The organism is Micromonospora sp. NPDC050276, assembly GCF_044459545.1.
In the GTDB taxonomy this organism is placed as follows: domain Bacteria; phylum Actinomycetota; class Actinomycetes; order Mycobacteriales; family Micromonosporaceae; genus Micromonospora.
Genome location: NZ_JBITJA010000011.1, coordinates 55,812 through 112,645 on the forward strand (window position 1 = coordinate 55,812; position 56,834 = coordinate 112,645).

General features: G+C 71.7%; 50 protein-coding genes and 1 tRNA gene (2 of these 51 cut by a window edge). 25 read left to right on the plus strand and 26 right to left on the minus strand.

Features of this window, described 5'->3' with window-relative positions; genetic code table 11:
* On the plus strand, positions 1–822 hold the 3' portion of the coding sequence (locus ACIBF8_RS23440; RefSeq protein WP_363612336.1) for an ABC transporter ATP-binding protein. 165 nt of this gene lie to the left of the window's left edge; only the last 822 of its 987 coding nucleotides appear in the window; its start codon lies beyond the left edge, outside the window; its stop codon occupies positions 820–822.
* Positions 819–1,919 carry an ABC transporter ATP-binding protein gene (locus ACIBF8_RS23445; RefSeq protein WP_396785607.1) on the plus strand — a complete coding sequence of 367 codons (1,101 nt, stop codon included), beginning with the start codon at positions 819–821 and terminating at the stop codon, positions 1,917–1,919. The genes ACIBF8_RS23440 and ACIBF8_RS23445 overlap by 4 nt, the downstream gene beginning before the upstream one ends.
* Positions 1,920–1,974: 55 nt before the next feature.
* Here ACIBF8_RS23445 and ACIBF8_RS23450 read toward each other — a convergent pair whose 3' ends face one another.
* The gene (locus tag ACIBF8_RS23450; RefSeq protein WP_396785608.1) at positions 1,975–2,364 is read right to left on the minus strand and encodes a hypothetical protein; all 390 of its coding nucleotides are present in this window, start codon (positions 2,362–2,364) and stop codon (positions 1,975–1,977) included.
* A complete protein-coding gene (locus ACIBF8_RS23455; RefSeq protein WP_396785609.1) occupies positions 2,340–2,996 on the minus strand; it encodes an HNH endonuclease family protein in 657 nt (218 codons plus the stop codon). The genes ACIBF8_RS23450 and ACIBF8_RS23455 overlap by 25 nt, the downstream gene beginning before the upstream one ends.
* 107 nt (positions 2,997–3,103) lie before the next feature.
* Here ACIBF8_RS23455 and ACIBF8_RS23460 point away from each other — a divergent pair, with 107 nt between their 5' ends.
* Complete coding sequence (locus ACIBF8_RS23460) at positions 3,104–4,597, plus strand: MFS transporter (protein WP_396785611.1); 1,494 nt, start codon at positions 3,104–3,106, stop codon at positions 4,595–4,597.
* Between the two features lie 30 nt (positions 4,598–4,627).
* On the opposite strand, the gene leuA is transcribed toward ACIBF8_RS23460, so the two are convergent.
* The 3 genes from leuA to ACIBF8_RS23475 form a co-directional block, all read right to left on the minus strand.
* Entirely contained in the window at positions 4,628–6,379 is a 1,752-nt protein-coding gene (leuA, locus tag ACIBF8_RS23465) for a 2-isopropylmalate synthase (protein WP_396785613.1), read from the minus strand.
* A 308-nt stretch (positions 6,380–6,687) separates the two neighbouring features.
* Complete coding sequence (locus ACIBF8_RS23470) at positions 6,688–7,227, minus strand: nitroreductase family protein (RefSeq protein WP_396785615.1); 540 nt, start codon at positions 7,225–7,227, stop codon at positions 6,688–6,690.
* Between the two features lie 85 nt (positions 7,228–7,312).
* Positions 7,313–8,101 carry a hypothetical protein gene (locus tag ACIBF8_RS23475; protein ID WP_396785616.1) on the minus strand — a complete coding sequence of 263 codons (789 nt, stop codon included), beginning with the start codon at positions 8,099–8,101 and terminating at the stop codon, positions 7,313–7,315.
* A 259-nt stretch (positions 8,102–8,360) separates the two neighbouring features.
* Here ACIBF8_RS23475 and ACIBF8_RS23480 point away from each other — a divergent pair, with 259 nt between their 5' ends.
* Both ACIBF8_RS23480 and ACIBF8_RS23485 read left to right on the plus strand, forming a co-directional pair.
* A complete protein-coding gene (locus ACIBF8_RS23480; RefSeq protein ID WP_030489892.1) occupies positions 8,361–9,626 on the plus strand; it encodes an aspartate kinase in 1,266 nt (421 codons plus the stop codon).
* Positions 9,627–9,631: 5 nt separating this feature from the next.
* On the plus strand, positions 9,632–10,693 hold the full coding sequence (locus tag ACIBF8_RS23485; protein WP_396785617.1) for an aspartate-semialdehyde dehydrogenase: 1,062 nt from the start codon (positions 9,632–9,634) through the stop codon (positions 10,691–10,693).
* A gap of 196 nt (positions 10,694–10,889) precedes the next feature.
* On the opposite strand, the gene ACIBF8_RS23490 is transcribed toward ACIBF8_RS23485, so the two are convergent.
* Positions 10,890–12,299 (minus strand): diguanylate cyclase, encoded by a 1,410-nt coding sequence (locus ACIBF8_RS23490; RefSeq protein WP_396785618.1) that lies wholly within the window; start codon positions 12,297–12,299, stop codon positions 10,890–10,892.
* A 199-nt stretch (positions 12,300–12,498) separates the two neighbouring features.
* Here ACIBF8_RS23490 and ACIBF8_RS23495 point away from each other — a divergent pair, with 199 nt between their 5' ends.
* Together ACIBF8_RS23495 and ACIBF8_RS23500 are read left to right on the plus strand one after the other, a co-directional pair.
* Entirely contained in the window at positions 12,499–13,278 is a 780-nt protein-coding gene (locus ACIBF8_RS23495; protein ID WP_396785619.1) for a phosphodiesterase, read from the plus strand.
* A gap of 23 nt (positions 13,279–13,301) precedes the next feature.
* Positions 13,302–13,766: a hypothetical protein gene (locus ACIBF8_RS23500; protein WP_396785621.1), complete on the plus strand. Its 465-nt coding sequence runs from the start codon at positions 13,302–13,304 to the stop codon at positions 13,764–13,766.
* Between the two features lie 48 nt (positions 13,767–13,814).
* Here ACIBF8_RS23500 and ACIBF8_RS23505 read toward each other — a convergent pair whose 3' ends face one another.
* Positions 13,815–14,609 (minus strand): alpha/beta fold hydrolase, encoded by a 795-nt coding sequence (locus ACIBF8_RS23505; RefSeq protein WP_396785622.1) that lies wholly within the window; start codon positions 14,607–14,609, stop codon positions 13,815–13,817.
* Between the two features lie 280 nt (positions 14,610–14,889).
* Between ACIBF8_RS23505 and ACIBF8_RS23510 the strand changes: the two genes are divergently transcribed.
* The gene (locus tag ACIBF8_RS23510; RefSeq protein WP_396785623.1) at positions 14,890–16,596 is read left to right on the plus strand and encodes a bifunctional metallophosphatase/5'-nucleotidase; all 1,707 of its coding nucleotides are present in this window, start codon (positions 14,890–14,892) and stop codon (positions 16,594–16,596) included.
* A gap of 107 nt (positions 16,597–16,703) precedes the next feature.
* Here ACIBF8_RS23510 and ACIBF8_RS23515 read toward each other — a convergent pair whose 3' ends face one another.
* Positions 16,704–17,987 (minus strand): MFS transporter, encoded by a 1,284-nt coding sequence (locus tag ACIBF8_RS23515; RefSeq protein WP_396785625.1) that lies wholly within the window; start codon positions 17,985–17,987, stop codon positions 16,704–16,706.
* 86 nt (positions 17,988–18,073) lie between these two features.
* Here ACIBF8_RS23515 and ACIBF8_RS23520 point away from each other — a divergent pair, with 86 nt between their 5' ends.
* The 3 genes from ACIBF8_RS23520 (at position 18,074) to ACIBF8_RS23530 (ending at position 21,299) form a co-directional block, all read left to right on the plus strand.
* Positions 18,074–18,547, plus strand: a complete 474-nt coding sequence (locus ACIBF8_RS23520; RefSeq protein ID WP_396785626.1) for a hypothetical protein — start codon at positions 18,074–18,076, stop codon at positions 18,545–18,547.
* Between the two features lie 188 nt (positions 18,548–18,735).
* Positions 18,736–19,119: a hypothetical protein gene (locus ACIBF8_RS23525; protein WP_396785627.1), complete on the plus strand. Its 384-nt coding sequence runs from the start codon at positions 18,736–18,738 to the stop codon at positions 19,117–19,119.
* 17 nt (positions 19,120–19,136) lie between these two features.
* Positions 19,137–21,299: a hypothetical protein gene (locus ACIBF8_RS23530; RefSeq protein ID WP_396785628.1), complete on the plus strand. Its 2,163-nt coding sequence runs from the start codon at positions 19,137–19,139 to the stop codon at positions 21,297–21,299.
* A gap of 124 nt (positions 21,300–21,423) precedes the next feature.
* Here the strand turns inward: ACIBF8_RS23530 and ACIBF8_RS23535 are convergent, their stop codons facing one another.
* From ACIBF8_RS23535 to ACIBF8_RS23550, 4 genes are all read right to left on the minus strand, one after another.
* Positions 21,424–22,914: a hypothetical protein gene (locus ACIBF8_RS23535; protein WP_396785630.1), complete on the minus strand. Its 1,491-nt coding sequence runs from the start codon at positions 22,912–22,914 to the stop codon at positions 21,424–21,426.
* Complete coding sequence (locus ACIBF8_RS23540) at positions 22,911–23,462, minus strand: SigE family RNA polymerase sigma factor (protein ID WP_396785632.1); 552 nt, start codon at positions 23,460–23,462, stop codon at positions 22,911–22,913. The genes ACIBF8_RS23535 and ACIBF8_RS23540 overlap by 4 nt, the downstream gene beginning before the upstream one ends.
* A 213-nt stretch (positions 23,463–23,675) precedes the next feature.
* Positions 23,676–23,752 (minus strand) — tRNA-Pro (locus ACIBF8_RS23545).
* Positions 23,753–23,972: 220 nt separating this feature from the next.
* Positions 23,973–24,866 (minus strand): metallophosphoesterase, encoded by an 894-nt coding sequence (locus tag ACIBF8_RS23550; protein WP_396785633.1) that lies wholly within the window; start codon positions 24,864–24,866, stop codon positions 23,973–23,975.
* 25 nt (positions 24,867–24,891) lie between these two features.
* Between ACIBF8_RS23550 and ACIBF8_RS23555 the strand changes: the two genes are divergently transcribed.
* Entirely contained in the window at positions 24,892–25,347 is a 456-nt protein-coding gene (locus ACIBF8_RS23555; protein ID WP_396785634.1) for a GatB/YqeY domain-containing protein, read from the plus strand.
* Between the two features lie 116 nt (positions 25,348–25,463).
* Here the strand turns inward: ACIBF8_RS23555 and ACIBF8_RS23560 are convergent, their stop codons facing one another.
* The gene (locus ACIBF8_RS23560) at positions 25,464–27,893 is read right to left on the minus strand and encodes a penicillin-binding protein (protein ID WP_396785636.1); all 2,430 of its coding nucleotides are present in this window, start codon (positions 27,891–27,893) and stop codon (positions 25,464–25,466) included.
* A 407-nt stretch (positions 27,894–28,300) separates the two neighbouring features.
* Here ACIBF8_RS23560 and ACIBF8_RS23565 point away from each other — a divergent pair, with 407 nt between their 5' ends.
* Complete coding sequence (locus ACIBF8_RS23565; RefSeq protein ID WP_396785637.1) at positions 28,301–28,621, plus strand: WhiB family transcriptional regulator; 321 nt, start codon at positions 28,301–28,303, stop codon at positions 28,619–28,621.
* Between the two features lie 6 nt (positions 28,622–28,627).
* On the opposite strand, the gene ACIBF8_RS23570 is transcribed toward ACIBF8_RS23565, so the two are convergent.
* The 3 genes from ACIBF8_RS23570 to ACIBF8_RS23580 are packed head-to-tail and all read right to left on the minus strand — an operon-like array spanning position 28,628 to position 31,403.
* Positions 28,628–29,779 carry an ArsA family ATPase gene (locus tag ACIBF8_RS23570; protein WP_396785638.1) on the minus strand — a complete coding sequence of 384 codons (1,152 nt, stop codon included), beginning with the start codon at positions 29,777–29,779 and terminating at the stop codon, positions 28,628–28,630.
* Positions 29,780–29,832: 53 nt separating this feature from the next.
* A complete protein-coding gene (locus ACIBF8_RS23575) occupies positions 29,833–30,810 on the minus strand; it encodes an ArsA-related P-loop ATPase (protein WP_396785640.1) in 978 nt (325 codons plus the stop codon).
* 26 nt (positions 30,811–30,836) lie between these two features.
* On the minus strand, positions 30,837–31,403 hold the full coding sequence (locus tag ACIBF8_RS23580; RefSeq protein WP_396785812.1) for a hypothetical protein: 567 nt from the start codon (positions 31,401–31,403) through the stop codon (positions 30,837–30,839).
* 610 nt (positions 31,404–32,013) lie between these two features.
* Here ACIBF8_RS23580 and ACIBF8_RS23585 point away from each other — a divergent pair.
* From ACIBF8_RS23585 to ACIBF8_RS23615, 7 genes are all read left to right on the plus strand, one after another.
* Positions 32,014–32,496 (plus strand): hypothetical protein, encoded by a 483-nt coding sequence (locus ACIBF8_RS23585; RefSeq protein ID WP_396785641.1) that lies wholly within the window; start codon positions 32,014–32,016, stop codon positions 32,494–32,496.
* Positions 32,497–32,540: 44 nt separating this feature from the next.
* Positions 32,541–32,696, plus strand: a complete 156-nt coding sequence (locus ACIBF8_RS23590) for a DUF4177 domain-containing protein (protein WP_007466198.1) — start codon at positions 32,541–32,543, stop codon at positions 32,694–32,696.
* 173 nt (positions 32,697–32,869) lie between these two features.
* Positions 32,870–33,331 (plus strand): RidA family protein, encoded by a 462-nt coding sequence (locus ACIBF8_RS23595; RefSeq protein ID WP_124856656.1) that lies wholly within the window; start codon positions 32,870–32,872, stop codon positions 33,329–33,331.
* A 123-nt stretch (positions 33,332–33,454) separates the two neighbouring features.
* The gene (locus ACIBF8_RS23600) at positions 33,455–34,291 is read left to right on the plus strand and encodes an MBL fold metallo-hydrolase (RefSeq protein ID WP_396785642.1); all 837 of its coding nucleotides are present in this window, start codon (positions 33,455–33,457) and stop codon (positions 34,289–34,291) included.
* A complete protein-coding gene (locus ACIBF8_RS23605; RefSeq protein ID WP_396785643.1) occupies positions 34,288–37,926 on the plus strand; it encodes an adenylate/guanylate cyclase domain-containing protein in 3,639 nt (1,212 codons plus the stop codon). The genes ACIBF8_RS23600 and ACIBF8_RS23605 overlap by 4 nt, the downstream gene beginning before the upstream one ends.
* Before the next feature lie 243 nt (positions 37,927–38,169).
* Positions 38,170–38,673: a hypothetical protein gene (locus tag ACIBF8_RS23610; RefSeq protein ID WP_396785645.1), complete on the plus strand. Its 504-nt coding sequence runs from the start codon at positions 38,170–38,172 to the stop codon at positions 38,671–38,673.
* 30 nt (positions 38,674–38,703) lie between these two features.
* Entirely contained in the window at positions 38,704–40,200 is a 1,497-nt protein-coding gene (locus tag ACIBF8_RS23615) for a protein kinase (protein ID WP_396785646.1), read from the plus strand.
* Here ACIBF8_RS23615 and ACIBF8_RS23620 read toward each other — a convergent pair.
* Positions 40,187–40,528, minus strand: a complete 342-nt coding sequence (locus tag ACIBF8_RS23620; protein WP_396785648.1) for a hypothetical protein — start codon at positions 40,526–40,528, stop codon at positions 40,187–40,189. The two genes, ACIBF8_RS23615 and ACIBF8_RS23620, sit on opposite strands and share 14 nt — an antisense overlap.
* A gap of 168 nt (positions 40,529–40,696) precedes the next feature.
* Between ACIBF8_RS23620 and ACIBF8_RS23625 the strand changes: the two genes are divergently transcribed.
* Together ACIBF8_RS23625 and ACIBF8_RS23630 are read left to right on the plus strand one after the other, a co-directional pair.
* Positions 40,697–41,638 (plus strand): transporter substrate-binding domain-containing protein, encoded by a 942-nt coding sequence (locus ACIBF8_RS23625; protein ID WP_396785650.1) that lies wholly within the window; start codon positions 40,697–40,699, stop codon positions 41,636–41,638.
* A complete protein-coding gene (locus tag ACIBF8_RS23630; RefSeq protein WP_396785651.1) occupies positions 41,635–42,840 on the plus strand; it encodes a hypothetical protein in 1,206 nt (401 codons plus the stop codon). Before ACIBF8_RS23625 ends, ACIBF8_RS23630 begins: the two co-directional genes overlap by 4 nt.
* A gap of 205 nt (positions 42,841–43,045) precedes the next feature.
* Here the strand turns inward: ACIBF8_RS23630 and ACIBF8_RS23635 are convergent, their stop codons facing one another.
* The 9 genes from ACIBF8_RS23635 to ACIBF8_RS23675 form a co-directional block, all read right to left on the minus strand.
* Entirely contained in the window at positions 43,046–44,236 is a 1,191-nt protein-coding gene (locus tag ACIBF8_RS23635; RefSeq protein ID WP_396785653.1) for an acyl-CoA dehydrogenase family protein, read from the minus strand.
* Positions 44,233–46,242 carry a biotin carboxylase N-terminal domain-containing protein gene (locus ACIBF8_RS23640; RefSeq protein ID WP_396785654.1) on the minus strand — a complete coding sequence of 670 codons (2,010 nt, stop codon included), beginning with the start codon at positions 46,240–46,242 and terminating at the stop codon, positions 44,233–44,235. Before ACIBF8_RS23640 ends, ACIBF8_RS23635 begins: the two co-directional genes overlap by 4 nt.
* A 68-nt stretch (positions 46,243–46,310) precedes the next feature.
* Complete coding sequence (locus tag ACIBF8_RS23645; RefSeq protein ID WP_396785657.1) at positions 46,311–47,912, minus strand: acyl-CoA carboxylase subunit beta; 1,602 nt, start codon at positions 47,910–47,912, stop codon at positions 46,311–46,313.
* A gap of 55 nt (positions 47,913–47,967) precedes the next feature.
* A complete protein-coding gene (locus ACIBF8_RS23650) occupies positions 47,968–49,164 on the minus strand; it encodes an acyl-CoA dehydrogenase family protein (RefSeq protein WP_396785659.1) in 1,197 nt (398 codons plus the stop codon).
* A 55-nt stretch (positions 49,165–49,219) separates the two neighbouring features.
* On the minus strand, positions 49,220–50,836 hold the full coding sequence (locus tag ACIBF8_RS23655) for an acyclic terpene utilization AtuA family protein (protein ID WP_396785813.1): 1,617 nt from the start codon (positions 50,834–50,836) through the stop codon (positions 49,220–49,222).
* 56 nt (positions 50,837–50,892) lie between these two features.
* Entirely contained in the window at positions 50,893–51,690 is a 798-nt protein-coding gene (locus ACIBF8_RS23660; RefSeq protein WP_396785660.1) for a TIGR03084 family metal-binding protein, read from the minus strand.
* 37 nt (positions 51,691–51,727) lie between these two features.
* On the minus strand, positions 51,728–52,333 hold the full coding sequence (locus ACIBF8_RS23665; RefSeq protein WP_396785661.1) for a TetR/AcrR family transcriptional regulator: 606 nt from the start codon (positions 52,331–52,333) through the stop codon (positions 51,728–51,730).
* A 498-nt stretch (positions 52,334–52,831) separates the two neighbouring features.
* Positions 52,832–53,575, minus strand: a complete 744-nt coding sequence (locus ACIBF8_RS23670) for a metallophosphoesterase family protein (protein ID WP_396785663.1) — start codon at positions 53,573–53,575, stop codon at positions 52,832–52,834.
* A 111-nt stretch (positions 53,576–53,686) separates the two neighbouring features.
* Positions 53,687–54,364 carry a Crp/Fnr family transcriptional regulator gene (locus ACIBF8_RS23675; RefSeq protein WP_007466162.1) on the minus strand — a complete coding sequence of 226 codons (678 nt, stop codon included), beginning with the start codon at positions 54,362–54,364 and terminating at the stop codon, positions 53,687–53,689.
* Positions 54,365–54,507: 143 nt separating this feature from the next.
* Between ACIBF8_RS23675 and ACIBF8_RS23680 the strand changes: the two genes are divergently transcribed.
* The 3 genes in view from ACIBF8_RS23680 to nth are tightly spaced (at most 41 nt apart) and all read left to right on the plus strand, a layout consistent with a single transcriptional unit that may run on beyond the window.
* The gene (locus ACIBF8_RS23680) at positions 54,508–55,215 is read left to right on the plus strand and encodes an adenosylcobinamide amidohydrolase (RefSeq protein WP_396785665.1); all 708 of its coding nucleotides are present in this window, start codon (positions 54,508–54,510) and stop codon (positions 55,213–55,215) included.
* 11 nt (positions 55,216–55,226) lie between these two features.
* Positions 55,227–56,405 (plus strand): CapA family protein, encoded by a 1,179-nt coding sequence (locus tag ACIBF8_RS23685; protein WP_396785667.1) that lies wholly within the window; start codon positions 55,227–55,229, stop codon positions 56,403–56,405.
* Between the two features lie 41 nt (positions 56,406–56,446).
* Positions 56,447–56,834, plus strand: partial view of an endonuclease III gene (gene nth / locus ACIBF8_RS23690; protein WP_396785668.1) — the beginning only. 401 nt of this gene lie beyond the right edge of the window; the window shows 388 of its 789 coding nt (coding positions 1–388); it begins with the start codon at positions 56,447–56,449; its stop codon lies off the right edge, out of view.

Consider the following 56,834-nt stretch of genomic DNA (forward strand, 5'->3'; position numbering starts at 1 on the left):
GGCCTGCTGCCCAAGCGCGGGAACAAGGTCACCGGAGAGGTGCTCTTCGAGGGCACCGACCTGCTGAAGCTGCGGCCGGACGACATGCGCGACCGGCGCGGCCGGGAGATCAGCATGATCTTCCAGGACCCGCTGTCGTCGCTGAACCCGGTCATCCCGATCGGAGTCCAGGTCGCCGAGGTGCTGGAGCGCCATCAGGGCCGTGACCGCAAGCAGGCGCTGCGGGAGTCGCGGGATCTGCTCGACGCGGTCGGCATCCCCGACCCACAGCGGCGACTCAGCGAGTACCCGCACCAGATCTCCGGCGGGATGCGCCAGCGCGCGCTGATCGCCATCGCGCTGGCCTGCAAGCCTCGACTGCTGATCGCCGACGAGCCGACCACCGCGCTCGACGTGACCATCCAGGCGCAGATCCTCACCCTGCTCAAGCAGTTGGTCGACGAGACCGGCACGGCCCTCGTCATGATCACGCACGACCTGGGCGTGGTGGCCGGGCTCTGCGACACCGTCAACGTCCTCTACGGCGGCAAGGTCGTCGAGCGGGCGCGACGGCACGAGCTGTTCGCGCACGCCCGGCACCCGTACACCCACGGGCTGCTCAACTCGGTGCCCCGGCTCGACTCACCACGCGGCGAGCGGCTGCACGCGATCCGGGGGTCGGTCTCCGACAACATTCCCTGGGCGGAGGGGTGCGCGTTCGCGCCACGCTGCGACAACGTCGTGGACGCGTGCCTGGAAGGGCCTCCACCGCTGGAGCCCACCGCCAGCGGCGGTGACCTCCGCTGCAACAACCCCGTCTCGGAGGAGGTGGCGGTCCGATGACCGAAGAGACCGGTCCCCTGATTGAGCTGCGCGACGTCAAGGTCCACTTCCCGATCAAGAGTGGCCTGCTCTTCGACCGGACGGTCGGGTACGTCTACGCGGTGGACGGTGTGTCACTGAGCATCCGCAAGGGTGAGACGTACGGCCTGGTGGGCGAGTCGGGCTGCGGCAAGTCGACGTTGGGCCGGGGCCTGCTGCGGCTCGTCGAACCCACCGACGGTGAGATCATCTTCGACGGCACCGACGTCCGCGCGCTCAAGGGCGAGGCGATGCGGCGAGCCCGCCGGCGCATGCAGATGATTTTCCAGGATCCACTCTCCAGCCTCGACCCACGACAGTCCGTGGAGTCGCTGCTGGTAGAGGGGCTCAAGGCGCACGGGCTGGCCGGCGACAAGGTGGAGACCAACCGGCGGTTGCGCGAGACGCTGGAGGCGGTCGGCCTGCCCGCCTCCGCCCTCGGCAAGTACCCGCACGAGTTCTCCGGCGGCCAGCGCCAGCGGATCGGCATCGCCCGGGCGCTGGTGCTCAACCCGGACCTGATCGTCGCCGACGAGCCGGTCTCCGCGTTGGACGTGTCGATCCAGGCCCAGGTGCTCAACCTGCTGGAGGACCTGCAGAACGAGCGCGGCCTGACGTACCTGATCATCGCGCACGACCTGGCTGTGGTCCGGCACATCGCCGACACGGTGGGCGTCATGTACCTGGGCGGTCTGGTGGAGGAGGCGTCCAGCGACGACCTCTACCGCGAGCCGATGCACCCGTACACCCGGGCACTGATGTCCGCGGTGCCGGTGCCCGACCCGGTGGTGGAGGACCGCCGCGAGCGCATCCTGCTCGCCGGCGACCTGCCCTCGCCCACCAACCCGCCGTCGGGCTGCCGGTTCCACACCCGGTGCCCGTGGGCGCAGCCGACCCGGTGCGCCGACGAGCGACCGGAACTACGCGACGTGGTCGGCGGGCACCGGGTGGCCTGCCACTTCGCCGAGGACATCACCGCCGGTCGGATTCGGCCGCACGAGGTCGAGGTGGAGTTGGTCCGCCCCACGGAGGGCACCGGGCCGGTCGATCCGCCGGGCGAGTTGATCCCCACCCCGTGACGCCGCCAGGGGCCGTCCCGTCCAGGGCGGCCCCTGGACGCCGTGTCGGAGGTGGTCAGCCCTCGGGGCGGTTCAGCAGCCCCACCGCGACGCCGTGCACCGCGTCCAGCGCGGCCGGGTCGGTCAGCGCGACCGACGCGCCGGTCACCGCGTACCACTCGTCGGCGTCCTTGTACTGCACGCGCAGGGTGACCTTGCCGTCCGCGTACTCGGTGCGCAGCGTCAGATCGCCGGTGACGACACCGACCTCGTCGGTCATCACGCCGCCGGGGCCGGGCACGATGTCGGTGGTGCGGCTCTGCGGGCCGGCCGCGCCGCCCGAATCGGCGACCATGCCGGCACCCGGCACGGCGGCGGGAGTCTCGGCGGTGCCGTCCGCGGTCATCCCGGCGGCGGCCGGGCCGCTCTCCCCGGCGGCGGTCACGAATCGCTCCCCACTGAACAACCCTCCAACATGTCGGTCAGGGCGGCCTTCTCGGCGCTGGTCACCGTCAACCGCCAGTAGTGCTTGACCGTCACCCAGTCTTGGGCATATTTACACCAGTACGATCGGTTTGCCGGCTTCCACTGGGACGGGTCCTGGTCACCCTTTGCCCTGTTCGAGGAGGCGGAAACCGCGATGAGCTGCGGACGGGTGGTGTCGTTGGCGAAATCGCCGCGCTTCGCGTTGTCCCACTCGTCGGCACCCGAGCGCCACGCGTTGGCCAACGGCACCATGTGGTCGATGTCCACCTGGGAGGGATCGGTGGCGCTGCGGCCGTCGTACACGCTCTCCCAGCGCCCACCGACCACGTTGCAGCCGGAGAGCTTCACGTCCTTGCCGTCGCGCTGGAGGATGCTGTCCCGAACGTCGCAGTTCTTGCCGGTGTCCCGCCAGTGCGGAAAGCGCTCCCGGCTGTAGCCCTTCATCGAGCCGGCGGTGGCGACGGTGAGCTCGCTCAGCTGCTCCGCGGCATTGCCGCCGTCGCTCGGCGGCGGCGCGGTCGGCTCATCCTGCGGGACGCAACCGGCAACGCCGAGCGCCAGCGCCGCGGTGAGCGCGGCCACCGCCGCTCGCGGTCCTGATCTGGTACGCACAGACGACACCTCTCCAGCTTGGGGGCTCCCGGCGATTGCGCACAGTACCCGGGCAGGGTTTCGGCGTTTCGTGGCGTCTCCCACATGATGCAAGGCAGATTGGTGGGATGACCGCACCCGCACCGGCGTCCGCCCTCCGAATGGGGACCACCGCCGGCCGGGGCACGCTGCTCGCCGCCGTACTCGCCTCTGGCATGGTCTTCCTTGACAGCACCGTCGTCAACGTGGCGCTGCCGAAGCTCGGGCAGGACCTCGGCGCGAACGTGTCCGATCTCCAGTGGACCATCAACGGCTACCTGCTGATGCTGGCGGCGTTCGTGCTGCTCGGCGGCGCGCTCGGGGACCGCTTCGGCCGGCGACGCCTCTTCCTCGTCGGCGTGGTCTGGTTCACCGCCGCCTCGGTGCTGTGCGGGCTGGCCCAGGGCACCGGTTGGCTGATCGGGGCCCGGTTCCTCCAGGGCGCCGGCGGAGCGTTGCTCACCCCCGGGTCGCTGTCGGTGCTCCAGGCGAGTTTCCACCCGGACGACCGGGGCCGGGCGATCGGTGCCTGGGCCGGGCTGTCCGGGGTGTCCACCGCGCTGGGCCCGTTCATCGGAGGCTGGCTGATCGACACGCTCTCCTGGCGCTGGATCTTCTTCCTCAACCTGCCGATCGCCGTGCTCGTGGTGTTGGCCGTGATCCGCTGGGTGCCGGAGAGCCGGGACGAGAGCGCCTCCCGGACGCAGGGACGGGGTCGGGCCCACCGACGGTTCGACGTGGCGGGAGCGCTGCTCGGAGCGCTCGCCCTCGCCGGCGTCACCTACGCCCTCATCGACGCGCCGGCCCGCGGGTTCGACTCGGCCGAGGTGGTGATCGCGGCAGTGGTCGGGTTGCTGTCCGCAGTGGCCTTCATCCTGTTGGAGCGGCGGCGAGGCGACGCCGCGATGCTGCCCACCGGGCTGTTCAGCAGCCGACTCTTCTCGGTGCTGAACCTCTTCACCGTGGTCGTCTACGCGGCGCTCGGCGGCTTCACCTTCTTCTTCGCCGTCTACCTGCAGAACGTGGTCGAGTGGTCGGCCTTCCGCACCGGCATCGCGTTGCTGCCGATGACCCTGCTGCTGTTGGCCGGGTCGGCCCGGGCCGGTGCGCTGTCGGCGCGGATCGGCCCACGGCTGCCGCTGACCATCGGGCCGGTGGTCGCCGCGGTCGGCCTGCTGCTGCTGCGCGGCGTCGGACCGGGCGCGTCGTACTGGCGGGACGTGCTGCCCGGGGTGCTGCTCTTCGGCATCGGGTTGACCCTGGTGGTGGCACCGCTGACCGCGTCGGTGCTGGCCGCCGTGCAGGACCGGTTCTCCGGGGTGGCCAGCGGCTTCAACAACGCCGCGTCCCGGGCCGGCGGCCTGCTCGCGGTGGCGGCGCTGCCGCTGCTGGTCGGGCTCTCCGGCGGCGGGTACGAGCAGAAGGCCGAGCTGACCGACGCGTTCCGGGGCGCGATGGAGTGGTGTGCCGGGCTGCTCGTGGCGGGCGCGGTGCTGGCCCTCGTGCTGGTCCACCGACCGCCCCGGGAAGCACCGCCGTCCCAGCCCTGCCACTCGCTGCCCGCCGCCACGCCCCCGAGGTAGCGAACCACCTCGGGGGCGCAGCGCGTGCGATCAGCGGCGTGCGCGGTTGACGGCGCTGGTGACCGCCTTGATCGACGCGGTGACGATGTTGGCGTCGGTGCCGACACCCCAGACGGTCTTCCCGTCCACCTCGCACTCCACGTATGCGGCGGCCTGCGCGTCACCACCCGAGGAGAGCGCGTGCTCGTGGTAGTCGAGCACCCGCACGCCCACCCCGACCGACTGGAGCGCGTTGACGTACGCGTCGATCGGGCCGTTGCCGACCGCCGGCAGTGACCGCTGCTCACCGGCCACCCCGACCTGGGCCTCGATCTCGACCTTGCCGTCCGCGGTGCCGATCGTGTAGCCGGCCAGCCGGACCGCCGGGTCGGGCTGGTGGTCGAGCAGGTAGTGCGTCGCGAAGATCTCCCACATGGCGGCCGGGTCGACCTCGCCGCCGTCGTGATCGGTGACCTGCTGCACCACCCCGGAGAACTCGATCTGGAGCCGGCGCGGCAGGTCCAGCTGGTGCTCGCTCTTCATGATGTACGCGACGCCGCCCTTGCCGGACTGCGAGTTGACCCGGATGACCGCCTCGTAGGTGCGGCCCAGGTCCTTCGGGTCGATCGGCAGGTACGGGACCGCCCAGGTGTGCTCGTCCACCGGCACGCCGGCCGCCTTCGCGTCGGCGGCGAGGGCGTCGAAGCCCTTCTTGATGGCGTCCTGGTGGGAGCCGGAGAAGGCGGTGTAGACGAGGTCGCCCGCGTACGGGTGGCGCTCGTGCACCGGCAGCTGGTTGCAGTACTCGACGGCTCGGCGGATCTCGTCGATGTTCGAGAAGTCGATCATCGGGTCGATGCCCTGGGAGAAGATGTTGAGCCCCAGGGTCACCAGGTCGACGTTGCCGGTGCGCTCACCGTTGCCGAACAGGCAGCCCTCGATGCGGTCCGCGCCGGCCAGCAGGCCCAACTCGGCGGCGGCCACGCCGGTGCCCCGGTCGTTGTGCGGGTGCAGGCTCAGCACCACGCTGTCCCGGCGCGGCAGGTGCCGGTGCATCCACTCGATCGAGTCGGCGTACACGTTGGGGGTGGCCATCTCGACGGTGGCCGGCAGGTTGATGATCAGCGGCCGGTCCGGGGTCGGGTCGATCACGTCGATCACCCGGGAGCAGACCTCCAGCGCGTACTCCAGCTCGGTGCCCGTGTACGACTCCGGCGAGTACTCGTAGAAGATCTCCGTGTCCGGGGTGTGGATCTCCGCGTACTTCTGGCAGAGGCGCGCCCCGGTGGTGGCGATGTCGGCGATGCCGTCCCGATCCAGGCCGAAGACGACCCGCCGCTGGAGGGTCGAGGTCGAGTTGTAGAAGTGCACGATGGCCCGCTTCGCGCCGCGCAGCGACTCGAACGTCCGGTCGATCAGGTGCTCCCGACACTGCGTGAGCACCTGGATGGTGACGTCGTCCGGGATCATGTCCTGTTCGATGAGCTGTCGGACGAAGTCGAAGTCGGTCTGGCTGGCCGACGGGAAACCGACCTCGATCTCCTTGTAGCCCATCTGGACCAGCAGCTGGAACATCCGGCGCTTGCGCTCCGGCGACATCGGGTCGATCAGGGCCTGGTTGCCGTCCCGGAGATCCACCGCGCACCAGCGGGGGGCGGCATCGACGGTGCGGGTGGGCCAGGTGCGGTCCGGCAGCTCGACCCGGAACTGCTCCTGGTACGGCTGGTAGCGGTGGTACGGCATCCGGCTGGGTTGCTGCCGGGCGATCGGATCGGTCTCGGCGTCGGTGACAGGTTGAGCCATCTCAGAGTGCTCCCTGGAACATGTGGCGTCAGCAGATCGGAAGGTGTCGGCGAGATGCCGGGCGACGATGCGCGGCGGTGCCGAGGGGAAGCTCAGATGTGCTGGACGGCGCGATGCGACTCCGCGACGAGGTGCCGGCCGGTCAGGCCTCGTCGCGGCGGCTAAGGAGGAGAAGCGCCCGCCACATGACCAGGTCACCCTACGTGATGGAACGGGGGGTGGAAAGGCGGGTCCGGACTATGGGACCGAGGTCATGGGCGGCGCTGTGGCCTCGACATTCAGCCGCGGCGAGTAGCCGAGGTGACCGGTCAGCCGAGCAGGAGGTCGGCCAACGGTCGGCGGCGGCGCAGGCCGGTCTCCTCGGCGACGAGGTCCGCCGGCAGGCTGAGCGGGTCGCCGAGCTGCCCGACGACGAGCACCGCGTACGGCCGAACGTCGGCGGGAAGGTGCAGGTCGGCGGCGAGCCCAGCGCGGTCCACGGTCAGCACCTGCCGCACGTGCAGCCCCAGCGCGGTGGCCTGCACGGTGAGATGGGCGACCGCCTGGCCCAGGTCGTACGCGATCCCGTCGGCCGGCGCGGCGTCCGGGTCGACGTGCGCGGCGAGCAGCAGCGCGGCGGCCCGGTGTGCCCAGCGTTGGTCGCGCTCGGGCAGGTTGACCAGGATCCGCTTCCACGTCTCGTCGTTGCGGTAGCCGAGGGTGAACCGCCAGGGCTGGCGGTTGCCCAGGGAGGGTGCCCAGCGGGCCGCCTCCAACAGGGAGGAGGCGTCGGCCGCGGTCAGCTCCTCGGTGGGGTGGAACGCCAGCGGACTCCAGCGGTAGGCGAGCAGCGGGGTGAGGTCGACCATGGGACATATCGTCCTGTATGGGTGATTCTCTGCTGAAGGCGGGGGTGGCTAAATGTGGTCAAGGGCACCCATAACCGTACGAAGATCAGGACGTTCCCGCGTCCGGGCTGTCCGACGGGTCAGGGGTCGGTGGCGCTGCCGTTTCCAGCGGCTCCCGGTCGACCACCACCGGGCCGGCCAACTGCACGGTGGCCGGTGCCGGGCCGGGTGGGGCGGCCAGCCTCAGCGTCCCGGCCCCGGTCCGGACGCCGGTCGTGGTGCCGTCCCGGTCGTAGCAGTAGATGCCCACATCCAGCGGGGCGTTGAGCGACGCCGAGGTGGAGTCCACCGAGTAGCAGGTGCCGGTGAGGCCCTCGGGCGCCTTGGCCGGGGCCACCGCCAAGGGTGCGCGCCGATCGGTGAGCACGTCCAGCCAGTCGGTGAGCGGGTGCTGGACCCGGGGGTCCGACCGGCGGGGGATCGCATCGTCGCGCTCACCCAGGCGTACGCAGCTCGCCGACTCCGGATGCCCGGCTGATGGCAGGGCGCACTGGAACAGCCCGTCGGCCGTGGTGGCCATCGAGACGTCGACGGTGCCACCCAACGCGCCCCCCGGCACGTCGACCCGCCAGCTGCCGTCGTTCGCGCTGGTGAACACGATGGTGCGGTCCGGCTGGTCCGCCTGGCTGTACACGTACTGCGCCACCAGGTGACGGTCCCGGGCGGCCGCGGCCAGCGCCGCCAGCTCGTCCCGCGCGGCATCCACCGCGACCGGCCCCGGATCGGCGGGCGGCGGGGTCGGCGGTTGCCCACTGGTGCAGGCGACCAGCAGTGCCGGCAGGGCGAGGGCGAGCGGCCCGAGCACACGGCCGGCCGAGCGGTTGAGGACGGGCATCGGCCCATTCTGGGGGGTGCGGGCGATTGGTGGGAGCCGAGGCGTACCAGGCTCGTTCCGGCGTGTCGGGCGGGGCCGTCCCCGCGTACCGCCGGACCTGGTGGGACCGGCCCGGACGGCCCCGGGCGGGCCGGATGGTGGGATCACCTGACCCGGCGTCGTTACCGGCCGGATACCCTCAAGGGGTCTGACACGCGCCGCCGGCCCCGGTTCCGGCGGCGTCGGCACGCTCAGGGTCACTGGGAGGGAGTGCACCGTCGTGGCACTCGTGGTGCAGAAGTACGGCGGGTCCTCCGTCGCCAATGCCGAGCGGATCAAGCGGGTGGCCGAGCGCATCGTCGCCGCCCGCAAGGCCGGCGACGACGTGGTGGTGGTGGTCTCCGCGATGGGAGACACCACCGACGAGTTGCTCGACCTGGCCAACCAGGTCAGCCCGCTGCCGCCGGGCCGCGAACTGGACATGCTGCTCACCGCCGGGGAGCGGATCTCCATGGCCCTGCTGGCCATGGCCATCCACAACCTGGGGTACGAGGCCCGCTCGTTCACCGGTTCCCAGGCTGGCGTGATCACCACCTCGGTGCACGGCCGCGCACGGATCATCGACGTCACCCCCGGGCGGCTCAAGGGCGCGCTCGACGAGGGGTCGGTGGTCATCGTGGCCGGCTTCCAGGGCGTCTCGCAGGACACCAAGGACGTCACCACGCTGGGCCGCGGTGGTTCGGACACCACCGCCGTGGCGCTCGCCGCCGCCCTGCACGCCGACGTCTGCGAGATATACACCGACGTGGACGGCATCTTCACCGCCGACCCGCGGATCGTCCCCAACGCCCGGCACATTCAGCACATCACCTACGAGGAGATGCTGGAGCTGGCCGCGTGCGGCGCGAAGGTGCTGCACCTGCGTAGCGTGGAATACGCCCGTCGGGCGGGGTTGCCGATCCACGTCCGTTCGTCATACTCGACCAACACCGGCACGATGGTCACCGGATCGATGGAGGACCTTTCCGTGGAGCAGGCACTGATCACCGGGGTCGCGCACGACCGCAGCGAGGCCAAGATCACGATCGTCGGGGTGCCCGACGAGCCAGGTGCCGCCGCGCGGATCTTCGACACCGTCGCCGGTGCCGAGATCAACATCGACATGATCGTGCAGAACGTCTCCACCGAGGGCACCGGCCGGACGGACATCTCGTTCACTCTGCCCAAGGCCGACGGCCCGACCGCGATGGCGGCGCTCAGCAAGATCCAGGAGCCGGTCAAGTTCAAGGGCCTGCTCTACGACGACCACGTCGGCAAGGTTTCGCTGATCGGCGCCGGCATGCGTTCGCACCCCGGGGTGGCGGCCGGCTTCTTCGCCGCGCTCGGCGCGGCCGGGGTCAACATCGAGATGATCTCCACCTCCGAGATCCGGGTCTCCGTGGTCTGCCGGGACACCGACCTCGACGCCGCCGTCCGCGCCATCCACGACGCGTTCGAGTTGGGCGGCGACACCGAAGCCGTGGTCTACGCGGGGACGGGTAGGTAGCGCCCATGACGGCGCTGCCCACCCTCGCCGTGGTCGGAGCGACCGGTGCCGTCGGCACCGTGATGTGCGAGCTGCTCACCGGGCGACGCAACGTCTGGGGCGAGATCAGGCTGCTGGCCTCCGAGCGGTCCGTAGGGCGTCGGGTGCGCTGCCGGGGTGAGGAGCTGGTCGTCCAGGCGCTGACCCCCGAGGCGTTCGACGGTGTCGACGTGGCCATGTTCGACGTACCCGACGAGGTCTCCGCCGAGTGGGCGCCGATCGCCGTCGCCCGGGGCGCGATCGCGGTCGACAACTCCGGCGCGTTCCGGATGGACCGCGACGTTCCGCTGGTCGTTCCCGAGATCAACCCCGAGCAGGTCCGCAACCGGCCGCGGGGCATCATCGCCAACGCCAACTGCACCACCCTCGCGATGATCGTCGCGGTCGCGCCGCTGCACCGCGAGTACGGCCTCCGGGAGCTGGTACTCGCCTCCTACCAGGCGGTCTCCGGAGCCGGTCAGTCCGGCGTCGACATCCTGCACGACCAGCTCACCAAGGTCGCCGGTGATCGGGCGCTCGGCTCGCGGACCGGCGACGTACGCCAGGCGGTCGGCGACGAGCTGGGCCCGTTCCCGGCACCCATGGCGCTCAACGTGGTGCCCTGGGCCGGCTCCCCGGCGGACAGCGGCTGGTCCTCGGAGGAGATGAAGATCCGCAACGAGTCGCGGAAGATCCTCGGCCTCCCCGACCTCAAGGTGTCCGCCACCTGCGTCCGGGTGCCGGTGGTCACCGCGCACTCGGTGGCCGTGCACGCGGTCTTCGCCACCGAGGTCGACGCCGAGGGTGCCCGCGAGGCGCTGCGCAACGCGCCCGGGGTGATCCTGGTCGACGACCCCGCCGCCGGCGAGTTCCCGATGCCGATCGACGCGGTCGGCACCGACCCGTCCTGGGTCGGCCGGATCCGCCGCGCCCTGGACGACCCCCGCGCCCTCGACTTCTTCGTCACCGGCGACAACCTCCGCAAGGGCGCAGCCCTTAACACGGCCCAGATCGCCGAACTCCTAGCCAAAGAACTCCGCACCCCCTAACGGCTCCCGCATCCCCCCGCATCCCCCCGGCCTCCCGCCCGGCCCGGCCCCGCCCCGCCCTGGGCGTCGATCATGGAGTTGTGGTGGGCGAAATGGGATTTAGCAAGGCTTATGTCCGGCACCACAACTGCATGATCGACGCGGGCAGGCTCGGGTGGGGTGCGGGCAGGCGGGGTGGGGGCGGGCGGGGTGGGGGCTACGCCGCGGAGAGTAGGACGCCGTCGCGGCCTTGGCGTTTCACCGCGTAGAGGGCTTGGTCGGCTCTCTTGAGGGTGCGGTCGGGGGTTTCGCCGGGGCGGGGCAGGGCGACACCCACGCTGATCGTGCGGCCGACGCGTCGGGCCGCCTCGGTGAGTCGTTCGGCGATCCGGACCGCCTCCTCGGGGCGGCTCACCTCGATCACCGCGACGAACTCGTCGCCGCCGATCCGGTACAACTCGTCGCCGTGCCGCAGCGCCCCCTCCAGCGCCCGGGCCAACCCGACCAGCACCCGGTCGCCGGCCTGGTGGCCGTACGTGTCGTTGACGGTCTTGAAGCCGTCCACGTCGATCGCCAGCAGGGCCGTACGCCCCGGGGTGGCCGCTGCGATCCGCTGCCCGAACGGGCCGGTGTGCCGCAACCCGGTCAGCGGGTCGGAGCTGGCCTGCTCGCGCAGCCGGGCCAGCGTGCGCAGCCGGTCGATGCTCGTCCAGGTCTGGCCGGCGAGCAGCTCCATCAGGCTGACCGTGGTCGGGTCCGGGCGGAGCGTGCGATCGTCGGCGACCAGCAACACACCGCCGGCATCCGGCGGCCCGACCGGCACGGCGACCAGCGTGCGTACCCCGGCACGGGTCAGTGGTCGGTAGTCCTCGGTCGGCGGATGCCCGGCCTCGCCCAGGGTGTAGCCGGCACCGTAGCGGTGTGCCCGGTCGACCATCCGGTCCAGGGCGGCCGGACCGGCCCCGGTCAGCTCGGCGCGGATCCGGGTCTCCAGGTCGCTCGGCACCGCCGGAGTCGGGCCGAGTTGGCCGCCGATCAGCAGCAGCGCCGTGGAGAGGGCGGAGACCTCCCGGGCGGCGTCGGCCGCCACGCCCAGCACCGCACCCTCGGTGGGTGCGGCGGAGAGCGCGGCGGCGTGTCGGAGCAGCTTCTCACTGCGGCTCTCCGCCGGTGGGCCACCGAGGGCGGCGATCCGCGAACCGAGCCGGTCGGCCACCCGCTGCGCGGTCTCCCGCCACGGCTCCAGGTCGGTTGGCTCACTCCATTGCAGGTCGAGCACGCCGATCGCCCGGCCGGTCGGGTCCAGCACGGGTACGCACAGCTCGGCGCTCACGTCCGGGCGTACCGGAAGGTAGTCCGGGTCGACGGTGACGTCCGGGACGACGGCGGGAGCGCCGGTGGCGTACACCCGGCCGACGATGCCGGTCCGCGCGGGCACGGTGGCGAAGACCTGCCAGGCCCCGGTCGCCGCGACGCAGCGCAGGCGGTCGTGGACCGCGAGCAGCACGGAGATGGTGGCCGGGGTGTGGCGGGACAGCGCGGTGACCGTCCACCGGCACGCCTCCGGCGTGCTCGACGCCATCGGCAGGCGGACGGTGACGTCACGGATGACTCGCTGATGATCCACTCGCACGTCGTTCCAGGTAGGGGAGGGGCCCGGCCGGCGCCGAGCCGCGCGATCAAGCGTACTCACGGCTGCTGGGACCAACCTGGCTTCGTACACACGTGCTATCCACAGGCTGTGGACGCAGCCTGTGGGCGGGTACCCCCCGGGACGCCGCACGCGGCGATAGCGTGGAGCATCCCGGCGCCGAGGAGGCGAGCCCATGCTCATCGCCCAGCTCAGTGATCCGCACCTGACCACCGGCCTGCTCGCCGCCGAACCGGCCGCCGGGTTGCACCGAGCGCTCGGCCGGGTGCTGGCGTTGCGGCCCCGACCGGACTGCGTGGTGATCACCGGGGACCTGGCCGACCACGGGCAGCCCGACGAGTACGCGGCGCTGCGCGAGGTGATTGGCCGGTTCCCGCTGCCGGTGCACCTGACCACCGGCAACCACGACGACCGGGAGTCGCTGCTCGACGCGTTCGGGGGTACGCCGTGGCTCGGCGGTGGCTTCTCGGCCTACTACCACGTCGACCACGAGGCGGCGTCCGTCGTGGTGCTCGACTCGCTCGTCCCCGGCAGCGACGGCGGTCAGCTCGGCGAGGAGCAACTCGGCTGGCTCGACGGGGTGTTGGCCGGGCGACCCGAGGTGCCCGCCGTGCTCTTCCTGCACCATCCGCCGGTCGCGGTCGGCATCCCCGTGGCGGACTCGATCCGGCTCGCCGACGGTGACGCGCTCGCCGAGGTGATCGGCCGGCACCCGCACGTCGTACGGGTCGCCGCCGGCCACCTGCACCGCCCGGTCACCACCGCGTACGCGGGCACGGTCCTCACCGTGGCCCCCAGCACGTGGAAGCAGAGCACCCTCACCATGAGCGCCGACGAGCAGATCGGGTGGGTCCACGAGCCCACCGCCTTCCTGCTGCACTCGGTCGAGGCGGGCGGCTGCGTGACCCACACCGTGCAGGTGAGCCACTCCGCCGGCCGGACCTGCGGCTTCTGAGGGTGCCGTCGTGCTGGTCTGGTATGTCGCGTACGGGTCGAACATGCACGCCGCCCGGCTGGCCTGGAGCCGCGGCCCGCGCCTACCTGGTCACCCTGGAGCAGTTCACCGACATCGCGGCACAGGAGATGTACCGCCCAGCGGGTGACACCGCCGAGCTGATCTCGGCCACCGGCGCGGCCATCGACGCCGCCGTCGCCACCGGACGGGCCACGCTCGGCCCGGGGCGGTACGAGACGCTGGTCTGCCCGGGCAGCCGCGACGGCGTGCCGATGCTCACCTTCACCGCACCCGAGGGGGCCTCGGCGGTGCGATGCCGGCCACCCGCGCCGATCTACCTCAGCATGATCGCCCGTGGGCTGCACGAGTCACATGGCTGGCCGGCCGAGCGGATCGCCACCTACCTGGCGGGCCGGCCCGGCGTGCCGGACGCCTGGCTACCGGATGCCGTAACCGCCCTGGTCACCGAGGCGTTGGTCAACGTCTGACCCGCCGGTCAGGCCGTCACCGAGTCGGGCCGGTGGGCGGGCGTGCCGTCAATTGAGCAGGAACTCCCGCAGCGCGGGGGCCAACGTCGCCGGCGGCACGTCGTGGTAGCCACCGTCGAGGCTGATCGACCGGCCGCCCGGGACCGCCTCGGCGGCGGCTCGGCTGGCGTCCCGCAGCCACTGTGGACTGCCGGTGCTGTCCACCGCGAGGGTCGGCGCGGTGATGGCCGCCAACTGGTCGGCGGGGAGCCGCCCGCCAGCGGTGACGATCGCGTCGTACGGCAGGGTGTGCGCGATCGCGGTCAGCCCACCCCACATCGGTTGCGACCGCATCCCGCTGATCGCCTCGGCCGGCAGCCCCACCGAGGCGCTGAGGAAGGTCTCCACCGCGCCGTCCCGGTCGTCGGCCGCGATCAGCTCGATGAGCTGTGCGGTGATGTCCTTGCGGACGCCCACGTGTGAACCGACCTGAAACGGTGGCTCGAAGAGGACCAGCCCGGTCACCGGCAGACCCTCCGCGGTGGCGAGGGCGGCCAGGACCGCCCCGGAGGAGATGCCGTAGACCGCGGCGGAACCGCCGGCCACCGCGATCAGGGCGGCCAGGTCGTCGATCTCGCGGCCGACCTCGTACGGTGGGGTGTCGCCGCTGTAGCCCCGACCTCGGCGGTCGTAGCCGAAGACGGTGAAATCCGGTGCCAACGCCGCACCCAGCTCGCGGGTCGCGTTGCGATCGCTGAACGCGCCGCCGACCAGGATGACCGCCGGCCCGGCACCGGACCGCTCGAAGGCGATGGGTGTGCCATCCGCCGATCGCACCTGCTCCACCGATGTCGCTCCGCTCACGATGCCGCCCCCTGTCCGCGTTGGCTGTCCCGTCCTTTCTAGACCCCGGGTCCGACCGTGTCCGGCAGACCGCAACAAACGACGATCGATTCCGACCCCGCCATCGGGGGCTGCGCCGATGTGCTGCTCGGCTCGACCGCTCGGCGTCCGGATGAGAGGCTGTCGGGGCTGGCGGACATGCTCAACCGCCGCCAACCGCGACCCTTCCGACGGCGTCGATCGGCGGTCTGGTCGACCCAGAGGCCGGGCACCGTACGCGCCGATTCTCACGAGGAGATCCATGTTGATACCCGGGATGCGTCGGGCCGCTGTCGGCCTGACCGCGTTCGCGGTGGCCGCTTTCGGCGCGGTCGCCACCAGCCCTGAGCAGGCCGACGCGCGGCCGCAGCCGGTCGACGTCACCCTGCTGGCCCTCAACGACTTCCACGGCAACCTCGAACCGCCGACCGGGTCCAGCGGCACCATCGCCGGGCAGACCGCGGGTGGCGTCGAGTACCTGGCCACCCACCTGGCCGAGCTGCGCGCCGCAGCCAAGAAGAAGAACACCATCACGGTCGCCGCCGGTGACCTGATCGGCGCGTCCCCGCTGCTCTCGGCCGCGTTCCACGACGAGCCGACCATCGAGGCGCTCAGCATGGCCGGGCTGGACTACGCCAGCGTCGGCAACCACGAGTTCGACGAGGGTGCCGCCGAGCTGCTGCGGATCCAGAACGGTGGCTGTCACCCGGTGGACGGCTGCGCCGACGGCACCCCGTACCGGGGCGCCGGCTTCCAGTACCTGTCCGCGAACGCCTTCACGACCGCGACCGGCAAGCCGCTGCTGGCCCCGTACGCGATCCACCAGGTGCAGGGCGTCAAGGTCGGTTTCATCGGGATGACCCTGGAGGGCACCCCGCAGATCGTCAGCCAGGAGGGCGTGGCCGGCCTTAGCTTCGCCGACGAGGCGGACACCGCCAACCGGTACGCTCGCGAGCTGCTCCGCAAGGGCGTGCAGGCGATCGTCGTCCTGCTGCACGAGGGCGGCGCCCAGGCCGCGACCGGCGGGATCAACGACTGCGTCGGCATGACCGGGCCCATCGTGGACATCACCAACCGGATGGACCCCTCCATCGACGTGGTGATCAGCGGGCACACCCACCAGGCGTACAACTGCAACATCAACGGCAAGCTGGTCACCAGTGCCAGCTCGTTCGGTCGCCTGGTCACCGACATCGACCTCAAGATCGACCGTCGGAGCGGGGACGTGCTCTCCGCCGCCGCGAACAACGTCGTGGTCACCCGGGACGTGGCCAAGGACCCGAGGCAGACCGCTCTGATCGACCGGTACAAGACGGTGCTCGGCCCGGTCGCGGGCCGCGAGGTCGGTGTGACCAGCGAGGCGATCACCCGGAGCCAGGAAACCCTCTTTGGTACGAGTCTGGGCGAATCGCCCCTGGGCAACCTCATCGCCGACGCGCAGCTCGCCGCCACCGACGACGAGCAGGGCGCCGTCGCCGCCTTCATGAACCCGGGCGGGGTCCGGGCCGACCTCGACGCCGGCACGGTCACCTACGAGGAGGCGTTCACGGTCCAGCCGTTCGCCAACAACCTGGTGACCCTGGACCTGACCGGCGCGCAGCTCTACTGCGTCTTGGAGCAGCAGTTCGTCACCAACCGGACGCTGTACCCGTCGGCCACGGTGGGCTACGTGGTCGACCCGAACGGCACCACCGGCACGGTGGCTGACCCGTGCGTCGGCACCCGTGTGGTCCGGGGCAGCCTCACCATCGGCGGCACCGCGGTCGACACCGCCGCCACCTACCGGGTGACGGTGAACAACTTCCTGGCCGGTGGCGGTGACGGCTTCAGCGCCCTCACCGCCGGGACCAACCAGGTCACCGGGCAGATCGACCTGGACGCCTTCGTGGCGTACCTGACCGCCCAGTCGCCGGTCTCCGCACCGGCGCTGGACCGGATCCGCACCACCGCCGAGGTCCCCGCCGCCTGACGGCCGACCCCTCGACATCGGGCCCCGGAGCATCAGCTCCGGGGCCCGACCCGTCCCAGGCGCCCGCGCGCCGCCGTCCCGCTTGCGGCCGCGCGGGTGTCCCGGGGTCAGGCCGGGGCGGGTGCGGGGTCGGGGGAGGCCGGAGCGGTCGTGGCGCGGCCGTCCTGCTCCGCGTTGAGCAGTCGGCGCAGAGAGAGCGCGACGAGCGAGGCGACCAGGCAGCCGCCGACCACGGTCGCCACCCAGACCTTGCCGTCGGCGGCGCCGATGAGCGGGCCGGCGGTCACCGGACCGATCACGCCGCTGATCCCGAAGATCATCGAGCTCATGGCGTTGTACCGACCGCGTAGCTCGTCGGTGGCCAGCGCGTTGGTGAGCGCCGGCATCACCGGTGACAGCATCGTCTCACCGAAGCCGAAGATCGCCGAGCAGGCCACCACGCACAGCGCGGCCACCACGGCATCCCCGGTGCTGACCAGATCAGCGGCACCGAGGACCAGCCATGCGGTGGCGAACACCGCCCCGACGAGGGCCAGCGCGGCGGTGCGGCTGCGGCCCTCGATCCGACGGATGACCAGGAGTTGAGCCAGCACGATCGTCACGGTGTTCGCCGCGAGCGCCCAGGCCACCACCCGGGGGCTCACCTCCGCGACCCGCACGGCGTACGCGGCGAAGCCGACCTCGATCTGGGCGTACCCGCAGGTGGTGAGGATCAGACCGAAGATCACCAGCCGGCGGAAGGGGCGGTCCCGGAGCACGGTCAGGTAGCCGCCGGGCGACGGCTGGTCAGCGGCCCGGCGGGCGCCGAGCCGGTGCCCGACACCCGGCAGGGTGAGCAGGATCAACGCCGGCATCAGGTAGCTCACCGCGTCCAGCAGGTAGACGGTCTGGAAGGTGCCCGGTCGACCGGTGTCGATGATCGCACCGGAGGTCATACCGCCGATCCCGATACCGAGGTTGAGCAGCGCGAAGTTCAGCCCGAAGACGCGTTGCCGTTCGCCGTCGTCGGTCAGCGAGGCGAGGATGGTGTTCTGCCCGGACCAGATCGCCGAGCTGCCGACCGCGATCACCGTCATCACCGCGAACGCGGAGGCGCTCGAGTCGACCAGGGCCAGCGAGCCGGTGCCCACCGCCTCGATCAGCAGGCACGGCAGCACCACCCGGCGGGCCCCGAACCGGTCGATCAGCGTCCCGCCCAGCGGCGACAGGGCCAGGGTGACCGCGCCGTACCAGCCGATCACCAGGCCGGCTCGGGTGTCGGTGAGGTTACGGACGTCGGTCAGGTAGATGAAGAGGAACGGCAGGGTGAGGCCACGCCCGATCGCCGACAGCAGGGTGCCGACGAGGAGCCGGCGAGCTTCCGGGCGGCGGGGTAGGGCGCGTCGCAACATGACCGGCATTCTGTTCGCCGGGTCTGACGGTCCGCCAATCGTTTACCGCGTCGGCGGCTGTCGGTGTGCTCTGCCATGCTGGCCCGGTGAGCGTGACCTGGCGACATCTGCCCGCATCCGCCCGCGAGATCGCCAGCGCCGCCACCGCCGCGGTCGAGGCCGCGAAAGACCAGGACACCGAGGCGTACGAGGTGGCAGCCGCTCGGCTCGCCGCGGCCGAACGATCGGGCTTGGTGCTCGGTGCCGTGGTGCGGCTGCTGCTGGAGTCGACCCATCCGGACGGGCTGGACGGCGACGACGTACGGCAGGTGCTCCAGCGGTGCGTCCGGGCGGCGGCCCCGTGGCGACCGGACGTCGACCCGCACGTCGTGCTGGTCCTGCTGGCCGGGGCGCTCGGTGTGTACGACCCTGGCGAGGACGACTCCCCACCCGACCCGGCAGCGCTCGCCCGGCACGCCCCACTGCTGGTGGTCGATCTGCTCACGGTGGCGGGCCGACCGCTCGACGGCTACCTGAGCGCGGCGTTCGCCGAGATCGAACGCACCGAGCGGCACGACTGACCCGCTCGGACCGAACGGCCGTCTGCGCGCTCCGGACCGTCCGCCGCTCGGCGGCGACACATAGCCGAACGTCGGTATAAGCTGCCCCGCGCATAGGCGATCTACTTTCAGCGGGGGCTGTGGTGAGAAGAAGATTGTGGTCACTGGTCGTCGTACCAGTGGTTGGTGGGGTTGGCCTGGTCGGGCCGATGACGCCTGCGGGAGCGGCGCCGGCCGCCGCACAGGCCGCGTCCGGCTCCGAGGTGTACGTCAGTAAGACGTACTGTCCGTTCCCAGCGAGCAACGCGGACGGCTCGGTTGATCGCCCGTACTGCACGGTCTCGGCCGCCGTGGCGGTGGCACAACCGGGTCAGACCGTCCTCGTGCAGGCGGGCTCCTACGTGGAGAAGGTGGTGGTCAACCGCTCGGGCACCAGCGACGCGCCGATCACCATCCGGGCGGTGAATGGCCCGAACGGTTTCGTCACGTTGAGCGGGCCCTCGGGAGGCAACGCGTTCTCGCTGGTCGGGGTGCATGACGTCAGGGTCGAGGGCTTCTCACTGCGGTCGTCGGCACTGCCGAGCCGGTCCTGATCGATGGCGCGACCCGGGTGACTGTGAACGAGCTCACGGTCCGTCCGCCGACCGGCGTGGTCGGGGTACGCGTCACCGGAGCGTCGAGCGACGTGACCGTCAGCCGAGGCTGGTTCGCCGCCTCCGGTGCGCCCGGGGTGACGATCGGCGCGGGTGTGGCCGGTGCCGTCGTCAGCGGCAACCAGTTCCGGGGCGGCCTCACGGTCACCGACGCGCCCGGCACGGCGATCACCGGGAACACGCTGGTCACCGGTTGCACGTCCGGCATCACCGTGGCCGGCGCCTCGCCGGGGGTGGCGATCCGCAACAACATCGTGCAGACAGCCGACGTGTCGGGCAGCGCTCCCGCCGCGTGCGCGGACCCGGCCACGGCCACCGCCATCGACCTCGCTTCCGGGTCGGTCGGGCAGAGCGTCGCCGATTACAACCTGATCGACCCAGCGAGCGGTGGTGCCCTGTACGCCTGGGGAGGCACCGACTACGCCGACCTCGCGGCGTTCCGGGCGGCGACCGGCCAGGGTGCCCACGACATCGCCGCCGATCCGAAGCTCAAGCCGCAGCAGGGCACCGAGCGGCCGTGGATCGATCTTGAGCGAACGTCGCCGGCGGTCGACTCGGCGGATGCCGGCGCTATCGGCTCCGACCCGGTGGACCTGCTCGGCAAGTCCCGTGCCGATGTGCCGGAGGTGCCGAACACCGGCACCGGCTCCGGGTACCGCGATCGCGGTGCGGTCGAGATCGGCAGCCCGTGGGCCAGCGGTGGTACCGCCGCCACCGTCAACCGGAAGGTGGGCGGTGGCCCGTACGACATCGTGACCCGGCTGCCCGTGACCTACGAATGGCCGGTGGAGACGGTCGCCGGCACCTTCGGCTATCAGCTGCTCGGCGAACGTTTCGTAGAGATGGCGGGTGGGCCGGTGCACGAGCAGACGGTGCGTCGGGCTGGCCAGGCCTGCATCCGGGTGTTTGTGAGCCCGGACGGTTATCGGACCATTCCCGACTTCGATCTGCCGAGAAGCGGCTGCACCATGGTCGGCGCCCGGTACAACCCGGTCACCCCGACCCGCCTGCTGGACACCCGGTCCGGGATCGGGGTCGGCACCTCCGTGCCGGTCGGGCCCAACTCCGAGGTGCTGCTGCCAATTCCGAGCATCGGTGGTGTGCCAGCGGCGAACATCGACGCGGTGGTGTTGAACGTGACGGTGACCCAACCGACCACGGCCGGCTTCCTCACCGTCTACCCGAACGGCGCCGCGGCGCCAACCGCGTCGAACATCAACTACGTTGCCAAGGAGACGGTGCCGAACCTGGTCACCGTGCCGCTGACGAGCGGGGGGATCCGATTCCGCAACAGCAGCAGCGGCACCGCACACGTCATCGCGGACCTGCAGGGTTGGTTCGGCGCTTCCGGGTCCGGTTTCAAGCCGCTCACCCCGGTGCGGGTCGCGGACAGCCGTGAGGGCACCGGCGGCCCGTACCTGCCGGACACGTCGCGGCAGCTGGACCTGTCGTCGAAGGTGCCGGCCGACACGACCGCTGTGATCCTGAACGTGACGGCCACCGCGCCGACGACCGCCGGCGTGTTGAAGGTGTTCCCGGGCGGTTCCCTGGTGCCGCTCGCGTCCAACCTGAACTTCGTGGCGGGGCAGACGATCCCCAACCTGGTGATGGTGCCGGTCGTCAACGGCAAGGTGAACATCTACAACCAGAGTTCCGGCACCGTGCACGTGCTCGCCGACCTGGCCGGCTACTTCGGGTCCGCGGCGTCCGGCGCGGACCAGACCTACGTGCCGTACGGTCCGCGCCGAATCGCCGACACCCGGGACGGCACCGGCCTGTCGTACCGCCCGGTGGGTCCGGTCGACCCGAACTCGTCGATCGGCGTCATCCCGGCCAACGTGCCGAATCGGGTCTGCGGCGGCACCACGCTGGACTGCCCGACCGCGGTGGTGACCAACCTGACGGTCACCAGGCCGACCAAGGCCGGCCTGCTCATCGGGTACCCGTTCAACAATCCGCGGCCGGTAGCGTCGAACGTCAACTTCGTCGCCGGGGAGACGGCTTCCAACCTCGCCGTCATCGGGACCAGCGCGGGTTCGGCGTCGCTGTACAACGCCAGCTCGGGCAGCACCGACGTGATCGTCGACCAGGCCGGCTACTTCATCGCCGCCGCGTCCTGAACGCCGTTCCCGGGCCCGGCACCGCTTGACGGTGTCGGGCCCGGGGCTCTCCGGGGACGACCCCAGGTCAGGCCGACCGCGTGGCCACCACTTCCAGGCGTTCCGTCGGACCACCTGCTCGTGATCAGTCCTGATTCCAGGCGTCCACCGCCGGTGCCGCCTGTGCACCCCGGTCGGCGACCCGCCCAGCGGTGAGCTTCGCACCGGCCGTGTCGAGTGCCTCCACGACGAGGTTCGCCGTGGGGCCGGGCACGGTCAACATCGCCCCGGAGCCGACGACGTCAGCCCTCGCGATCTCCTGTCCGTCCCGCAGGGCCCGTACCGAGGTGGCGGCAGTAGGCGTCACCACGAGCACGGACTGCCGGCCCTCTTCGTTGACCGCGTCATCGTCGACCTGCACGGCCAGCAGGCTGCCGGGATCGGTCGGATCCGTCATCACCGTGAAGGAGGCTCCGGTGCTGACCGCGCCGTCGGACCTTGGTCGATCGGGGTCGATCGTCACCTCGCCGATCCAACCGCCGCCGACTGCGGGAGCAGCCAGGACCGTCACCCGTGCACTCCCTACCGACGGCTCTCCCGGGCTCTGCGGCCCGTTGGCCGTCCCGCTCGGAACGCCAACACCCTTCCCACCCCACACCACCCGCGGAAGGGCGGTCAGGTGGTAGCCCGCGGACTGGGCCCACTGGTACATCAACTCTCGGGCGCGCGGCTCATCCACGGTGCCGCGGCCACCGGCCAGCGCGGTCACGAGTTGGTCATCGGTGATCGGCTTGGACACCAGCGAACCAGGTGCGGCGGTCATCAGGCGAGTCACCTCGCCGCAGTCGACCCGCCACCACTCCGGTCGCTGGTCCTGCGGCAAACGGATCAGGTAGGACCCGGTCGGCTCCGGGGTCCACTGGAACGTGCCGCCGTCGGGCAACGGTGATCTGAGGAAGACGCAGTCGGCTGGTGCGATCGCCAGCTGAAGTGGTTTGCCCGGACCGGCGCCGTCCACGGCCAGGCTCTCGTAGGGTTCCAGAGCGTCGCTGACGCCCTGTACGGAGGCGGTGCTGGCCAGCTTCGCGGCACTGGCGCCCGCGTCGGCGACCAGCCACACCGCGGCGCTCGGCCAACCGGTGACCTGATCGGGCTTCTCGCGGACGAAGGCGGCGAGCGCGATCCGTTTGCCGCCGACGTCGTCGACGAAGATGACCTTCACCGCGCTCACCGGCACCGGCTCAGGAGGAAGACTGTCGGTGAGTGGCACTGACAGACGTGGAAAGTCCCCACGACGTTGGGCCGACAACAGGGTGTCGGAGAGCTGGCGGACATAGTGGCTGTCCTGGGCGACGGCACCGCGTGGCGGCGACTGGAGCAGTTTGTTCGACCACGCCACCACGGGCGCGATGGACTCGGTTGAGTCAGTTGGTGGTGGCTGGGTGGTCCGGCCCGGTCCGGCGACGGCGAAGGCCGTGCCGCCTGTGGCGACCACCAGGGCCAGGGCCAGGCCGCCGAGACGTCGCTGTCGGCCCCGCCGGTACCGGGCCCTGACCCGACCGTACGGATCCGGTTCCGGGGTGAGTCTCTTGGTCAGTTCGGTCAGGGCCCTACCCAGCTCCTCATCGACCGTCATCGTGTTACCCCCGTCATTGTCGTCGTCCCGGTTGGTGCCGGATCAGCTGATGTCGGTGACTGGGTCGATGGCAACGCGTCCGACGACAGCGCCAGCCGCAGTCGAGCCAGACCTCTCGAAGCGCGGCTCTTGACCGACCCGAGGGAGCAGCCCAGGGTGGCAGCCACCTCCGCCTCCGGCAGATCGACCACGTACCGGAGCACGATCACGGCCCGGGTGCGGGGCGCCAGTGCCCGCATCGCCTCGTACAGGGCATGCCGTTCCGCTACCGCTTCTGTCATGTCCCGGGCGGACCGGTCCGGCAGGACCGCCGTCACCACCTCGTGCAGCCGGTGCCGGCGCCAGATGCTGATGTGTTGATTGATCATGACGCGCCGTAGGTAGGCCATGGGATCATCGATTCGCCGCCACCGACGCATCACCTTCACCAGCGCCGCCTGCACCAGATCCTCGGCATCCTGCGCTGACCCGGTGAGGTGGTAAGCCACGCGCAGGAGATCCATGTAGCGCGTCTCGACGAACTCCCGAAAATGCTCGTCGTCTGCCATAAGCCCCCGCCTTGTCTTGGTTACCCCTCACGACTCCGTCGAGGGTCCAAAGGTTGAAGGCCGGCACCAGACGATGCCTCATCGTGGTCCAGCTGTTGCCCGCAGCCGAGGAGACTTGCCGGCGGGAGTGGCCGGCGAACCGGTGCCGTGGTCTCGTGAGGTCGTAGAAATGCGTGAGGGCACATCCATGGATCGGATGTGCCCTCGTGCCTCTGGTCGGGGTGGCCGGATTCGAACCGACGACCTCTTCGTCCCGAACGAAGCGCGCTACCAAGCTGCGCCACACCCCGAGGCGTGCCGACAAATAGTAGCCCACCCGCCCCGATGGTCAAACTCGGTACCCCCGCCGCCCGGCTCGCCACCGCGACCGGCATCCGGGCTGGGTCGATGATCGACTCGGGGTCAAGGAAGCCGGGCTGTCGACGTGACCAGGACGCCCCAACTTTCAGGAACCCGAGTCGATCAACGGCGTCCGGACCCGCCGCGGCGACGCGCGGCGGGTCACCCGGGTCAGCGGGGGATGAGGGTGAGGATGCTGGCCTCCGGGGGGCAGGAGAAGCGGACCGGGGCGGTCGGGTGGGTGCCGAGACCGGCGGAGACGTGCAGCCAGGATTCCGACCCCGGCCACCGGTGCAGACCGCGCGCCATCGAGCGGGGCAGGCCGCAGTTGGTCACCAGCGCCCCGAAGCCCGGTACGCAGACCTGACCGCCGTGGGTGTGCCCGGCCAGCAGCAGCCCGAAGCCGTCCGCCGCCATCTGGTCGAGCACCCGTGGCTCGGGGGAGTGCGTCACCGCGATGGACAGGTCGGCCGAGGACGAGACCGCGCCGGCCACCGAGGGGTAGTCGTCCCGGTCGATGTGCGGGTCGTCCACCCCGACCAGGTCGAGCTGCCGGCCGCCGGCCTTGAGCATGGTCCGGGCGTTGTTGAGGTCGGCCCAGCCGGCACCGGTGAAGACCTGGCGCAGCTCCTCGTAGGGCAGCTCGACGCCCTCGGTGTACTCCCGGTCGGGCAGGAAGTAGGTGAAGGGGTTCTTCAACACCGGCCCGGTGTAGTCGTTGGAGCCGAACACGAACGCGCCCGGGTAGTCCAGCAGCGGTTGCAGGGCCCGCAGCACCCCGGGCACCGCGCCCGGGTGGGCCATGTTGTCGCCGGTCACCACCACCAGGTCGGGGTCGAGGGCGGCCAGCGACGCCACCCAACGCTGCTTACGCGCCTGATCGGGCATCATGTGTAGGTCCGACAGGTGCAGTACGCGCAGCGGCTCCGCGTCGGCCGGGAGCACCGGCACGTCGTACCGCCGCAGGGTGAACATATTGCGCTCGATGAGCGACGCGTACGCGAGCGTGGCCGCGCCGATCGTGGCGGTTCCGGCGGCGAGCCGGAATAGTGTGCGCTTTCGCATGGCGTTCAGGGTAGTTTGACCGTCCATGAGCACGCTGAAGGACCGCCTCACCGCCGACATGCGTTCCGCGCTCAAGGCGCGCGACGAGCTGACCACCTCCACGCTGCGGATGGCCCTGGCCGCCGTCGGCACCGCCGAGGTCGCCGGCAAGGCCAAGCGCGAGCTCACCGATGACGAGGTGCTCGCGGTGTTGACCAAGGAAGCCAAGAAGCGCCGGGAGGCGGCCGCCGCCTTCGCCGACGCCGGCCGCGCCGAGCAGGCCGCGAAGGAGAGCGCCGAGGGTGAGGTGTTGGACCGCTACCTGCCCAAGCAGCTCTCCGACGCCGAGCTGACCGAGCTGGTGTCGGGGGCACTCGCCGCGGGCGGCTTCACCGGGAAGGCCCAGATGGGCCCGGCGATGAAGGCGGCCCAGGCCGCGGTGGCGGGCCAGGCCGAGGGTGGCCGGGTCGCTGCCGAGGTACGCCGCCAGCTCGGTCTCTGACTCCGCAGGATCAGTAGGGCGACGCGACGGTCGACGCGGCCGCTCGCTGGTCCGGACAGACGAACGGGCGGGCACCCCCGAGGAGGGTGCCCGCCCGTTGTGTTCTACTCGTCGGCTCAGCCGCCCGGACGGCCGTTGCCGGGTCGGCCGGGCTGGTTGCCGGGCGGGTTGCTCGGCGTGCTGTCGGTGTTGCCCGGCGTGCCGCCGCCACTGCTGACCTGGATGGTGACCACACCACCCTTGATCGTGCGGCCGTCCGGCATGGTGCCGGCCGCGTCGCCCTCCTTGCAGGAGGACGGCACCCGCGCGCTGGAGACGACCGGCTCGAAGCCGGCGCCCTTGATCCGGGACTTCGCCTGATCCACCGACACGCACTTGACGTCGGGGATGCTGCGCTGGTCACCCTCGGAGATCTTCTGGCCCGGTGCCTCGAAATCCATCCGCGGTTTGCCCTTCATCGCATCCCGCAGCGTCTCCCACACCGGCGGGTTGATGCCGTCCTTCTCCGCGTGCTTCATCTTCACGTTGGTCTGCGGCCAGTCCGGGTCGGCCATGATGCCGGCGACCGAGTACTGCCTGGTCATCGCGACCAGCGCGGCGGTCTTCTCCGAGTCGGTGGTGCCGGACTTACCGGCCACCGGGTAACCGACGTCGCCGCGTACGTTGGGGGCGGTGGCACCCGCGCACCGGGAGGACGACGACTTGTCACCGACCGGGCATCGGGCCGCGTCCACCGCGGCGCGGGCCACCTCGGTGCTGAACCGCTTCTCGCAGCGCGGGTTGGCGATGTCCAGCTTGTTGCCCTCCGGGTCGCGGATCTCCTGCACCGGGATCGGTTCGCAGTACTTGCCGTCCGCGGCGAGGGTGGCGTAGGCGTTGGCCAGGTCCAGCGGGGTGGTCTGCGAGACGCCCAGGGTGAACGCGCCCCACTGGTGCGCACCCTTCTCCAGGTCCAGGTCTTCCTGGGACCGGAAGTTGATGCCCAGCCGCTTGGCGGCCTTGACCACGTTCTCGGCACCGACCTGCTGCTGCAGCGGCACGAAGTAGGTGTTCACCGACCGGCCGAACGCGCTCCACATGTTGTGGACGCCGGCCATGCTCTCGGTCGAGTTGGTGGGGCAGTAGAAGTTGGTCCCGGGGCAGGCCGCCTTGCCAGGCCGGATGATGTACTCCGACTTGAACTGCTTCGGCGCGTTGATCGTGTAGCTGAGCGGGATGCCCTTCTCCAGCGCCGCGACGATGGTGAACATCTTGAACGTCGACCCGGCCTGGTAGCCGGTGATGCCGTCACCGCCGCTGAGCAGCGGGTTGACCGTCGCCGGGTAGTTGCCCCGGATGCCCTTCCTGCTCTTCGCCGGGTCGCTGGACATCTTGTTCTTCGGGTTCTTCGGGTCGTCCAGCTTGAACTGCCGGTTGACCGCGAGCGCCCGGACCCGACCGGTGCCGGGCTCGACCACCGCGACCATGGCGGCTTCCTTGCTGTTCTCGCTCTTGGCCTTGCGGACCGCCTTGTCCGCGGCCCTCTGCGCCTGCACGTCGATCGTGGTCACGACGGTGTAGCCGCCGCTCTTCAGCCGCCGCTCCCGGTCGTACGTGGTGGAACCGAAGGTCTCCTGCTGCATCCACCAGCGGTAGAAGTAGTCGCAGAAGAAGCCCCACTCGTTGACGTTGGCCGAGACGCAGCCGTTGGGGGTGCGCTTGTCCTTCACCTTCAGCTCGACGGCCTTGGCGGCGTCGGCCTCCTGCTGGGTGATGGCCTTGATATCGACCATGTTCTGGATGACGTAGTCGCGACGATCCTTGGCGAGCGGATAACCAGCCTCGGTGGTCGGGTCGTTCGTCGTCGGCGCCTTGACCATGCCGGCCAGCAGGGCCGCTTCCTCGATCTTCAGCTTGCTCGGTGGCTTACCGAAGTAGACCTGGCTGGCGGCGAAGACGCCGTACGCGCCGTTGCCGAACGAGGCGAGGTTGAGGTAGCGGGTGAGGATCTCGTCCTTGGAGAACTCCTTGTCGACCTGAAGGGCCAGCCGCATCTCGCGGAGCTTGCGGGCGCTGGTGTCCTCGGTCGCCGCCACCACGTCGGCCGGGTGGGTGGCCGAGTAGGCGATGGCCAGCCGGACGTACTGCATGGTCAGCGTCGAGGCGCCCTGCCGGCCGGCGCTCTCGTTCTGGTTGTTGACGAACGCGCGGGCGACACCGTTGATGTCGACGCCGTTGTGCTTGTAGAAGTCGTGATCCTCGGCCGCGATGATGGCCTTCTGCATGTAGGGCGAGATGTCGGCGAGCTTGACGTCGCGCCGGTTCTCGTCGTACATCGTCGCGAGCGGTGTCTTGCCGTCCGAGGCCAGTAGGTAGCTGATCTGCGGCGCGCGGGCCACCGTCAGCTCCGTGGGCAGGGCGCCGAATGTCTCGGCACCGGCCTTCGCCGCCAAGCCGGACATCGCCACCGCGGGGAAGGCCGCCGCAGCGACCACTACGCCGGCCAGCAGGCCACACACGAGTAGCGATGCGGCGTTGGTCAGCACATTGTGGTCACGTTTCCGCATCCAGGTCACCTCGACAGGGTACGCGAGTAGGGAACGAGGGGCGCTGGGGCGTTCTTTCCCCATTTCCTGCGCGCGCTGCCCTCGTTGTGCTAAACGCACGACCCCCGGTGCTTGGTTGCGTGTGACCTGGCGTGAGTCTCCTCCGATTCAGGGAGGCGGCGCAGCGTTATCGCTGACCTCGGCGGGGTAACCGGCGGTCGAAGGCCCGGGAAGCCGGGAGTGTCCGGAATGATGGATTTCGCCGACAACGTTGCGTAATCAGGCGACTACAGAGCATGATGGGGGCGGCGACAGCGCCACATGTCGTCCGCGCCGCCTTGGGGAAGGCGAGTCGGGCGATCGGGGGGAATTGCCGGCTGACGTGCATCGACGAGGTCGGTAGGTACTGCAAGGGGGGACGTGTACACATGGGCATGATCACTGACTGGCCGTCACTGGCGGCATGTCAGAACGGGGACCCGGACGCGTTGTTCGTACAGGGCGCCGAACAGAACGTGGCGAAGCGGATCTGCCGGAGCTGCCCAGTTCGGTACGAGTGCCTGGCCGACGCGCTGGACAACCGGATCGAGTTCGGTGTGTGGGGCGGCATGACCGAACGCGAACGGCGGGCGCTGCTGCGTCGTCACCCGCAGGTGACGAGCTGGCGCAAGATGTTCGAGGCCGCGATGAAGAAGAACAGCAAGGACAAGTCCGGTAAGGACAAGATTCTGGTCAGCGCGGCCAACTGACGCCGGTCACGGCCGGCTGATCGCCGCGCCGATCGTCCGTAGCCCGTCGACGTCGTGCACGTCGGCGGGCTGCGCTGTCACCGAAACCGCCGGCACCGCCGGGAACGCCTCGGTGAAGCGCGCGGCGACCTGCTGTTCGCGTACCGCCTGGCGAGCCAGCGTCGCGTGCGCCCGCAGCACGTCGGCGGTGGCGTCATGCCCACCCAGCTCGGTCAGCCGCTCGGCGGCAACCCGGCTCTGCTCGGCGTCCAGCTCCGGGACCGCCGGGCGGTGCACCCGGTTGAGCACCAGGCCGGCCAGCGGCATCCGCTCGTCCCGCAGCCGACCCGCGAAGTAGGCGGCCTCCCGGACCGCGTCCGGCTCCGGCGCCGCGACCAGCAAAAAGGCCGTCTCCCGTGCCTGCAGGATGCGGTACGTCTGCTCGGCACGCTGCCGGAAACCACCGAACATCGAATCCAGTGCGGCCACGAAACCGGACAGGTCGGTGAGCAGCTGCGCGCCGAGCACCTTCTGCACCACCTTCGAGAACATCCCGAACGAGGCCGTGACCAGGCTGAACATGCTCCGCCCGCCGGTGCGCGCCGGGGCCAGCAGCAGTCGCAGCATCCGGCCGTCGAGGAAACGGGAGAGTCGAGCCGGCGCGTCCAGGAAATCCAGGGCCGAGCGGGACGGTGGCGTGTCCACCACGATCAGGTCCCATTCGCCCCGGGCGTGCAGCTGGCCCAGCTTCTCCATCGCCATGTATTCCTGAGTGCCGGCGAAGGTCGAACTCATCGCCTGGTAGAACGGGTTCGCGAAGATCTCCGCAGCCTTCGTCGGGTCGGTGTGCTGCAACACCACGTCGTCGAAGGTGCGCTTCATGTCCAGCATCATGGCGTGCAACTCGCCGCCGCTGTCTTCGACGTCGATCCCCTTGACCTGGCGAGGGGTGTTGTCCAGCTCGGTCAGGCCCAGCGACTGGGCCAGCCGGCGGGCCGGGTCGATGGTGAGCACCACCGTGCGCCGGCCGTGCTGCTCGGCGGCCCGCAGCGCCAACGCCGCGGCCGTGGTCGTCTTTCCCACTCCGCCGGCACCGCAGCACACGACGATCCGTACGCCGGGGTCGGCGAGGATCTGGTCGACGTCCAGCTGCGGCGCCGCGTCTTCGGAAGGCACCAATCGAGCGTATCGGGCCGGCGGGTCCGCGCGCCCGTGCTGCGCTCAGGTGTGAGTCATTCGGCGCGGACGAGCGCCTGGGCCAGCGTCGCGAGCCCGGGCCGGTCCACCCCGTCGGGCAGCAACGGCAGCTCGATCATCGGCAGCGCCAACTCCACCAGGTCGGCGCGGAGCGAATCCTCCAGTTCGCGCCGGATGAACTGGTCGCGCGCCTCATCGTGCAACCCGGCCACGATGTCGCGATCGGCCGGCAGCCCGGCGGCGACCAGCCCCCGCTCCAACTCCGCGGCGGTGACCGCCCGGCCGGCGGGCAGCGGGGGTCGGGTGCCATTGACGAGCACCTTTCCGACGTTGAAGCCGAGTGCGGTCAGGTCGGCGATCGCGTCGACCGTCTCCTGGATCGGCATCTCCTCCAGCAACGTGACCACGTGCACCGCGGTCATCGGGGACCGCAGCAACGCGGCGACCCCCTCGCTCTGGGTCTTGATCGGGCCCACCTTGGCCAGCCGGGCGGTCTCCGCCGTCACGTTGAGGAACCGGCCGATCCGCCCGGTCGGCGGGGCGTCCAGCACCACCGCGTCGTACGCGCGCCGCTGCCCGGAGGTGCGGGAGGTGGCCTCCTTGACCTTCCCGGTGAGCAGCACGTCCCGCAGGCCCGGCGCGATGGTGGTGGCGAAGTCGATGGCACCGAGCTTGCGCAGCGCCCGACCCGCCGCGCCCAGTTTGTAGAACATGTCGAGGTACTCCAGCAGCGCCTCCTCGGCGTCCACCGCGAGCGCCCGCACCTCACCGCCGTCCGGGGCGTCGGCGAGGTGTCGCTCCTCGTACGGCAGCGGGTCGATGCCGAACAGCTGGGCGATGCCCTGCCGTCCCTCGACCTCGACCAGCAGGGTGCGCCGGCCGCCGGCGGCGAGCGCGAGGGCGAGGGCCGCCGCCACGCTGGTCTTGCCGGTGCCGCCTTTGCCGGTCACCACGTGGAGACGGGCGGGCCATCCGGTACCGGCCGGGTCGATCGGCCGCTCAGCTGCACACACCCGTCGAGCCTATCCAGGCTCGGCCGTCACGCGACCTCGCAGACCCACCAACCCGTCTTCTGCACCACCGTGAAGCGCAGCTCCTGGTCGGCCACCTTCTCGTCGGCGGTGGTCATGGTGAGCCGGGTGGAGACGGTGGCCCGCTCCCCGGTCTGGTTGTCCACCTTCGGGGTGGTCCACCGGAAGCGTGGGTTCTGGTAGGTGGAGGCGTACTTCTGCACCTCGGCCACCTTCGCGGCGATCTTGTCGTCGTCGCGCGAGGCGGCGCAGACGCGGCTGGCCGCCTTGGTCGCGTCGCGGTCCTTGTAGACCGCGGTGAGGAACTCGTCGACGGCGACCGTCGGCTCCTTGGCCCCTTCGCCGGTCTCGGCATTGCGCAGCGTCAGGAACGCCAGCACGCCACCGCCCACGCAGAGCACCATGATCACGACTAGTGCGATCGCCGCGATCAACAGGCCGCGCTTCTTCTTCGGCTCGGCCGTGCCCGGGTAGGGCGGATAGGCCGGCGGCGGTGGCGGGATCGCCGCGGAGTTCGGGGTGCCCGGCCCCGCTGGCGCGGCCGCCGACGTGAGGCCCCCAGGCCCCTCCGGCAGCCCGCTGCCAGCGGCGCTGGGCTGCCCGGGGAAGGCCGGCGAGGTGGGGTGGGCGGGAAAGGCCGGCGAGGTGGGGATGGCGGGGTGCGCGGGGAGCGCCGGCTGGGCGGGGGACGCGGGGAGGGCGAGCTGCCCGGGCGCGGCGGGGGTCGGCTGACTGGGGATGGCCGGCGCGCTGGGTTGACCGTCGGGACCAGGGTGGGCCGGAGGGTGGGCGGGTGTGCCGGCCTGGTCGCCACTGGGCGGTTGGGTCATGTCGTTCCCCCAGGGGTGCGGCGCCCGCCGCCACCCCTGGCGCCGAGCGTGATCGAGCGGGCGGCCGGGCACTGCTCGACCCGTCCGACCGGAAGGGTAGCGGTCGATGACCGGATCGGTGTCGCCCCGGCCGTGCCGCACGGTCCATCGATCCGGCCGGCGGTACCGGCGTCGAAACCGATATCGGGCCCTCGACCTGCGATGTGTCGCATATGTGACTGTTGGTGACCCTTGTGCGCGTCCTGTTGGCGGGACTGCGGCCACAGACCTACCTTCGTCCCCGTGCGGGGGGCCGGAACGGACGAATGGGTCCGAGCCGGAAGCATGATCCGAGCGGTACGACCGGAGGCAGTGCATGCGCGACGCGGACAACAGCCCTCGCACCCAGTTCCCGACGAACGACCGGCCGCGCCGGCCCGGGTCCGTGGTCGAGGCCGGCGGGCAGGTCACCAGCCAGCCGATCAACGAACGGTCGTACCGCCGGATGCCGGAGCAGACGGAGACGGCTCGGGTGCCGAGCCAACCCGCCGAGCGGACCCGTGACGACGACGAACCGGGCTTCGTCATCCACCTGCCGATCCGGGTGCCGGATCTGGCGGCGGCGACCGTGCTGGCCGGCCGGGTCGCGGTGTCCCTGGGCTTCCTGCCCGAGCTGGATGCCGGCGAGACCACGGTGTCCAACGCCGACGATCAGAACAACCGGCACCGGGTCTTCTGTGACCTGCTGCTGCCCGACCGGTCCCGCTGCCCCCAGGGGTACGAGCATGAAGGGCTCTGCGGTGAGCTGCCAGCCACGCCGGAGCAGCGTCCCGTGCCTCGTCCGGCCAGCGGACCGTAGGCTGTCCCTCGAACAATTCCGCACCGAGAGGGAGCCCTTCAGCGATGCAGAAGTGGGAATACTCCACGGTCCCGCTGCTGGTCCACGCGACCAAGCAGATCCTCGACAACTGGGGCGAGGACGGGTGGGAGCTCGTCGCCGTGGTCCCCGGCCCGAACCCGGACCAACTGGTCGCCTACCTGAAGCGGCCGAAGGCGTGAGCGCGAGGAACGCAGCGCGGCGGGGCCCCGCAGTCGCGACCAACGGGGTGATGCGGTGAGCGCGAGGAGTGCAGCGAAGCGGAGCCCCGCAGTCGCGAACAACGGGGTGATGCAGTGAGCGCGAGGAGTGCAGCGAAGCGGAGCCCCGCAGTCGCGAACAACGGGGTGATGCAGTGAGCAACGGTCCGCACGCGAAGCTCGCCGAGCTGGGGCTCGAACTGCCCGAGGTCGTGCCGCCGGTGGCCAGCTACGTCCCGGCCGTGCAGTCCGGGCAGCATGTGTACGTCTCCGGCCAGTTGCCGATGGCCGAGGGCAAGCTGCTCGCGACCGGCAAGGTCGGCGCCGGGATCTCCGCCGAGCAGGCGAAGGATCTGGCCCAGCGGTGCGCGCTCAACGCGCTGGCCGCGGTCGACTCGCTGGTCGGCCTGGAAAACGTGGTCAAGGTGGTCAAGGTGACCGGTTTCGTGGCCTCCGCGCCCGGCTTCACCGGCCAGCCCGCCGTGATCAACGGCGCCTCCGACCTGTTCGGCATCGTCTTCGGCGAGGCCGGCCGGCACGCGCGTAGCGCCGTCGGTGTGGCCGAGTTGCCCCTGGACGCCCCGGTGGAGATCGAACTGATCGTCGAGGTCGCCTGACGCGTCCCCAGCACCCCGCGATCTTGCACTTGCTGTTCGACCGAAAGCCCTGAACTGGGATGAATCAGGGGCAGCAAGTGCAAGATCGTGGGGTGTGGCGGGCGGGGTCGTACGATCGCAGCCATGAGCGGGCACGTGACGGGGGCGGTGGCGGCGCTTGCCGACGAACTGCCCCGCTGGGTTTCACTGCTGCGCGCGCCGAACCCAGGGCCGATGACCCTCGACGGCACGAACACCTGGGTGCTGCGCGCCCCGGCAGCCGAGTTCGCCGTGGTCGTCGACCCGGGGCCGGCGGACGAGGGACACCTGGCCCGGATCGCCGAGCACGCCCCGGTCGGGCTGATCCTGATCACCCACGGCCACCCCGACCACACCGAGGGCGCAGCCCGGCTGAGTGAGCTGCTCGGCGGCGTGCCCGTCCTCGCCGTCGACCCGGCGCACACCATCGGCGCCGAGCCGCTGACCGGCCCCGGCGAGCCGATCGGCGACCTCGGCCTGCACATCCGGCCGCTGCGAACGCCCGGGCACACCGCCGATTCGGTCTGCTTCCTGGTCGAGCACGGCGACGAGCGCGTCGTACTCACCGGCGACACCATCCTCGGCCGGGGCACCACCGTGGTCGCCCACCCCGACGGGCACCTCGGCGACTACCTGACCAGCCTGGAGCTGCTCTCGGCGTACCGGGGGATCGTGGCGCTGCCCGGGCACGGCCCGGCGCTGGCCGACTGCGCCGCAGCCGCCGATTTCTACCTGGCTCACCGCCGGGCCCGGCTCGATCAGGTCCGGGTCGCGGTCGCCGCCGGCGCCCACACCCCCGCGGACGTGGTGGCGACGGTCTACGCGGACGTGGACCGCTCGCTCTGGTGGGCGGCCGAATGGTCGGTCCGTGCCCAGCTGGAGTATCTGGGTGTCGGCACCGGGGAATCCGCGCCCGGGGCCAGTGGGTTGGAGCACATGTGACCTGCCCCGTGTGCGGAACCGTTGCCGTTCCCGGTGCGCGGTTCTGCCACAACTGCGGTGCCGCGCTGCCGGCCGCCGCCACGTTGCCGGCGGCCGAGCGCCGGGTGGTCACCGTGCTCTTCGGCGACCTCTCCGAGTTCACCTCCTGGTCGGAGGACCTCGACCCGGAACGCGTTGGCGCGGTCACCGACCGGGTGCTCGCGGCCCTCGCCGGTGCGGTGAAGACCTTCGGCGGCCACGTCGACAAGCTGACCGGTGACGGCATCATGGCGGTCTTCGGCGCCCCGGTGGCGCACGAGGACGACGCCGAACGCGCCGTCCGGGCCGCCCTGTCCATGCAACGGGCCGTCCGTCGGGTGCTCGACGACGAGCGGGGCGGCGGCGCACCACTCGGGCTGCGCGTCGGGCTGAACACCGGCGACGTCATCGCGGGGATCCAGGCCGCCATCGACTACACGGTCATCGGCGACACGGTGAACACCGCGGCCCGGCTCGCCGACGCCGCCGCAGTCGGGGCCGTCTACGCCGGTGGGCGCACCGCCGCGGCCACCCGGCACGTGTCCTCCTGGCGGGCGCTGCGCCCGCTGCGGCTCAAGGGCAAGCGTGAGCCGGTCGAGGCGTACGAGCTGCTGGGTCTGCTGGACGCGCCGGGCACCCGCTCGGGGCTCGGCGACGAAGCACCGTACGTCGGCCGGGAGACGGAGATCGGTCGGGTCGCCGGCCGGCTCGCCGAGGTGATCGACCAGGGCGACCCACGGGTGCTGCTGATGACCGCCGAGGCGGGTATCGGCAAGTCCCGGTTCGCCGCCGAGGTGGAACGCCTCGCCGCCGGGTACGACGTGGGCGCCGGCCGGTACGCGGCGCACACCGGTGCCCGGGTGCTCTCGGTGCGCTGCGCCGCGTTCGGTGAGCGGCGACGGCTCGCGCCCCTGGCCGACCTGGTGCGGGCCGCCGTCGGCCTGCCCAGCGACGCCTCCACCGCGTTGACCCGCCCGGCCGTGGAGGAGCGGTTGCGGCGGCTCGGGCAGCGGCTGGCCCGCTCCGGGAGTGAGACCGCGCCGATCGCCACCGAGCAGCTGCTCGCCCTGCTCGGCTACGCCGAACTCCCGGCACACGGCGGCACCGACAGCGGCGAGTGGGGCGGGTCGGGCGCGCCGACCGCGGATGCCGAGGTCGTGCCGAACGCGGTCGCCGACCTGCTCAGCGGGCTCGCCTCGGAGGCGCCGCTGGTGATCGTGGTGGACGACCTGCACGATGCCACCGCCGAGACGATCAGCGCTCTCGGGTTGACCCTGTCCAGGCTCACCGGCCCGGTGCTGGTGCTGCTGCTCGGCCGCCCCGAGCTGGTGCGTACCGCTGGCGCGTTGACCCGGGTCGCGGACGCCGAGGTGCACTCGCTGCCGCCGCTGCGCGGTGCCGACGCGGCCCGGCTGCTCACCAGCTACCTCGGTGGCGGCAAGTTGCCCCAGGCCGACGCCGACCGGTTGCTCGCCACCGCCCAGGGCAACCCGTTCTACCTGGCCGAGCTGGTCACCCTGCTGATCGAACGTGGCGCGCTCACCACCGAATCGGCGCGCGGGGCACGCGCGGCGGTGGAGCGGCCCGGCTCCGGCGAGCGGGAACAGAGCGGGTCGGCCGGCTGGCGGTTGGTGCCGGGCTCACTGGGCAGCCGACTGCTCTCCCGGGACCTCGCCGCCGTGCTCGCGGCCCGGATCGACGCCCTGCCGCCGGACGCGAGGTCGGTGCTGCGCGACGCCGCGGTCACCGGTGACACGGTGCCGACCGGCGCGCTGGAGGCGATGCGGGAGCAGCGCGGCGGGCGCGACGGCCGACCGTCGGCCGTGGTCGCCGTGGAGCTCGACCGGGCGGTCGAGGAGTTGCTGCAACGCCGGATGCTGCATCGATCGCGGACCGGCTACGCGTTCGCGACACCGCTCATGCGGGAAGCCGCCTACGCCGGGGTGAGCAAGGCCGAGTTGGCCGAGCGGCACGCCGCGCTGGCCCGCTGGGCGGCACCGGTGGACGAGTCCACCCCCAGCACGGTGGGCGGCTTCACCGACGAGGCGCGGGACGACTTCGTGGCGACGCACGTCGAACGGGCCGCCACGCTCGCCGACGCGGTGAAGCTGCGCCCGGACGCGCCGGCCCGAGCTGTGGTTCCGCTCGGCATCGCCGCGCTCGGTCGGGCCGCCCGTCGGTCGCTCTCCGCCGGGGAGCCGGCAATGGCCGTCGAGTACGCCGAGCGCGCCACCGAACTGGCCCGCGACGGGGTGCCGGCGGCCGATCAGGTGGTGCACGCGCGGGCGTTGCTCCAGGTCGGCCGGGTCTCCGACGCGCTGGCGTACGCCGAGAAGATCGCCGCCAACGCGGGGGACGAGGCCACCCGGGTCAGCGCCCTGCTGCTGGCCGGGCAGGCCCAGGAGACCCTCGGCGATCAGGGCCGGGCGGTGACCGCCTGGCAGGAGGCGTTGCAGGTGGCCACCGAGGGTCAGCTGCCCATCCAGCGCGCCACCGCGATGCGCCGGCTCGGCATGGCCGACTTCGTGGCCGGTCGGCTGAGTCAGGCGAGCAGCCGGTTGGCGGCCGCGTACCAGGTCAGTCTCGGCGCGCAGGACCGACGCGGGCAGGCGTGGTCGCTACAGAACCTGGCCTGGGTGACCACCACCCGGGGTGACTTCGCCGGCACCGACGCGGTGCTCGGCCGGGCCGCCCGACTCTTCGCCGAGCTGAAGGACCCGTACGGGCGGGCCTGGCTGCGCGGCACCACGGCGTTCGCCCGGTTGCTCGCCGGCCGACTGCGCGAGGCGTGTCGGATGGCGCAGGTGTTCCTGCCGTTCGGCGAGCGGGTCGGTGAGGCGTGGGCGGTGGGCACGTTGCGGGCGGTGGCGGCGTTCGCCACCGCCGAGCTGGGTGACCTGGCCGAAGCGGACCGGGAGGCCCGGCGGGCGTACCGGGAGTTCGCCGCCGCCTCCGACGACTGGGGTCGCGGGTTCGCCCTGGTGGTCCGGGCGGTCGTGGCGCGCGGGCTGGGCGAGCCGGAGCACGCGGCGGACCTGCTCACCGACGCCCTGGCGTACGCGGAGCGGACCTCGCACCCGCTGCTCACCGGGATGGCCGGCACGCTGCGGGGTTTCGTCGCGTTGGACATGGGCGACTGCGAGACGGCCGAACGGGTGGCCCGTGCGGTGTTGACCGCCGTGGAACCGCACAACCCGCAGGCTCCGGCGCAGGTGGCACCCCGGGTGCTGCTGGCGACGGCCCGCCTGGCCGCCGGCGACTCGGCGACCGCGGTCGGGCTGCTCGCCCCGGTGGCCACGGCCGCCGCGAATGCTCCTTCGCTGCTCTTCTCCCGCCGACAGACCATGGCCCAGTACGCTGCGGCGCTGCTCGCCCACGGTCAGCGCGAGCAGGCGTTGGACTGGGCCCGCCGGGCGGTCACCGCACCGGCCGAGGACGTGCGCAGCCAGGTGATCGCGGCGAGTGTGCTGGCCGAGGCGCTGGCCGCCTGCGGGCACCCGGCGGAGGCACGGTCCTGCGCCGACGAGGCGGTCCGCCTGGCGTACGCCACGGAACAGCGCAGCGAACGAGCCGCCGCAGAAGCCCTCCGCACCCGCCTAACAGCCCCCCCGGCCTAGCCCCCAGTCCCACCCCACCCCACCCCACCCCACCCCCCCATCACCCTGCGCTGTTGATCAAGAGGTTTGCGTCAGGATTCGGGGTGTCGGTGACCGAAACCTCTTGATCAACGCGGCACGGGGGGTGGGGTGTGCAGGTTTTGCCGGTTGTGGGGATGTGGTGGTCGCCGGTGAGCGGCTAGCGTGTCACCACCGCGTGCGGGTCCACAGTGGTGACCCTCGCCGTGCCTGGGGAGGCCCTTCATGAAGCTGCCGCGATCCATCGCGGGCTGGACCATCGCGGTCTTCGGCGTGTTGGCGCTGGCGATGGGTGCGGTCGGGCTGCTCTGGCCGGAGGCGCAGCTGCGCATGCTCGGCTTCGAGATGCCGGAGACCCGGGCCGTCGGTGATCACACCGGGACGTTCCTGCTGGCGTCCTCGATGGCGGCGTTCAACATGGGCGTCTACTACCTGCTCGCCACGGTGACCGAGTGGCGGGTGTTCTACCGGTTCACCGTGGTCTTCCGGCTGGTCACGTTCACTGTGTTCACCATCGCGGTGCTGGCCGACATCGCTCCCGACCGGTTCTTCGGGGTGGCGGCCTGGGAGGGGCTGGGGGCCGTGGCCACCGCCGTCGGCCTGCGTCTGGACGCCCGCCGGGGTGTCCCGGCCGGCGGGGTCACATCGTCCGGGGCTGCCGGGACGGCTGCGGTCGCCGAGGAGGGTACCGGTCCCGCCGATGCCGCTCCGGCGGACGCGGCGCGCTGAGCCATCGGTCGGGTTGGGTATTTTCGAGCGGTGACCGACACCCCGACCGGCGGCCCCCCGGTGCCGATCGTGCCCGGTCTGACTGATTTGCGGGTCTTTGCCCGGGGTGGATACGCGACCGTCTACCAGGCCACCCAGATCTCCGTGGGTCGCGAGGTCGCCGTCAAGGTGGAGAACCGGACGCTGGACAGCGAGCGGGACCAGGCCCGCTTCCTGCGGGAGGCGCGGGCGGCCGGCCGAATGTCGTCGCACCCGCACGTGGTGGACCTCTTCGACGTCGGTGTCACCGTCGATCAGCACCCCTACCTGATCATGGAACTCTGCGACGGCTCGTACGCCGAGCGGATGCGCACCTCGCCGCTGGGCCCGGTGGAGTCCCGTGACCTCGGCATCAAGATCGCCGACGCGCTGGCCCACTCGCACGCCGCCGGGGTGCTGCACCGCGACGTGAAGCCGGCCAACATCCTCTACTCGCACTTCAACTCGGCGGTGCTCGCCGACTTCGGGCTCGCCGTCCTTGCCGAGCACCGGGACGCCTCGGTCACCCTGGAGGTGCTCACCCCGGCGTACGCGCCGCCGGAGATGTTCAGCCACAGCCCGCCGTCGCCCGCCGTCGACGTGTACGCGCTCTGCGCCACCCTGTACGCGGTGATGCACGGCCGGCCGCCGCGCTGGCAGTCCGAGCGCAACCCGAGCCTGGTCACCGTGCTGGAGATGTTCAACCAGCCGCTCCCCGCCCTGCCCGGCGTGCCGGACGAGCTGATCGACGTGCTGCGCGCCGGCATGGCCAACGACCCGGCCGAGCGGCCCTCCGCCCTGGAGTTGCGCGACCTGCTCGCCAGCCTGCCGCTCGGCTCGCCGTCGGCGCCGGTCAGCGGTGCTCCGGTCAGCGGTGGCGGGGCCCTCCCCGGCCCGTACGCGGCCAGCCAGCCGGTGCCCCGCCCGCCCGTCGAGGACACTCAACGAGTCGTTCCCACCAGCCGGCGCTGGCGGCGGTGGCTCTACGGTGGCGTCGGTGTGCTCGCGCTCGCCGCCTCCGCGACCGCCGGGGCCTGGGTCGCGGACCGGGCGCCACCACCCACCCCCAATCCGTCGGCCACCCAGGTCGCCGCGCCGGCGACCGGGCCGCTGCCCGGCTGCGCGACCGGCGCCGGTGCGCCCACCGCGCTGCCCGAGGGTGCCCGGTGCCTGCCCGAGTTGGAGTGCTTCGGCCCGATGCGGATTCGCGGCAACCGCGCCGAGGCGGCTCGATTGTCCTGCGCCGGTCCACACACCTGGGAGACGTACGCCGAGGGCATCCTGCCGGTGTCGCTGGTCGGCGCCGACTACGACGAGGTGGTTGCCGCTGAGCCGGTACAGCAGGTGTGCAGCGCCACGACGTTTCGCCTGACCACCGGGATCGGCAAGCCGACCGGCTGGCACCTGCAGGTGCTACCACCGGTCGACGGCAGCATCGACCGGACCTACCGCTGTCTGGCGGGGCGGGGCGTCGACGCGCTCACCGCGCCCACGCTCACCGGCCGCTGAGTCCGTTCGACCCGCGCCGCCGGTCACGCACCGCACGCAACGCGTCCCGACTGTCGAGGGCGTCGAGGGTGTCCGCGTCGATCCCGTACGGCATCAGCTCGGCTGGCCCGACGCTCGCCGACCGGTCCACCGGCTCCGGGTCGTCCACCTGACGAGCGGCGGAGACGGCGACCCCGGCGACCATCGTCAGTAGCACGCAGAGCAGCGCGAGGACCACGCCGAGGAGATCCTGCCGGCGCCACACGACCAGCATGACCAGCGGCGCGAGGGCCCCCAGCGCCGCGAGCACCGCTACCGTCCGCGCATTGGGTCTGGGCAATCGACTCACCCGTCCAGCATGTCGTGACCAGGCCGGCTGTCAACCGCGGAGCCGAACGCAGCGCCGATCGACATCGATCTGAGCGACCCGCTCGACATGACTGTCGGCAGCCCCACGGTCTGGACAAGAACCGCTACTCTCGGTATCCCGCAGGCTCTCCCGGCAGCGAGGTCGCCCATGAACTCACGCAGTTCGCAGTCCCGGCTCCGCTCGATCGCGTCGACGCTGGCGGTCGCCCTCGCGCTCGTCCTCGCCGCCGCCGCCGGCTGCGACAGCCGGAAGGAACCGGAGCTGCCCTCGGTGCAGGAGAAGCTGCGCGAAACGCACATCTACGGCCAGTCGAAGCTGCGGATCGGTGTCGCCACGAACGAGCCGCTCATGGGCGACCTGCGCAACGGTCAGCACGTCGGGTTCGATGTTGAGATCGCCCGCTACATCGCCGCCTCCCTCGGCTACGAGGGGGACCAGCGGCTGGAGTTCGTGTCGGTGGCCACCGAGGACCGGATCCCGTCCCTGCAGGGCGGCACCGTCGACCTCGTGGTGTCCAGCTTCTCGATGACCGAGGACCGTAAGCAGTTGGTCAGCTTCGCCGGGCCGTACTTCGTCACCACCCAGGAGGTGATGGTGCCGGTCCGGCTCAAGGACAAGATCCGCACCATCGAGGATCTGCGCGACCCGGCCTACAAGGTCTGCACCAGCGGCGGCTCCACCACCGAGGCCGAGCTGGAGAAGCACCAGGTCAGGACGTTCGTGGTCAAGGACGTGGGCGACTGCGTCGACGGCATCCAGAAGGGTCGGTACGACGCGGTCAGCTCCGACGAGTCGATCCTTGCTGGTTTCCTGGCCAGTTTCCCCAAGGAGTTCGAGATTGTGGACATGCCGTTCGGCACCAGCGAGTTGCTGGGCATCGGCGTCCCGATCGGCGACCCGGCACTGCGCGACCTGGTCGCGTTCTTCCTGCAGAAGAGTTACGAGCAGGGCCGCGACGGACAGGCCAGCCCTTGGCAGACCGCGTACAACCGGACCCTGGGCCCGTGGCTGAAGGCTGAGAAGCGCCAGCCGCAGCCGCTGGAGGTGCCGAAGCTGGTCGACTTCGACGACAAGGCGCCCGCGAAGTGAGCGCGGCGCCAACCACCACCGGAGGCGACGGGCCGGTCCCGCCACCCCGCACGTCCGTGCCCGACGACCCGCCGACTGCCGACGGTGCGCCCGCGGCGTCGCCGGTCGTCGATCCTCCGGCCCCCGGTGCGGTGGGTGGCATCGCCTGGCCGGCCGGCGTGCCGGTCGCCGCGCCGGCCGCGCCGGTCGCCGCCGAGGTCGAGCCAGGGCGGGTCCGCTGGGATCCGGCGGAGCGGCGCGCCCGGGCCAGCCAGTCGTTCTGGACGGCCGTGGTGGGCGTACCCGCGATCTTCTCGGTGCTCCGCCTCGGCGTGGAGGCCGGCGGCGAACTCCAGACCACGCTGCTGCTGGTGGCCAACGTCGGGCCGGTCAACCTGCTCGCCGGCTTCCTGACCACGGCGGCTCGGCTGCTCTCCACCGGGCTGGTCGCCGTCTTCGCGCTCGGCGCGGTGCTCGCCGTCAGCGCGGACCGGCTCCCGCCGGGCACCCGTCGTCGCCCACTCTTCGCCCGCTGGGCCGACATCACCCCGGCCTGGGTGGTGCTGGCCAGCTTCCTGCTGGCCCTGATCACGTGGCCGCTGCTCTACCTTCCGCTGCTGTTACCGGCATTCGTGGCCGCGTTCCAGCTGCACCCCGCGCGCCTGCACGAGCGGGTCGTCCCTCGGCTGCTGCTGATCGGCGCGCTGCTCGCCGGGTACGGCTGGCTGATGCTGCCCACGCTGCGTGACGCGGTGCAGCAGGGCGATGAGTGGCTGGTGCTGGCGCTCCTCGTGGTGCCTCCGCTGCTGGCCCTCTTCATCGCCGGGCCGCTGCCGGGGCTGGTGATCCGGCCGCTGGCGTCGGTGACTGAGGTGGCGGTGCTGGCCACCCTGGTCTGGGCAGCGGTGCCGGTGATCAGCACACCGGTGCTGCCGCTGACCGTCACCACCGTGGGCCCGGAGAGTGGGCCCACCGAGGACGTACGCGGGCACGTGGTCACCACCGATGACGTCAACATGGTGATCCTGCAGGAGAAGGGCGGCGTCCGGTACGTCCCGGTCGATCTGGTCCGTGCCCAGGTGCTCTGCCCCAGCGAGGAGGAGTTGCCCCGCCACCAACTGCGCATCCACGACTTCCACGTCGAGGATTCCCTGTTGGAGGGAATGGGTCGCCGGGTCCGCCCGGTCCACCGCATCGACGCGGCCTGCCGCACCCCGGGCTGACGCCCGGCCGCTCCGCCCAGCCGGCACGCCGCCCGCGCGTGATCGACTCGGGTTTCAGGAAGTCGGGGCATCGCTGGCTCTCGGACACCGCTGGTTCAAGAAGTCCGAGTCGATCACTAGCTGACCAGACGCAGCCCGGCCACGCCAGGGATGGCCGGGCTCCCCTCGGCCCTGGTGACGCGCAGCGCGATCTCAGCCGTACCGCTCAATACGACTTGTCCTGGCCGAGGACGTGTTGGGCCACGAAGTTGAGGATCATCTCGCGGCTGACCGGGGCGATCCGGCCGGCCCGCACGGCACCGAGCAGGGTCGCCACCCCGTACTCGGTGGTCATGCCGGCGCCGCCAAGCACCTGGACGGCGGTGTCCACGGCCAGCGCGGCGGCCTCCCCGGCCGCGTACTTGGCCATGTTGCCGGCCACCCCGGCCTCCAGGTCGCGGCCGCCGTCGTACAGCGTGGCCGCCTTCTGGATCATGAGGCGGGCCAGCTCCACCTGCACCGCCGCGTGCGCCAGCGGATGCGACACCCCCTGGTGGGAGCCGATGCTCCGGCCACCCCAGACCTTGCGGGTGGCGGTGTACTCACTGGCCCGCTCGATGGCGTACCGGCCGGTGCCGGCACCCATCGCGGCCACCGTGATCCGCTCCGGGTTGAGCCCGGCGAAGAGCGCCGGCAGCCCGGCGTCCAGCGACTCACCGAGCAACGCGTCGGCGGGGAGCCGCACGTCGTCGAGGTAGAGCAGGAACTGGTTCTCCGGGGACACGATCTCCATGTCCAGCTTGGACCGGGTCAGCCCAGCCGCATCGGTGGGCACGAGGAACAACGCTGGCTTAAGCCGCTGCGGAGACGTATCCGCTGAGCCGGCTGGGCCGTCATCGACGGCGACACGGGCCACCACCAGGACGTGACCGGCCTCGTCGACCCCCGAGATGTAGCACTTGCGGCCGTTCAGCAGCCAGCCGTCACCGTCGCGGCGAGCCACCGTGCCGAGCCGGTGGAAGTTGGAACCGGCCTCCGGTTCGGTGATCGCGAAGACGATCTTCTGGGAGCCGTCGGCGAGGCCGGGCAGGTGGCGCTTGCGCTGCTCCTCGGTGCCGTGCCGGTTCAGCACGGTCGCCGCGATGGCGGGGGAGACCACCAGCAGCAGCAACGGGCAACCCGCGGCCGCCAACTCCTCGCAGACGATGGCCAGCTCGGTGATGCCGCCGCCCCCACCGCCGTACTCGGTGGGGATGTTGACCCCCAGGTAGCCGAGCCGTCCGGCCTCCGCCCAGAGTTCGGTGGTGTGCTCGCCGGCCTTCGCCTTCTCGACGAAGTAACCGTGGCCGTAACGGCGGCCCAACGCCCGCACGGCGTCGCGCAGCTGGTCCTGCTCGGGGGTGAGGTCGAAGGTCATCGGGGGTCCTCCTCGTCGATAACGGCCAGCACGGCGCCCGTCTGCACCTGACCGCCGGTCGGCACGGGCAGCTCGGCGACCACGCCGTCGATCGGGGCGAGCACGGGGTGTTCCAGCTTCATCGCTTCCAGCGTGAGCAGTGGTTCGCCGGCCGTGACCCGCTGGCCGACCTGGACGTGCACCCGGGTCACCGCGCCGGGCAGTGGCGCGAGCAGCGACCCGGCGGCCACCGCCGCGGTGGGCAACGGGAGACGCGGCAGCTCGGTGAGGCTCGCCGCCCCGTCCGGGCCGTCCACGAAAACCGCCGGCCCCACCCGGTGTACGCGGTACGCGCGCTCAACCCCGTCGACGTCGAGCACCACCCGGTCCGGGGTGGCCTCGACCAGCGCCACGCCGGGCGCACTCGCTGATCCAACGGCGTCGGAGTCCGTCGGCGTGCCGCTCCACTCGACGAGCCGTCCGGTCCGGTCCAGGCGGTAGCGAATCTCGATCTCATCGCCGGCCGGGCCGGCGAAGCGGGTGATCTGGGGGACGGCGGGCACGTTGCGCCAGCCGGAGGGGAGCCCGGAGAGCACCGGTGCGATCGCCCGACGGTGCGCGGCGCCCGCCAGCGCGGCGGCGAGGGCGGTGAGCGGAACCTGGTCGGCGGGGAGCAGCGGGTCGAAGACCTCCGGGTGCCGGTCCAGGAAACCGGTGTCGACCTCCCCGGCCGCGAACTCCGGGCTGCGCAGCACCCGGACCAGCAGATCGCGGTTGGTCGCCACCCCGTGCAACTCGGCCCGGGACAGCGCGCCGGCCAACAGCCGGGTCGCCTCGGCCCGGGTGGGTGCCACGGCGATCAGCTTGGCGAGCAGCGAGTCATAGTGGACACCCACCACCGAGCCCGCCACCACGCCGGAGTCGAGCCGCAGCCCCGACCGCTGGAGCCAGCCGAACTCACGGTCCACCCCCGGCACGCTGAAGCGGTGCAGGGTGCCCGTGGCGGGCCGCCAGCCCTGCGCCGGCTCCTCGGCGCAGAGCCGTACCTCGATCGCGTAGCCGCGGGTGGCGGGGTAGTGACGATGTGCGGGCAGCGGTTCGCCCTCGGCCACCAGCAGTTGCATCCGGACCAGGTCGAGTCCGGCCGGGGTGACCAGCTCGGTGACGGGGTGCTCCACCTGGAGTCGGGTGTTCATTTCGAGGAAGAAGAACTCGCCGGTCGGTGCCAGTAGGAACTCGACAGTGCCGGCACCCACGTAGTCGACCGCCCGTCCGGCGGCCATGGCCGTCTCGTGCAGCCGATCATGCAACCCCGGCGGGAGGTCCCCCGGCGCCTCCTCGATGATCTTCTGGTGTCGGCGCTGGATCGAGCACTCCCGGACACCGAGCACGTGCACGGTCCCGTGGGTGTCGCCGAAGATCTGCACCTCGACGTGCCGGCCGCGCTCGACGTACCGCTCGATGAAGACCGTGCCGTCGCCGAACGCCGCCGCGGCCTCGCGGCGCGCGGAGGCGACGGCCTCGGCCAGTTCGTCGGCGGTCCGGACGATCCGCATCCCCCGGCCACCGCCGCCGGCGGATGCCTTCACCAGCACCGGGAAGTCGGTGACCTCGTCGGTGTCGGTCCAGCTCGGCAGCATCGGCACACCCGCCTCGGCGAGCAGCGCCTTCGCCGCCAGCTTGTCGCCCATCGCGGCGATCACCTTGGCCGGCGGCCCGACCCAGGTCAGCCCGGCGTCGGTCACCGCCGCCGCGAACTCGGCGTTCTCGGCGAGAAAGCCGTAGCCGGGGTGGACGGCGTCCGCGCCGCTGCGCCGGGCCGCGTCCAGGATCTTCTCGACCCGCAGGTACGTCTCCGCCGGCGTGTTCCCGGGCAGCCGCACCGCCTGGTCGGCCTCGGCGACGAACGGCGCGGCGGCATCCGCGTCCGAGTGCACGGCTACCGTCTGCACGCCGAGCGCTCGACAGGTCGCAAAGACCCGACGCGCGATCTCACCCCGATTGGCCACGAGGAGTCTGGTGATCATCAGCGCTGAGCCTGCCTTTCGTTCGCGGCTGCGGGACTCCGCTTCGCTGCGTTCCTCGCGCTCACGGTTCAATGCCGGAAGACGCCGAAACCGTCGGCGCCCTTCACCGGTCCGTTGTGGATCGCCGAGAGGCAGAGCCCGAGGACGGTCCGGGTGTCCCGAGGGTCGATCACCCCGTCGTCGTAGAGCCGGCCGGAGAGGAAGAGCGCGCCGGACTGCGACTCGATCTGCTGCTCGACCATCATCCGCATCGCCGCGTCGGACTCCTCGTCGTAGTCACGTCCCCGGGCGGCGGCGGCCTGCCGGGCCACGATGGACAGCACCCCGGCGAGCTGCGCCGGGCCCATCACCGCCGACTTCGCGTTCGGCCAGGTGAACAGGAACCTCGGCTCGTACGCCCGACCGCACATGCCGTAGTTGCCGGCACCGTAGGAGGCACCCAGGTTGACCGTCAGGTGCGGCACCGTCGAGTTGGACACCGCGTTGATCATCAGGGCGCCGTGCTTGATGATGCCGCGCTGCTCGTACTCGGTGCCGACCATGTAGCCGGTGGTGTTCTGCAGGAAGATCAACGGGGTGTCGGAGGCGTTCGCGAGCTGGATGAACTGGGCCGCCTTCTGCGCCTCCGCGCTGAACAGCACCCCCCGGGCGTTGGCCAGCACCCCCACCGGGTATCCGTGCAGCTCGCCCCAGCCGGTGACCAGCGCGTCCCCGTACGCCGGCTTGAACTCGTCGAAGTCACTGCCGTCGAGGATCCGGGCCAGCACCGCACGAGGGTCGAACGGCACCTTCAAGTCGGCGCTGGTGATCCCGAGCAGCTCCTCCGGGTCGTACTTCGGTGGCTGCGGCACCGCCGTACGCGGCGACGGGCCCTGCTTGCGCCAGTTCAGCCGGCGCACGCACTGCCGGGCCAGCCGGATACCGTCCCGCTCATCCACAGCCAGGTAGTCGGCCAGCCCGGACGTGCCGGCGTGCATCGCCGCGCCACCCAGCGACTCGTCGTCGGTGACCTCACCGGTCGCCATCTTCACCAGCGGCGGGCCGGCCAGGTAGACCTGTGACCGGTCCCGAATCATGATCACGTGATCGGACATCCCCGGCACGTACGCGCCACCGGCCGTGGCGTTGCCGAAGACCACACTGACCGTCGGGATGCCGGCCGCCGAGAGCCGGGTCAGGTCCCGGAACACCCGACCGCCCGGAATGAAGATCTCCGCCTGGGTGGGCAGATCCGCCCCGGCCGACTCGACCAGGTTGACCATCGGCAGCCGGTTGGCCAGCGCGATCTCCCCGGCCCGCCGGGTCTTGGCGAGCGACCACGGGTTGACCGCACCGCCGCGGACCGTCGGGTCGTTGGCGACGATCAGGCACTCCACGCCCTCGACCACCCCGATGCCGGTGACCACGCTGGCCCCGACCGGGAAGTCGGTGCCGTACGCGGCGACCGGCGACAACTCCAGGAACGGGCTGTCCGCGTCCACCAGCAGCTCGATCCGTTCCCGGGGGAGCAGCTTGCCGCGGGCGTGGTGCCGGGTCACGTACTTCTCGCCACCGCCCGCCCGCGCCTGGTCCAGCGCGGCGTCCAACTCGGCCAGCCGCTCCAGCAACGCCGCCCGGTTCGCCACGTACCCGGGTGCGGACGGGTCGACCGCGCTGTCCAGGATCGTCATGGTGCCTCCTTCGTTCGCGACTGCGGGGCTCGCAAACCCGGCTCACTCCTCGCGCTCACAGGCCCATGCCTTTTGCGATGATCTCGTTCATGATCTCGGTGGTGCCGCCGCCGATGCCGAGGATCCGCGCGTCGCGGTAGTGCCGCTCCACCTCGGCGTCACGCAGGTAGCCGAAGCCGCCGTGCAGCTGCAACGCCTGGTCGACGACGTGGTCGCAGGCGGCCACCGCTACGTTCTTCGCCATCGCCACCTCGGTCACCACCGGCTCGCCGGCCGCGACCCGACCCGCGACCTCGTGCACGTACGACCGGGCCGCCTCGGCCCGGGTGTGCATCTCGGCCAACCGGTGTCGGATCAGCTGTCGGCTGGCCAGCGGACGCCCGAAGGTCTCCCGGTCCCGGCACCAGCGCACCGCCAACTCGACGCAGCGCTGCGCGGTCGCGTACGCCTGGGTCGCCAGCGAGAGCCGTTCCGCCGCGAAGTGCTGCATGATCGCCAGGAAGCCGGTGTTCTCCGCGCCGATCCGGTTGGCGACCGGCACCCGCACGTCGGCGAAGGACAGCTCGGCGGTGTCCGAGCAGTGCCAGCCCAGCTTCTCCAACCGGCGTCCCACGGTGAACCCGGGCAGCCCCTTGTCGATGACCAGCAGGGTGAGTTCGCCACTGCCGGGGAAGTCGGTACACACCGCCGTGGTCACGAAGTCGGCGCGGTGCCCACTGGTGATGTACGTCTTCGACCCGTTCACCACGTAGTGGTCACCGTCGCGACGGGCGGTCGTGCGGATGCCGGCCACGTCCGATCCGCCGTCCGGCTCGGTGATGGCCAGCGCGCCGATCATCGTGCCGGACAGGGTGGGCCGGACGTACCGCTCGATCAGGCCGGCGTCGCCCGGGGACGAGGCGCCGCCGAGCCGGCCGCCCAGCGAGCCACCGGTGCGGGCGCCGGCCGCCGCGACCATGTGCGGCAACGCGATGCCGTGCGTGAACAGGGCCGCCACCAGCCCGGACGAGCCACCGGCGCGAATCAGCTCCTCGGTCACGATGATCGAGTCGAGCAGGTCACCGCCGCTGCCACCGACCGACTCCGGGAAGCCGATGCCGAGCAGGCCGAGCTTCGCGGCGGTGGCGTGCAGCGCCCGGGGCACCTCGCCGGCCCGTTCCCAGTCGTCCAGGTGCGGCAGCACCTCCCGGGTGACGAACGCCCGGGTCAGCTCGCGCAGTTGCCGACGCTCCGGGGTGTCCACGATGCTCATCGCACCTCCTCTGTTCGCGACTGCGGGGCTCGCAAAACCGGCTCACTCCTCGCGCTCACCGGGCTGCCCCCGTCGACAGGTCGGCCGGCAGGTCGACGATCCGGGCGCGCAGCAGCTCGCCGAGCGCCTTGGCCTGCGGGTCGAACCGGGTGGACGCGGCCACCCCCGCCCCGAGCAGGCCCTCGATCACGAAGTTGACCGCCCGCAGGTTCGACAGCTCGTAGCGCCGCACCGACAGCGGCGCGGTCTCCGGCAGCAGTTCGGCGAGCCGTTCGACGGTCAACCAGCTCCGCAACCACGCGTACCCGGCATCAGTTCGCGCCCAGACGCCGAGGTTGGCGTCCCCGCCCTTGTCCCCGGACCGCGCGCCGACCACCTCGCCGAGAGCCCCGCGCCGGGTCGGACCGCCGACCACCGCGTCGCCGCCCGGGGCGGTCTCGTCCGGCGACGGGGGTGCGGTGCGGGTCGGCGGGGCGATCGGCACCCGCTCGCCGCCGGGCAGCACCGCGACGTGCGCCACCGCGTCCTGCGGCACCGCGTCGGCGGTGAAGACGCCGTACGGTGTCGCGTCCCCGGGCAGGGTGGTCAGCGTGCAACCCGGGTACGAGGCCAGGGCCAGCTCCACCGCGGCGGCCGAGAAGGCCCGCCCGGCCCGCGCCCGGTCGCCGTCGCGCAGGTGTACGTGCAGCAGCGCGCTGGCCGCCTCGGTGTCGGCGGCGTCCGGGTGGTCGGTCCGGGCCAGCGTGAACTCCAGCCCGTCCTTGCCCACCGCCTCCTCGATCTGCCCCCGGACCAGCGCCGCCTTCGCCTCGATGTTGAGTCCGCAGAGGACGAACGTCATCGAGTTGCGGAAGCCACCGAGGTTGTTGACGCCCACCTTCAACGTGGGCGGTGGCGGCGCGCCCCGTACCCCGGAGACCCGGACCCGCTCCGGCCCGTCGGGGTGCAGCGTCACCGTGTCCAGTCGGGTGACCACGTCCGGCCCGAGGTAGGACGGCCCGCCGATCTCGTAGAGCAGTTGGGCGGTGACCGTCTCCACCGTGACCGCGCCGCCGGTGCCCGGGTGCTTGGTGAGCACCGACGAGCCGTCGGAGTGCACCTCGGCGATCGGGAACCCGGGCCGGTGCCCACCGTCCGGCAGCTCCGTGAAGAAGCTGAAGTTGCCGCCGGTGACCTGCGCGCCGCACTCGACGAGGTGGCCCGCGACGGTGGCCCCGGCCAGCTCGTCGAGGTCGTCGCGGCCCCACCCGTACCGGGCGATGGCCGGGCCGACCACCAGTGACGCGTCGGTGACCCGGCCGGTGACCACCACGTCCGCGCCGGCGTCGAGGCAGGCGGCGATCCCGAACGCTCCGAGGTAGGCGTTCGCGCTCAACGCGTCGGCCCGTTGGATGGTGTCGCCCTCGACATACCCGACCCGGGCGGGCAGGCCGAGCCGGTCGGTGAGCTTCTCGATGGCGGCGGCCAAGCCGGCCGGGTGCAACCCACCGGCGTTGGTCACGATCCGCACCCCTCGGTCGAGGGCGGTACCGAGGCAGGTCTCCAGTTGCCGCAGGAATGTCTTCGCGTAGCCCAGGTCGCTGTCGCGCAGCCGGTCCCGGGCCAGGATCAGCATGGTCAACTCGGCCAGATAGTCACCGGTCAGCACGTCCAACTCGCCGCCGTCGAGCATCTCCCGCCAGGCGGTGAACCGGTCGCCGTAGAAGCCGGAGGCGTTGCCGATGCGGATCACGCCCGTACCCCGCTCTCGCCGGCCGGCTTCCGGCCGTCACCCGGCGGCCCGGCGAAGGCCTGCGCCACGTCGAGCCACTCGTCGGCGACCGGACCGCTGGCGACCAGGGCGAGGTCCGCACGGTGTCGGCGCTGGGTGACCAGCAGGCAGAAGTCCCGAGCCGGGCCGGTGACCCGGTCGGCGGCGTCCGCCGGACCCCAGCTCCACGTGTCGCCGCCGGGCCCGACCAGCTCGACCCGGACCGGCGCCGTCGGTGCCTCCCGGCCATGCGCGGCGAATCCGTGCCCGAGGGTACGCACGCCGAGGTGCGCCACGTGTCGGAGTCGGTCGCTGTCGGGGCGGACCACGTCGAGGGCGTCGGCCACGTCCCCGCCGTGCGCCCAGGTTTCCATGAGCCGGGCGGTCGCCATCGAGGTGGCCGACATCCGGGTGCCGTACCAGGGCAGTTTGTCCCCGGCCGGGACGGCGGCCAGCGCGTCGATGAGCGCGGTCCGCCCGGCCCGCCACCGGGCGAGCAGTTCGGCCGGCGGGGCGAGAAACGCCTCGGTGCCGTCGTCGACGAGTCGGGTCACGTCCGGCGCGGCGGTCACCGTCGCGTAGAACGCCTCGGGATCGGTCGCGGCCAACAGCGCGACGTGGTCGGTCCAGGCGAGGTGGGCGATCTGATGCGCGATGCTCCAGCCCGGCGCGGGCGTCGGCCTCGCCCAGTCGGCCGCCGGCAGTGGAGCCACCAGGGCGTCCAGTTGGGCGGACTCGTCGGCCAGGTCCGTGAGCAGGTCGCTGAGGTCGACCATGGTGCCTCCGGTTGGTGGTGGCCGGCGCGGCCGGCGGTCAGGGCGTGAGCAGGGTGGCGAGCTGGCGCTTCCAGGTGGTCAACAGGGCGGTACGACGCGCGGAGTCGTCGCTGAGCAGGTTGGCCACTCCGAGCCCGCGGAGCAGGTCGAGCGTGGCCTGTACCGCCTCGCGGACACCGGGTCGACGCTCGTCGACGCCGAGCAGGGCGACGGTGAGCCGGTGCATCTCCCGCCCGACCGTCGCCTCCAGCGGCACCAGGGCGTCCCGAAGCTCCCGGTCGGTGCGGGCGGCGACCCAGAGTTCGAGCGCGGCCACGAACAGCGGCCCGGTGAAGGCCACGGCGAGCAGGTCGACCACCCGGTCCAGCCGCTGAGGGCCGGCCGGCAGCGCCTCGGCCTCGGTGCGCAACTCGTCGGCCCGCCGCTCGGCCAGATGGGCCACGGCGGCGGTCACCAGCGCTGCCTTCGTCGGGTAGTGGTGCAACTGGGCCCCACGCGAAACACCGGCCCGTGCCGCGACGACGGTGGTCGTCGTACCGGACCAACCGTGCTCGATCAGACAGTCGACGGTCGCCTCCAGCAGCCGGGTCTGGGTGGCGCGGCTGCGTTCCTGCTGAGGGACGCGCGTCGATGCGGTGGGCACGCGAACAGCCTGCGGCCTACGAAACAAACAGTCAAGACTGACTTTTTTGGGCCATGTCGCTTCGACGGGCGAGGGCTGGGGCCGGCGGGGCGGGAGCCTGGCTTCAGCGTCAGTGGCGGCCCGCGCCGGGACGGGATGCGCCGGCACGTGTGATGGCAGTCCCTCTACGTGTGATGGCAGTCCCTGTAGAGCTGCCCCGCCAATGGGGCGGGCCGGGCCCCGCAATGTCAGGCCGACGCACGTGGCAGCAACCGGGATGGCCGGGCCGGGATGGCCGGGCGGGGATGGCCGGGCGGGGATGGCCGGGCGGGGATGGCCGGGCCGGGGACCGCCCGACGCGTTCGCCGGACCCGGATCGCCCCAGATTTGGGGCAGCTCTACAGGCAGCGAGTAGGGACTCTTCCTGCCCAGCGAGGACCTGTACCGCGACCTTCCCCCTGCTCGACTCACGCTCGCCGAACCGGTGGTCGTATCCCCACCCCGATCCGCAGCCCTCGCTCAGCGGCCGTCGCGGGGGCCGAAGACGGCCAGGGCGTCGGCGTCGCTGTGCTGGGAGCGCAGGTACTCGTCGGCCCAGGCGGCGGCGTCGGGGAAGGTCGACTCCGCAGCCACCCGGGCGCAGGCCGCATCCACGTCGAAGGCGGTGCGGCGGAGCTGAACGCCCGGCCCGAGCAGCGCCCACCACGCGCCCGCGCCCCCGTACGGCATGCCGACACTGCCCGGGTTGACCACCAGACGCCGATCGACCAGCCGGGTGAAGGGCATGTGCGTGTGGCCGCAGACCACCGTGGAGAGATCGGCGGAAAGACCGTCGAACACTTCCACCCAGCGGGCCATTCGGGAGTCGACGAGCACGACCTCCTCGTCGTCGCGGGGGGTCGCGTGGCAGAACAGCGTCGGACCGAGGCCGTCGATCTCCAGCGTGGCGGTCGCCGGTAACGCGGCGAGCCGGGCCACCTGATCGTCGCGAAGCTGCCCGGCGGCCCAGTTCGACACCTCGATCGACGCCGGGCGGCCCGCGCGGGCCTCGACCAACTCGCGGTCGGCATTGCCGCCGACCCAACGCACCCGGTCGCCTAGGCCGGCGAGCACGTCCAGCACCTCGACCGGTTGCGGGCCCGCGGCGATGTCACCGGTGAGCACGATCAGATCGGCGGCGGCTACATCCGGCTCGGCCAGCACGGCCTCCAGCGCCGGCAGGACGCCGTGGATGTCGGAGAGCACGGCAACACGTTGCACCATGGCCCCACCCTCACCGCTGGCACCGCCCCGAGGCGAGCGTTTCTGCGTCAGGCAGATGAAAAACGTCCCCGCCTGCCGTCGGTGACGGCAGGCGGGGACGCGCTGTGTTGCTCAGACGCGGGCGCGGCGGGCCAGGCGCTCCGGGTCCAGGATGATGATGCTCTTGCCGTCCAGTCGCAGCCAGCCGCGTGAGGCGAAGTCGGCGAGCGCCTTGTTGACGGTCTCCCGGGAGGCGCCCACGAGCTGGGCGATCTCCTCCTGGGTGAGGTCGTGGGTCACCCGCAGAACGCCGCCGTCGCGGGTGCCGAAGCGGCCCGCCATCTGGAGCAGGTTCTTGGCGACCCGGCCCGGCACGTCCGTGAAGATCAGGTCGGCGAGCGAGTCGTTGGTCCGGCGCAGCCGCCGGGCGAGCACCCGGAGCAACTGCTCGGCGATCTCCGGGCGGTTGTTGAGCCACGGCCGTAGCGCCTGCTTGCGCAGTCGCACCAGCCGGGTGTCGGTCACCGCGGTAGCGGTCGCCGTACGCGGACCCGGGTCGAAGAGCGACAGCTCACCGACCATGTCCGACGGCCCCATCACCGCGATCAGGTTCTGTCGGCCGTCCGCCGCGCGGCGGCCAACCTTGATCTTCCCGGACAGCAGGATGTAGAGGCTGTCACCGGGCTCGCCCTCATTGAAGACGATCTCGCCCTTGCGGACCTCGATCGTCTCCATCTCCTTGGCGAGCGCCTCGGCAGCTTCCGGGTCAACACCCTGGAAGATCCCGCTGCGGGCCAGTACCTCGTCCATTGCGCACCTCCGGTTGCGCGTGCCGTCCGTCGGCCGGGGCCGCCGTCCGCTGATCCCCTCGCGCGCCGCCAAGTCTAGGCGCACGTGAGCATGAATCAGAGGTCGCCCCTGGAATCTTGATCGGTGGGCGTAACCTGCCCGACGTGCTAAGCGAGCCGATTCTGACCAGCCGGGTGGAGGACGGGCGGCCTATTCCGCTGCTCGTCTGGTGCACGGAGGTGCCCCTGCGGGCGGTCAGCAGCGGCCCGCTGGGCGGTGGCATCGGGGTCCGACGGTGGGTACTGAACGCGACCGTACCCATGTCGTACGACCGGGCGGACCCGGCGGCGCACCTGGCCTCGCTCGCCACTGAGCTGGCCCTCGACGGGCCCGGGGTCGGTCTGCTGACCGGTGTCGATGTGGCCGAGGTGGTGGCGCGGACCGACACCGGGGTGCGGGCCTGGGCGACCGTCGGGCTCGGCCTGCCGGTGCCCGCCGCCGCGCCAGCACCGGCCGCGCTCGCCCAGCGCGTCGGCACGGTCAACATCGTGGTGTACGTGCCGGCCCGGCTCGCCGACTCGGCACTGGTCAACGCGGTGGCCACCGCGACCGAGGCGAAGACCCAGGCGATCACCGAGCTCGGGCTGCCGGGGACCGGCACTCCCACCGACGCAGTCACCGTGCTCTGCCCGGTGGACGGGCCGGAGGCCGCGTACGGCGGGCCACGCTCCAGCTGGGGCGCCCCGCTCGCCCGAGCGGTGCACGCGGCGGTGCTCGCCGGAGGCGCCCGACCGGTCGTGCCCTGGTCTGAGCAGCTCAGGGGTGCAAAGTCCAACCGATCGGCTGTCGTCGGCCTGTTTAACGACCGGTAGGGTCGCGGGCGATGTATGCTCACGCCCCCCTCGTGCCCCGCCCGCGCCGCCGCGTCGCCCTTGGCGTCGCCGCGCTGCTGGCCGCCCTCCTCGTCGCCGGCTGCGCCGACCCGGGCGGTGCGGCGCCCGTGTGGCAGCCCGGCGCCGGAGGTGGTGGCACCGGCGCTCCGGTCTCCACCGCCGGCCCGGAGGCCACCGGTCCGGCAGCCTCCGGTCAGGGTGGGGCGATCTCGCTCTCCGCCACCGGCGACATCATCATGGGCAACGCGCCCAGCCGGCTGCCCGCCGCCGGCGGTAAGGGCTTCTTCGACTCCGTCGAGCAGGCGCTCAAGGCTGACCTGGTGATGGGCAACCTGGAGGAGCCGCTGACCGTCGACACCGGCACCGGCAAGTGCGGGGCCAACTCCACCCGCTGCTTCCAGTTCCGGGCCCCACCGGAGTACGCCGCACACCTGCGCGACGCCGGCTTCGACGTGCTCAACCAGGCCAACAACCACGGCTACGACTACGGGCCCAAGGGCTACGAGAACACCCAGAAGGCGCTAAAGAAGTACGACCTGGAGCACACCGGCGCACCGGACGAGATTACTGTGGTCGACGTCAAGGGCGTCAAGGTCGCGATCGCCGGCTTCTCGTCGTACGTCTGGTCCAACAGCCTCGTCGACATCGCCAAGGCGAAGACGGTGGTCGCCAAGGCCGCCACCATGGCCGACCTGGTCGTGGTGCAGGTGCACATGGGCGGCGAGGGCGCCGACAAGACCCGGGTGAAGCCGGGCACCGAGATGTTCCTGGGGGAAAACCGGGGCGACCCGGTGAAGTTCTCGCACGCGATGATCGACGCTGGTGCCGACCTGATCGTCGGGCACGGCCCGCACGTGCTGCGCGGGATGGAGTTCTACCAGGGGCGCCTGATCGCGTACAGCCTGGGTAACTTCGCCGGCGGCGGCAACTCGCTGAGCAACGACGGTCGCCTTGGCTGGGGCGGGGTGCTGAAGGTGTCGCTCAAGCCGGATGGCAGTTGGGCCGGCGGCTCGTTCACCTCGACGTACATGAACTCGGCCGGCAAGCCGACGATGGACCCGGACGACCGGGGCCTGGGTCTGGTCACCGAGTTGAGCCGCACCGACTTCCCGAAGGGCGGCGCTCGGCTGGATGGGCAGGGAAAGATCTCGCCGCCGACCGCCGGCTGACCCGAGCAGGACCGTCCGGGGTGCGACGTAGGCTGACCGTCGTGACCAGTAGCCCTCCCGGTGCCAGCGAGACCGACCTCGGGCGCAAACGCCGCGCCCGCAAGATCGGCCGGGTGCTGGCCGAGACGCACCCCGACGCGCATTGTGAACTGGACCACACGAACGCTCTGGAGCTGGCCGTCGCCACGATCCTGTCCGCGCAGTGCACGGACAAGAAGGTCAACGAGGTCACCCCGAAGCTCTTCGCCCGCTACCCGAGCGCCGCCGCGTACGCCAGCGCCGACCGGAGCGAGATGGAGGAGCTGATCCGGCCCACCGGCTTCTACCGCAACAAGACCGACTCGCTGCTCAAGCTCGGTCAGGCCCTCCTCGACCGGTACGACGGCCACGTCCCGGGCCGGCTCGTCGACCTGGTGACGCTCCCCGGCA

Excerpts from the sequence above, each read along its gene's own strand:
- ACIBF8_RS23445 (WP_396785607.1), top strand. The coding sequence starts at position 819 with ATGACCGAAGAGACCGGTCCCCTGATTGAGCTGCGCGACGTCAAGGTC.
- ACIBF8_RS23460 (WP_396785611.1), top strand. The coding sequence starts at position 3,104 with ATGACCGCACCCGCACCGGCGTCCGCCCTCCGAATGGGGACCACCGCC.
- leuA (WP_396785613.1), bottom strand. The coding sequence starts at position 6,379 with ATGGCTCAACCTGTCACCGACGCCGAGACCGATCCGATCGCCCGGCAG.
- ACIBF8_RS23470 (WP_396785615.1), bottom strand. The coding sequence starts at position 7,227 with ATGGTCGACCTCACCCCGCTGCTCGCCTACCGCTGGAGTCCGCTGGCG.
- ACIBF8_RS23475 (WP_396785616.1), bottom strand. The coding sequence starts at position 8,101 with ATGCCCGTCCTCAACCGCTCGGCCGGCCGTGTGCTCGGGCCGCTCGCC.
- ACIBF8_RS23485 (WP_396785617.1), top strand. The coding sequence starts at position 9,632 with ATGACGGCGCTGCCCACCCTCGCCGTGGTCGGAGCGACCGGTGCCGTC.
- ACIBF8_RS23495 (WP_396785619.1), top strand. The coding sequence starts at position 12,499 with ATGCTCATCGCCCAGCTCAGTGATCCGCACCTGACCACCGGCCTGCTC.
- ACIBF8_RS23500 (WP_396785621.1), top strand. The coding sequence starts at position 13,302 with ATGTCGCGTACGGGTCGAACATGCACGCCGCCCGGCTGGCCTGGAGCC.
- ACIBF8_RS23510 (WP_396785623.1), top strand. The coding sequence starts at position 14,890 with ATGTTGATACCCGGGATGCGTCGGGCCGCTGTCGGCCTGACCGCGTTC.
- ACIBF8_RS23515 (WP_396785625.1), bottom strand. The coding sequence starts at position 17,987 with ATGTTGCGACGCGCCCTACCCCGCCGCCCGGAAGCTCGCCGGCTCCTC.
- ACIBF8_RS23525 (WP_396785627.1), top strand. The coding sequence starts at position 18,736 with ATGACGCCTGCGGGAGCGGCGCCGGCCGCCGCACAGGCCGCGTCCGGC.
- ACIBF8_RS23535 (WP_396785630.1), bottom strand. The coding sequence starts at position 22,914 with ATGACGGTCGATGAGGAGCTGGGTAGGGCCCTGACCGAACTGACCAAG.
- ACIBF8_RS23540 (WP_396785632.1), bottom strand. The coding sequence starts at position 23,462 with ATGGCAGACGACGAGCATTTTCGGGAGTTCGTCGAGACGCGCTACATG.
- ACIBF8_RS23550 (WP_396785633.1), bottom strand. The coding sequence starts at position 24,866 with ATGCGAAAGCGCACACTATTCCGGCTCGCCGCCGGAACCGCCACGATC.
- ACIBF8_RS23555 (WP_396785634.1), top strand. The coding sequence starts at position 24,892 with ATGAGCACGCTGAAGGACCGCCTCACCGCCGACATGCGTTCCGCGCTC.
- ACIBF8_RS23560 (WP_396785636.1), bottom strand. The coding sequence starts at position 27,893 with ATGCGGAAACGTGACCACAATGTGCTGACCAACGCCGCATCGCTACTC.
- ACIBF8_RS23565 (WP_396785637.1), top strand. The coding sequence starts at position 28,301 with ATGGGCATGATCACTGACTGGCCGTCACTGGCGGCATGTCAGAACGGG.
- ACIBF8_RS23585 (WP_396785641.1), top strand. The coding sequence starts at position 32,014 with ATGCGCGACGCGGACAACAGCCCTCGCACCCAGTTCCCGACGAACGAC.
- ACIBF8_RS23590 (WP_007466198.1), top strand. The coding sequence starts at position 32,541 with ATGCAGAAGTGGGAATACTCCACGGTCCCGCTGCTGGTCCACGCGACC.
- ACIBF8_RS23600 (WP_396785642.1), top strand. The coding sequence starts at position 33,455 with ATGAGCGGGCACGTGACGGGGGCGGTGGCGGCGCTTGCCGACGAACTG.
- ACIBF8_RS23610 (WP_396785645.1), top strand. The coding sequence starts at position 38,170 with ATGAAGCTGCCGCGATCCATCGCGGGCTGGACCATCGCGGTCTTCGGC.
- ACIBF8_RS23625 (WP_396785650.1), top strand. The coding sequence starts at position 40,697 with ATGAACTCACGCAGTTCGCAGTCCCGGCTCCGCTCGATCGCGTCGACG.
- ACIBF8_RS23635 (WP_396785653.1), bottom strand. The coding sequence starts at position 44,236 with ATGACCTTCGACCTCACCCCCGAGCAGGACCAGCTGCGCGACGCCGTG.
- ACIBF8_RS23640 (WP_396785654.1), bottom strand. The coding sequence starts at position 46,242 with ATGATCACCAGACTCCTCGTGGCCAATCGGGGTGAGATCGCGCGTCGG.
- ACIBF8_RS23645 (WP_396785657.1), bottom strand. The coding sequence starts at position 47,912 with ATGACGATCCTGGACAGCGCGGTCGACCCGTCCGCACCCGGGTACGTG.
- ACIBF8_RS23650 (WP_396785659.1), bottom strand. The coding sequence starts at position 49,164 with ATGAGCATCGTGGACACCCCGGAGCGTCGGCAACTGCGCGAGCTGACC.
- ACIBF8_RS23655 (WP_396785813.1), bottom strand. The coding sequence starts at position 50,836 with ATGCTCGACGGCGGCGAGTTGGACGTGCTGACCGGTGACTATCTGGCC.
- ACIBF8_RS23660 (WP_396785660.1), bottom strand. The coding sequence starts at position 51,690 with ATGGTCGACCTCAGCGACCTGCTCACGGACCTGGCCGACGAGTCCGCC.
- ACIBF8_RS23670 (WP_396785663.1), bottom strand. The coding sequence starts at position 53,575 with ATGGTGCAACGTGTTGCCGTGCTCTCCGACATCCACGGCGTCCTGCCG.
- ACIBF8_RS23675 (WP_007466162.1), bottom strand. The coding sequence starts at position 54,364 with ATGGACGAGGTACTGGCCCGCAGCGGGATCTTCCAGGGTGTTGACCCG.
- ACIBF8_RS23685 (WP_396785667.1), top strand. The coding sequence starts at position 55,227 with ATGTATGCTCACGCCCCCCTCGTGCCCCGCCCGCGCCGCCGCGTCGCC.